Annotated in this window: 39 protein-coding genes and 1 pseudogene (1 of these 40 cut by a window edge); 27 read left to right on the top strand and 13 right to left on the bottom strand. The window is 37.3% G+C overall.

Features of this window, described 5'->3' with window-relative positions:
* The first annotated feature begins 859 nt into the window (after positions 1–859).
* The 3 genes and pseudogenes from ADICYQ_RS00780 (at position 860) to ADICYQ_RS30555 (ending at position 3,974) form a co-directional block, all read left to right on the top strand.
* Positions 860–2,277: pseudogene (locus ADICYQ_RS00780) on the top strand (phytoene desaturase family protein).
* Between the two features lie 115 nt (positions 2,278–2,392).
* The gene (locus ADICYQ_RS00775; RefSeq protein ID WP_235114222.1) at positions 2,393–2,905 is read left to right on the top strand and encodes a hypothetical protein; all 513 of its coding nucleotides are present in this window, start codon (positions 2,393–2,395) and stop codon (positions 2,903–2,905) included.
* A 370-nt stretch (positions 2,906–3,275) separates the two neighbouring features.
* On the top strand, positions 3,276–3,974 hold the full coding sequence (locus tag ADICYQ_RS30555) for a hypothetical protein (RefSeq protein ID WP_438830468.1): 699 nt from the start codon (positions 3,276–3,278) through the stop codon (positions 3,972–3,974).
* Between the two features lie 336 nt (positions 3,975–4,310).
* Here ADICYQ_RS30555 and ADICYQ_RS00765 read toward each other — a convergent pair whose 3' ends face one another.
* Together ADICYQ_RS00765 and ADICYQ_RS00760 are read right to left on the bottom strand one after the other, a co-directional pair.
* On the bottom strand, positions 4,311–5,012 hold the full coding sequence (locus tag ADICYQ_RS00765; protein WP_020891264.1) for a LytR/AlgR family response regulator transcription factor: 702 nt from the start codon (positions 5,010–5,012) through the stop codon (positions 4,311–4,313).
* Positions 4,999–6,045, bottom strand: a complete 1,047-nt coding sequence (locus ADICYQ_RS00760) for a sensor histidine kinase (RefSeq protein ID WP_020891263.1) — start codon at positions 6,043–6,045, stop codon at positions 4,999–5,001. Before ADICYQ_RS00760 ends, ADICYQ_RS00765 begins: the two co-directional genes overlap by 14 nt.
* Before the next feature lie 162 nt (positions 6,046–6,207).
* Here ADICYQ_RS00760 and ADICYQ_RS00755 point away from each other — a divergent pair, with 162 nt between their 5' ends.
* The 4 genes from ADICYQ_RS00755 to ADICYQ_RS27970 are packed head-to-tail and all read left to right on the top strand — an operon-like array spanning position 6,208 to position 11,961.
* Positions 6,208–7,593, top strand: coding sequence for a TolC family protein (locus tag ADICYQ_RS00755; protein ID WP_020891262.1), 1,386 nt, complete (start codon positions 6,208–6,210; stop codon positions 7,591–7,593).
* A 9-nt stretch (positions 7,594–7,602) separates the two neighbouring features.
* Positions 7,603–10,887: an efflux RND transporter permease subunit gene (locus ADICYQ_RS00750; RefSeq protein WP_020891261.1), complete on the top strand. Its 3,285-nt coding sequence runs from the start codon at positions 7,603–7,605 to the stop codon at positions 10,885–10,887.
* On the top strand, positions 10,877–11,371 hold the full coding sequence (locus tag ADICYQ_RS27975) for an efflux RND transporter periplasmic adaptor subunit (protein ID WP_020891260.1): 495 nt from the start codon (positions 10,877–10,879) through the stop codon (positions 11,369–11,371). The genes ADICYQ_RS00750 and ADICYQ_RS27975 overlap by 11 nt, the downstream gene beginning before the upstream one ends.
* On the top strand, positions 11,350–11,961 hold the full coding sequence (locus ADICYQ_RS27970; protein ID WP_316929247.1) for an efflux RND transporter periplasmic adaptor subunit: 612 nt from the start codon (positions 11,350–11,352) through the stop codon (positions 11,959–11,961). The genes ADICYQ_RS27975 and ADICYQ_RS27970 overlap by 22 nt, the downstream gene beginning before the upstream one ends.
* Positions 11,962–12,123: 162 nt before the next feature.
* On the opposite strand, the gene ADICYQ_RS00740 is transcribed toward ADICYQ_RS27970, so the two are convergent.
* The 4 genes from ADICYQ_RS00740 to ADICYQ_RS00725 all read right to left on the bottom strand — a co-directional run bounded on the left by ADICYQ_RS00740 (position 12,124) and on the right by ADICYQ_RS00725 (position 16,205).
* The gene (locus ADICYQ_RS00740) at positions 12,124–12,867 is read right to left on the bottom strand and encodes a LytR/AlgR family response regulator transcription factor (RefSeq protein ID WP_020891258.1); all 744 of its coding nucleotides are present in this window, start codon (positions 12,865–12,867) and stop codon (positions 12,124–12,126) included.
* Between the two features lie 79 nt (positions 12,868–12,946).
* Positions 12,947–13,732, bottom strand: coding sequence for a sensor histidine kinase (locus ADICYQ_RS00735; RefSeq protein WP_020891257.1), 786 nt, complete (start codon positions 13,730–13,732; stop codon positions 12,947–12,949).
* A 199-nt stretch (positions 13,733–13,931) separates the two neighbouring features.
* Positions 13,932–14,912 (bottom strand): Kelch repeat-containing protein, encoded by a 981-nt coding sequence (locus tag ADICYQ_RS00730; protein ID WP_020891256.1) that lies wholly within the window; start codon positions 14,910–14,912, stop codon positions 13,932–13,934.
* A 6-nt stretch (positions 14,913–14,918) separates the two neighbouring features.
* The gene (locus ADICYQ_RS00725; RefSeq protein ID WP_051160076.1) at positions 14,919–16,205 is read right to left on the bottom strand and encodes a DUF4270 family protein; all 1,287 of its coding nucleotides are present in this window, start codon (positions 16,203–16,205) and stop codon (positions 14,919–14,921) included.
* 238 nt (positions 16,206–16,443) lie between these two features.
* Here ADICYQ_RS00725 and bamG point away from each other — a divergent pair, with 238 nt between their 5' ends.
* The 3 genes from bamG to ADICYQ_RS00710 all read left to right on the top strand — a co-directional run bounded on the left by bamG (position 16,444) and on the right by ADICYQ_RS00710 (position 19,948).
* On the top strand, positions 16,444–17,685 hold the full coding sequence (gene bamG, locus ADICYQ_RS00720; protein WP_040413700.1) for a BamG family beta-barrel-assembly machinery protein: 1,242 nt from the start codon (positions 16,444–16,446) through the stop codon (positions 17,683–17,685).
* Between the two features lie 43 nt (positions 17,686–17,728).
* On the top strand, positions 17,729–18,157 hold the full coding sequence (locus tag ADICYQ_RS25600) for a DUF2141 domain-containing protein (RefSeq protein WP_020891253.1): 429 nt from the start codon (positions 17,729–17,731) through the stop codon (positions 18,155–18,157).
* Between the two features lie 651 nt (positions 18,158–18,808).
* Positions 18,809–19,948, top strand: coding sequence for a bile acid:sodium symporter family protein (locus ADICYQ_RS00710; protein WP_020891251.1), 1,140 nt, complete (start codon positions 18,809–18,811; stop codon positions 19,946–19,948).
* A 736-nt stretch (positions 19,949–20,684) separates the two neighbouring features.
* Here the strand turns inward: ADICYQ_RS00710 and ADICYQ_RS00705 are convergent.
* Positions 20,685–22,262 (bottom strand): M81 family metallopeptidase, encoded by a 1,578-nt coding sequence (locus tag ADICYQ_RS00705; protein WP_020891250.1) that lies wholly within the window; start codon positions 22,260–22,262, stop codon positions 20,685–20,687.
* 814 nt (positions 22,263–23,076) lie between these two features.
* On the opposite strand from ADICYQ_RS00705, the gene ADICYQ_RS00700 reads away from it, so the two are divergent.
* The 7 genes from ADICYQ_RS00700 to ADICYQ_RS00675 all read left to right on the top strand — a co-directional run bounded on the left by ADICYQ_RS00700 (position 23,077) and on the right by ADICYQ_RS00675 (position 32,048).
* Complete coding sequence (locus ADICYQ_RS00700; protein WP_081652263.1) at positions 23,077–26,229, top strand: SusC/RagA family TonB-linked outer membrane protein; 3,153 nt, start codon at positions 23,077–23,079, stop codon at positions 26,227–26,229.
* Positions 26,230–26,261: 32 nt separating this feature from the next.
* Positions 26,262–27,848, top strand: coding sequence for a SusD/RagB family nutrient-binding outer membrane lipoprotein (locus tag ADICYQ_RS00695; RefSeq protein WP_020891247.1), 1,587 nt, complete (start codon positions 26,262–26,264; stop codon positions 27,846–27,848).
* A gap of 273 nt (positions 27,849–28,121) precedes the next feature.
* Complete coding sequence (locus ADICYQ_RS00690) at positions 28,122–28,898, top strand: carbohydrate-binding family 9-like protein (RefSeq protein ID WP_040413699.1); 777 nt, start codon at positions 28,122–28,124, stop codon at positions 28,896–28,898.
* A gap of 198 nt (positions 28,899–29,096) precedes the next feature.
* Positions 29,097–29,513, top strand: coding sequence for a hypothetical protein (locus ADICYQ_RS25595; RefSeq protein WP_051160074.1), 417 nt, complete (start codon positions 29,097–29,099; stop codon positions 29,511–29,513).
* A complete protein-coding gene (locus ADICYQ_RS00685; protein WP_161625560.1) occupies positions 29,476–30,390 on the top strand; it encodes a hypothetical protein in 915 nt (304 codons plus the stop codon). Before ADICYQ_RS25595 ends, ADICYQ_RS00685 begins: the two co-directional genes overlap by 38 nt.
* Before the next feature lie 590 nt (positions 30,391–30,980).
* Positions 30,981–31,460: an OB-fold protein gene (locus ADICYQ_RS00680; RefSeq protein ID WP_020891243.1), complete on the top strand. Its 480-nt coding sequence runs from the start codon at positions 30,981–30,983 to the stop codon at positions 31,458–31,460.
* Between the two features lie 24 nt (positions 31,461–31,484).
* Positions 31,485–32,048: a YceI family protein gene (locus ADICYQ_RS00675; RefSeq protein ID WP_040413697.1), complete on the top strand. Its 564-nt coding sequence runs from the start codon at positions 31,485–31,487 to the stop codon at positions 32,046–32,048.
* A gap of 215 nt (positions 32,049–32,263) precedes the next feature.
* On the opposite strand, the gene ADICYQ_RS00670 is transcribed toward ADICYQ_RS00675, so the two are convergent.
* Together ADICYQ_RS00670 and ADICYQ_RS25590 are read right to left on the bottom strand one after the other, a co-directional pair.
* Complete coding sequence (locus tag ADICYQ_RS00670; protein ID WP_020891240.1) at positions 32,264–32,971, bottom strand: NRDE family protein; 708 nt, start codon at positions 32,969–32,971, stop codon at positions 32,264–32,266.
* A 163-nt stretch (positions 32,972–33,134) separates the two neighbouring features.
* Entirely contained in the window at positions 33,135–34,229 is a 1,095-nt protein-coding gene (locus ADICYQ_RS25590; RefSeq protein ID WP_020891239.1) for a DUF2652 domain-containing protein, read from the bottom strand.
* Positions 34,230–34,595: 366 nt separating this feature from the next.
* Between ADICYQ_RS25590 and ADICYQ_RS27285 the strand changes: the two genes are divergently transcribed.
* Positions 34,596–34,745, top strand: coding sequence for a hypothetical protein (locus tag ADICYQ_RS27285; protein WP_020891238.1), 150 nt, complete (start codon positions 34,596–34,598; stop codon positions 34,743–34,745).
* Positions 34,746–34,998: 253 nt separating this feature from the next.
* Here ADICYQ_RS27285 and ADICYQ_RS00660 read toward each other — a convergent pair whose 3' ends face one another.
* The gene (locus tag ADICYQ_RS00660) at positions 34,999–35,505 is read right to left on the bottom strand and encodes a DUF4833 domain-containing protein (protein WP_020891237.1); all 507 of its coding nucleotides are present in this window, start codon (positions 35,503–35,505) and stop codon (positions 34,999–35,001) included.
* 441 nt (positions 35,506–35,946) lie between these two features.
* Here ADICYQ_RS00660 and ADICYQ_RS00655 point away from each other — a divergent pair, with 441 nt between their 5' ends.
* From ADICYQ_RS00655 to ADICYQ_RS00640, 4 genes are all read left to right on the top strand, one after another.
* Positions 35,947–36,498 (top strand): delta-60 repeat domain-containing protein, encoded by a 552-nt coding sequence (locus ADICYQ_RS00655; protein WP_020891236.1) that lies wholly within the window; start codon positions 35,947–35,949, stop codon positions 36,496–36,498.
* On the top strand, positions 36,447–38,699 hold the full coding sequence (locus ADICYQ_RS00650) for a malectin domain-containing carbohydrate-binding protein (RefSeq protein ID WP_369073244.1): 2,253 nt from the start codon (positions 36,447–36,449) through the stop codon (positions 38,697–38,699). The genes ADICYQ_RS00655 and ADICYQ_RS00650 overlap by 52 nt, the downstream gene beginning before the upstream one ends.
* Before the next feature lie 33 nt (positions 38,700–38,732).
* On the top strand, positions 38,733–39,893 hold the full coding sequence (locus ADICYQ_RS00645; protein WP_262485353.1) for a malectin domain-containing carbohydrate-binding protein: 1,161 nt from the start codon (positions 38,733–38,735) through the stop codon (positions 39,891–39,893).
* A gap of 377 nt (positions 39,894–40,270) precedes the next feature.
* Positions 40,271–40,693 (top strand): DUF983 domain-containing protein, encoded by a 423-nt coding sequence (locus ADICYQ_RS00640; RefSeq protein WP_051160073.1) that lies wholly within the window; start codon positions 40,271–40,273, stop codon positions 40,691–40,693.
* 18 nt (positions 40,694–40,711) lie between these two features.
* On the opposite strand, the gene ADICYQ_RS00635 is transcribed toward ADICYQ_RS00640, so the two are convergent.
* The gene (locus ADICYQ_RS00635; protein WP_020891232.1) at positions 40,712–41,710 is read right to left on the bottom strand and encodes a hypothetical protein; all 999 of its coding nucleotides are present in this window, start codon (positions 41,708–41,710) and stop codon (positions 40,712–40,714) included.
* 385 nt (positions 41,711–42,095) lie between these two features.
* Here ADICYQ_RS00635 and ADICYQ_RS00630 point away from each other — a divergent pair, with 385 nt between their 5' ends.
* The 5 genes from ADICYQ_RS00630 to ADICYQ_RS00610 all read left to right on the top strand — a co-directional run bounded on the left by ADICYQ_RS00630 (position 42,096) and on the right by ADICYQ_RS00610 (position 48,330).
* Positions 42,096–42,971 carry a CorA family divalent cation transporter gene (locus ADICYQ_RS00630; RefSeq protein WP_020891231.1) on the top strand — a complete coding sequence of 292 codons (876 nt, stop codon included), beginning with the start codon at positions 42,096–42,098 and terminating at the stop codon, positions 42,969–42,971.
* A 417-nt stretch (positions 42,972–43,388) separates the two neighbouring features.
* Positions 43,389–44,918, top strand: coding sequence for an arylsulfatase (locus ADICYQ_RS00625; RefSeq protein WP_040413693.1), 1,530 nt, complete (start codon positions 43,389–43,391; stop codon positions 44,916–44,918).
* 226 nt (positions 44,919–45,144) lie between these two features.
* Positions 45,145–45,753, top strand: coding sequence for a hypothetical protein (locus tag ADICYQ_RS00620; RefSeq protein WP_020891228.1), 609 nt, complete (start codon positions 45,145–45,147; stop codon positions 45,751–45,753).
* 91 nt (positions 45,754–45,844) lie between these two features.
* Positions 45,845–46,387 carry a hypothetical protein gene (locus ADICYQ_RS00615; protein ID WP_020891227.1) on the top strand — a complete coding sequence of 181 codons (543 nt, stop codon included), beginning with the start codon at positions 45,845–45,847 and terminating at the stop codon, positions 46,385–46,387.
* A gap of 395 nt (positions 46,388–46,782) precedes the next feature.
* Positions 46,783–48,330: an SDR family NAD(P)-dependent oxidoreductase gene (locus ADICYQ_RS00610; RefSeq protein ID WP_020891225.1), complete on the top strand. Its 1,548-nt coding sequence runs from the start codon at positions 46,783–46,785 to the stop codon at positions 48,328–48,330.
* Positions 48,331–48,634: 304 nt separating this feature from the next.
* On the opposite strand, the gene ADICYQ_RS25585 is transcribed toward ADICYQ_RS00610, so the two are convergent.
* On the bottom strand, positions 48,635–50,092 hold the full coding sequence (locus ADICYQ_RS25585) for an OmpA family protein (RefSeq protein ID WP_081652261.1): 1,458 nt from the start codon (positions 50,090–50,092) through the stop codon (positions 48,635–48,637).
* A 680-nt stretch (positions 50,093–50,772) separates the two neighbouring features.
* Positions 50,773–51,486, bottom strand: partial view of a tetratricopeptide repeat protein gene (locus ADICYQ_RS00600; protein ID WP_081652260.1) — the 3' end only. 1,713 nt of this gene lie beyond the right edge of the window; only the last 714 of its 2,427 coding nucleotides appear in the window; its start codon lies off the right edge, out of view — the gene reads right to left on this strand; its stop codon occupies positions 50,773–50,775.

Here is a 51,486-nt window from a genome sequence, read left to right as displayed (position 1 = left end):
CACTAAATTTTATTATATCCATTATTTTTTCGAATAAAAGGGGGATACCCTAAATGAACAAATGACTTTTGATTAATGTTTTAAGGAAAGTAATAACTTATAATATGAGTTGATCAATCCTATTTCCTTAAATTTATTATAGATTATTTTACTTCTTTTAAGTGGTGATAAATTTTAAATCTAATATATCTTTTTTGTTCCTCAATTGCTTTATGTGAGAGGTCTATTTTATATAACTTCAAATTAATACGTCCCCTAAATTATCATGGATGTTTTAATTTGGAAATGTCAAAGTCATCAACCCCTTTAGACCTTGAAGAAGATTGATCACAGGAAAACAATAGGATAATTCACATTAATAAAAAGCCGAATTTTTTCATGTCTCTAATTTGACCTAATCTTTCAAATAATCAAATTTTAAAGACTAATATTTCAGTTTAAATCTTTGGGTTTGAGTTTGAGTAGGGTGGAGTGGATTAAGGGATAGGGGATCATTCCTATAAGTTTTTAGCAGATTATTAGGAATCAGAAGTGGGTTTTGTCGGTAAAAACAAATTTCTAATTTCAATTGTGTATCAATCTTTAAATGAGAATTATACATGTATTTCAACCTAATTATAGGATTATTCATTTTCTGTATAGTAAACTCATGAAGTATTTACATTACAGCCTTTGTTTTTAAACAATACAAATGGATGTATTCGAAACAAGATGGAAAGTGATTTTTCTTAATTTACAGTTAGGGCTAGAAATGTCAAAAGGGAATAAAATTTCTTGTTTTAGCATATTTGTCCAATTGTATATATTATCTCTTTTTTTGAACTAATATTTATAGTAGCTTTACTTTAAATAACTACCTATGGATGCTACTTATGATGCTGTGGTTGTTGGCTCAGGGCCAAATGGACTATCAGCAGCAATTGTTTTACAAAAGCATGGATTAAAAGTCCTTCTTATTGAGGGAAAGGAAACAATTGGTGGTGGCATGCGAACCATGGAGCTTACACTTCCTGGGTTTCACCATGACGTTTGTTCAGCAATTCATCCTATGGCGGGAGCCGGTCCTTTTTTTAAGACATTGCCTCTTGCTGAATATGGGCTTGAATACATTCACCCTAAAATTTTAGCCGGACATCCACTACCGGATGGAAGGGTAGCTTCCTTGCATCGGTCGCTATCCGGAACGGCGGATCAATTGGGAAGTGATAGCAAAGCCTATATTGATCTGTTAAAACCTCTTGTGGACCATTGGGATGCCTTGTCGTCCGATTTTTTAGCACCATTAAAAATCCCTAATAATCCAATAAAACTGGGGCTATTTGGAATTAATGCGCTACAACCCGCGACCCTGCTTGCGAGGAAATTCAAAGAAACCAGTACTCGCGCACTTTGGGCAGGCATGGCAGCGCATGGCATCCAACCCTTGACCAATGTCACTACTTCAGCCATCGCAATGGTATTGATGGCAGCAGGTCATCATAGTGGTTGGCCGATGATTAAAGGAGGCTCTCAAACCCTGGCCGATTCTTTAACGAATTATTTTGTAGCCTTGGGCGGTACAATTGAAAAAGGGAAAATGATTGCTGACTTCAGCCAAATTCCTGATGCAAAACTGGTAATGTTTGACGTGAGTCCAAAAAACTTATTAAATATAGCCGGAGATAAGTTTTCTAAATTGTACCGTTGGCAACTGAATCGTTACAGGTATGGCATGGGCGTTTTTAAAATGGATTTTGCACTTTCTCAACCCATACCCTGGAAGTCAACAGCACTTAATGGGGCCGGGACAGTTCATCTAGGAGGCACGATTGAAGATATTTCAAAATCAGAAAAATTAACCTGGGAAGGAAAATACAGTCAAAACCCATTTGTGCTATTGGCTCAACAAAGCCTATTCGATAAAACACGATCTCCAGAGGGATCTCATACTGCATGGGCTTATTGCCATGTACCATCGGGTTCTGAAGTTGACATGTCAGCTGCTATCGAGAACCAAATCGAGAAATACGCCCCTGGTTTTAAAGAAACCATCATAGGCAAGCATACCTTCAATACCAAAGAGATAGAAAACTATAACCCAAATTATATCGGAGGAGATATCAATGCTGGTGTGCAAGATTGGTCACAATTGTTTACCAGGCCTGCACTTAGAATATCTCCTTATAGAACCTCATTCAAAAACATTTATATTTGCTCTGCATCGACTCCACCAGGAGGGGGGTTCATGGAATGGGTGGCTATTATGCTGCAAAAAGAGCCATTAAAGATTTATTTTAAATTTCAATGAACTATATTTAATTTTTTGAACAATTAAAACAAGATGTACGAATTCCTGAAGAAATATAAAATCACTTTGCTCTTCTATGTAACCATCATTTTCCTCTTAATATCGATGGTATTTGCAAGATTAGTAAGAGAGCCATATCCAAGTTTAAATATGCCCGCTTTTACAAGAAGTGGGATTACTGATGGCATTTTACCTGCCAGTTATTTTGAAATTATTTATTTGAATAATGAAGAAGAGGTCTGGAAAGGAGATTTACAGGAGATTTTCAAACGAGGAAATACAACCTTATATAGAAATAACATGCATTTTATTTTTTTTAATCAGGCTGGGACGAACTTGGAAGAATCAAAAAAGCAGAAACGAAGAATAATATCATTAATACCTGGAGGAGCTAAAATCCATCAAACACTAAAAAATTGGACAACAAATAACGTGTTAGGTGGAGCAGATATAGAAGTACCCAAACTTATGTTTAAAAAGAGACCATTTGAATCCAATGAGGTAACTGGCTTTATTGTCAATGAGTATAAAGAATATTACCACTTGGTGGATGGGTTTCAAAGGAGAGAAATTGTAAAACATAAAGAATTTACTTTTGATGATGATATTATCAATTAACGAAAAAATAACCAATTGGCTTTTAAGTACCTGGAAGCCCACTTTTTTCCAATTAGGCCTAACGAGAATTTTATTCTGCCTGGGGTTTTATATTTTTGGTCTTCCTCAATTTATAGAAATATCAAATTATGATTTGGTGTTTTTTGACCCACCTGTGGGGGTTTCCACACTGATTGGTCCAATTACATCAAGTGATTTTTGGTGGAATTTTGATTTGATTTTGAGAATAACCTTTGTCTCTTTATTGGTAGGCTTCCGAACGAAGGAATCATCTATTGTTTTTGGATTACTTTTGCTATTTGGTTTTACCTATATCTACAGCTATGGAAAAATTAATCATAACATTTTCCCAGTGATTTTTCCAATAATTATGGCTTTCACCAATTGGGGAGGAGCGCTTTCAGTTGATGCTTTAAAGAATAGGAAAACGAAAGTAGAACCTAGAGGCTGGCCGTTGACATTTCTTTCGTTTTTGCTAGGATGGGGATATTTTACTGCTGGCTTGCCGAAACTGATTGGTGGATGGTTAGATCTTTCCTATTCAACCACAGCTGGCTTTATTTTAAGAAGGTTTTATTCAAGTGCAGAGTCCCTGTACTTAAATGAATTTTTTGTTAAAATAAACAATTTATTTATTTATAAATTATTAGATTACAATACCTTACTATTTGAGTTGGGGTTCATATTTACAATATTCTGGTCAGTCGTATTTTTGCGAGCAATTGGAGTCGCAGCGATGTTTCATCTAGGTGTTCTATTGACAGTAAATATTCCTTTTTCACTACACGTTTTGGTGTTTTTGCCGTATATAATTTATTTTTATTTCAATAATAATCCCCAACTTTCAGAAAAGTTCGAATCGTTTTTTAGGCGAAATAAAAAAATTTTTATAGCGATCGCTTCAATTTTAGCGATAATAATAATTGCTGACTATAATCCAATACCATTTAAACTCCCACAACATTCTATCCTATTTTTAGTTTGTGTTCCCTCGGTATTTATGCTTTTACCAAAATCTGTAAACCTGTTTTTTATTAGAATGATAAGGCGAATTATTCCCGAGAAATAATTTGGACGTATTGGGAGCTGATTTCTTTTTTTATAGAAGGATTTAAATCTGCTTTTCATCTTTCGTAGTGAATAGGAGGGGAAGGCAGGTACTAATCTTTTATTCTGTCTACTTGTTGTAGGTATCTGTTGGAACTGAAGGCCGATTATTCTATTATCAGCGCATAGGAAGAAAACTGATTCAGTTTCGGCTTATGAGGTTGGAAAACACATTTAACTTAATTTTTCTAGGGAGGCAATTCTTTCATGAGAAATTGCATTAAAACAAACCTAGATTACTAGATTAAATACTGCTTCTAAGAAAACCCTATGTCTATATATGTTTATTCTTCAAACCTCAATTCATCTTCAAACGATCGAATAATTGTCTTTTGTAGGTGATGCCTATGGGTAGTTTTTCTTCCTCAATCTGGACAAAATCTTTGTCTACATTTTTAATTTTGTCCAAAGCAACAATATAAGATTTGTGGATTCGCATAAATCCTTTTTCTGGGAGTAGCTTTTCAAACTCTGTGGTGGATATGGAAGCCAGACATATTTTTTTATTCTTGTAAATCTTTACATAATTACCAAAGCTTTGGATGTACATTAGTTTATGCAATGCTATGTCTTTGAACTCCCCATCAATTTTTACGGTAATTGAATTTGGCTCGCTACTTTCCTCAACAATTGGGCTGCTGTCCATAAGGAAAAAACGCTCGATGGACTTTAAAAACCGAGGAAAATAAATAGGTTTCAGTAAGTAATCAATGACGCCATAATCATAGCTCTCAAGCGCAAATTCTGAATAGGCAGTTGTTAAAATTGTCTTAGGAGGGGAGGGGATAATTTTTAGCAATTCTATCCCAGAAATTTCAGGCATATTAATATCCAAAAACATCAAATCAATCTTGTTTTCGCGTATATAATCCATTGCTTCAATGGCATTGTACGCTTGGAAAACTAAATTCAATCGTGAATTTTGTTTGATATAATTGATCAATACGTAGTGGGCAGCAGGCTCATCGTCAACAATGATACACGTTTTAACTCCCTTCATTTTTACCCATTTTTAGTTGTATTTTTAAATCAACATTATAGGTGGTTGGGTCATTGTTAACGTTCAAAGTGTAATCTTCTCCATAGATTAATTTGAGCCTTTCGGTGGTGTTTTTTAACCCAATATTGGTGGAGATAACCTTAGTCTCTTTTGGGACAGAATTGATTACATTCAAATGCAAAAGTCCCTTGCTAACAGAGATATTGATATGTACAAAACACTTTTCTATCGCACAAGTTCCATGTTTGAAGGCATTTTCGATAAAAGCGATCAAAAGCATAGGGGAGATTTTGTAAGCATTTTCGTTATCAATCTCACACTTATAGGTGATTTCACATCGATGTGCTACACGCTCCTTTTCTAATTGGACGTAACTGTTGATAAAGGACAATTCATCTTCCAAAGATACGGAATGTTCATTGTTACTTTCCAATTGGTACCGCATTAATTGGGATACTTTCATGATCAAATCAGAGGTTCTTTCAGGGAATTGTAAACTGATGCCGTAGAGGGTATTGAAGGTGTTGAATAGAAAATGGGGATTCAATTGAGCTCGAAGCGCATTGAGTTGCATTTGATTGTAGAGTATGGTTTTGTCTGTTTGTTGTTTATAAATTCTATAAAATTTAAAGACAATAATGGGACTTAAAATACAAACCAATGTGCCTGAAACACTGGCAAACTGAAAAGTAAAGCTCTTTTGATGTGAATTTTGATACAACTGACTTTGGCTAAACATGTCCAAGGTCATGAGGTTATTTAAAAGTACAGAGAAAATGATTATTCCTATGATTGTCAGGAATATATAGATCAATGGCTTGTGTTTTTTAAATAGGATTGGCAGGAAAAAAAAACGATTGAACTGTGCGTGTACGTAGAGAATAACATAAAATAAGACACCTAGCGTAATTGAACCTATGGAGCTTATAAACATCCAATCGTTTTTGAGTGTATAGATGGTAAAAGAAAATGCAACGACAGCAAATTCTTGCCACCACTTATTGTCCATGAGATCGTTGATGCTTCTATTCATAGGTTTGGGTTTAATAATTCACAAAGAACTATAATTTTTTAGTTACTATTTTGAATAAATGATGAATTGAATTGGTCATTTACCATTTCCCTACAGCATATTAAAAGTGGATCATAAACAGATTACAAATAGTTTTGACACATAATTTCATATTTGAATTTTATGTATTTCAAAAAAACTATTTCCCTATTATTATTCTCCATTGCTGCTTTTAGTGGCTATAGCCAGGATCTTTCATTGAAAGAGGCCATCAATATTGGTATTGACAACTATGGTTATATCAAATCTAAAAGCAAATATGCCAGTGCTTCGGAGGAAACCCTAAAGCAAACAAAACGAGAATATTTACCGAACCTAAACCTATCCGCCCAGCAGAGTTATGGGTCGGTCAATGGGCAGTATGGTTCCTTTTATGGCATGGTAGGCAATGTAGCTGCATCAGGACCTACACTTCCAGAACAAAACTGGAACGCAGCTTTTGGCGCACAATACCTAAGCAATGTCAACTGGGATTTTTTCACTTTCGGTAAGACCAAGGAAAAAATCAATCTTGAAAAAATGAATGTTAAAATTCAGGTGAATGATTTGGAACAAGAGAAATTTCAATTGAAAATCAAGATTTCTGCAGCTTATTTGAATCTGTTGGCCAGTCAGCGTTTGTTGATCTCGCAACAAAGAAACCTGGATCGAGCCGAAGTTTTCCTCACCACGGCTACTGCACGAGTAAGAAACGGACTGCAAGCAGGGGTAGACTCTACCTTGGCTACTGCAGAAGTTTCCAAAGCGAAAATCGCTTTAAACCTTGCACGAAACATGGTCAAAGAGCAGAACAATCAACTTGTGGATTTAATGGGGGTTGCCACTCAGGATTTTGTGGCAGACACACTCTTTTTAAGTCAGATCCCAACGCAATTCCTAAAGGATTACAGTGATACAGAAGGCCAGCATCCCACACTCAAATACTTTCAAACGAAAGTTGATTACAGTGAACAGCAAGTGAAATTGTCCAAGAGGTTTTATTATCCTACGATGAGTTTATTTGGCGTTTTGCAATCCAGGGCTTCAGGGTTTGGTACCAACTATTCGGTTGATCAAAGTGCATTTTCGAGGAATTATTGGGATGGAATCAATCCGGACCGTACCAATTTTCTGATAGGGGCAGGCATTTCCTGGAACCTGACAGCACCATTTAGAATGAAGAAACAAGTGAGTGCTCAAAAATTGATCGCTCAAGGTGTTCAAGAAGAGTACAATCAGGTGGACAGAGAGATCAAATCCCAGTTGTCACTCGCTGATGAAAAAATAAAAATTGCGCTAGCCAATTATGCCGAAGCGCCAACTCAGGTAAAAGCAGCGTCTCAGGCTTACTTGCAAAAAATGACCTTATACAAAAACGGATTGACCACTTTGACGGACCTTACCCAAACGATGTACATCCTTAACCGTGCAGAGATTGATCGGGACATTGTCAACAGCAATGTTTGGCAATCCTTTTTAATTAAAGTTGCCGCTACAGGTGATTTCGAATTGTTTATAAATGAATTTTAATTAAATCATATGAATTTAATACGTTTTGCACTTCGCAAACCCATTTCTATTTTAGTTTTGGTTGCTGGGGTGTTTTTCTTCGGTATCGGTGCTGTTAAGGATATCAAGATTGACATTTTACCAAAGATGAATTTGCCGGTTATCTATATCGCGCATCCATATGGAGGATTCACCCCTGATCAAATGGAATCCTATTTTGCCAAGGGATATATCAATATTCTTTCGTTTGCCAATGGTGTGAAATCTGTTGAGACGAAAAATATTCAAGGGTTGATGATCATGAAGTTGACCTATTATGAAAATACCAATATGGCACAAGCTGCAGCTGAACTTACAGCGCTGGCCAATAGGATTCAGGTGATTTTTCCACCAGGAACACAACCTCCTTTTATCATTCGTTTTGATGCTTCTTCATTGCCAGTTGGGCAGTTGGTGTTGGGGAGTAAGATTAGGTCCAATAATGAGCTTCAGGATTTTGCCAATTATTATGTAAGGGCCAATTTCACCTCTATTCCAGGGCTATTGTCACCTGCCCCATTTGGTGGGAGTCCAAGAACCATAGAGGTCAATGTAAATCCTGATCTTATGAGGTCTCATAATATGACGCCCGATCAAATAGTAGAGGCGATTCGACTCAACAATCAATCTGCTCCTTCAGGAAATGTGAGAATCGGGGACATAAACTACCTAACACCCACCAATAGTAGTATCAAAGAAATCAAAGACTTTGAGAAGATTCCATTGTTTAAAGGCAGTGTCCAAAACCTTACTTTAGGGGATGTAGCGACAGTGAAAGATGGTGCTGATGTTACCAGTGGTTATGTTTTGGTGAATGGAAAAAGATCGGTTTACATCAATATTGCCAAGGCTGCTGATGCTTCGACTTGGGAAGTTGTAAATAAATTGAAAGCAGAGCTGCCAAAAATACAGAGTACACTTCCTGAAGACATCACCTTATCCTATGAGTTTGACCAATCGGTTTATGTGATTAACTCAGTGAAGAGTTTAGTGACAGAAGGCGTCATAGGAGCAGTGTTGACTGGTCTGATGGTTTTATTGTTTCTAGGAGACAAGCGTGCGGCTTTTATAGTAATAATGACCATTCCGATTTCAATTATTGCTGGTGTTTTGTTTTTGAAGCTATTTGGGCAGACCATTAACCTCATGACCTTGAGTGGGCTGGCTTTGGCCATCGGTATACTGGTAGATGAGAGTACTGTAACCATTGAGAATATTCACCAACACCTGGATATGGGGAAACCCAAAGCAGTAGCGATTTGGGATGCTTGTAAAGAAATAGCTTTGCCAAAACTGCTTATTCTTTTAAGTATTCTGGCTGTTTTTGCGCCTGCTTTCACAATGGCAGGAATTCCTGGAGCATTGTTTTTACCATTGGCCATGGCGATTGGGTTCTCGATGATTGTGTCCTTTTTATTGTCTCAGACCTTTGTGCCGGTCCTTGCCAATTGGCTGATGAAGGAACATCCTAAAATAGCGCATGCTTCAGGTATGACAGATGATGAAGCAGAGTTTAATGCCAGTGGATTAACTTCAGCATCTGAAAAAAACCAAATTGATCAAAAAAGGGAAATGGTCCAACGAGTAGACTTGAACAAGGATGGGAAGATCAGTTTCTTTGAACGTTTCCGAATTCGGTTCATGCGATTTTTGGATCGACTATTCCCCTATAAAAGGGCAACTACCCTGGTGTATCTTATCGGGATATCCATGTTGGCAGGAGTACTGCTTATGAGTATAGGTAAGGATGTTTTTCCAAAAGTAAATTCAAGCCAATTTCAATTGAGAATGCGCGCCCCTGATGGTACCCGTATAGAGCGAACAGAAGAAATGGCGATCCTGCTGTTAGATGAAATAAATGAAATGGTGGGAAAAGAGCATGTAGGAATATCATCTGTATATGTAGGACAGCATCCATCACAATTTTCCATTAATCCAATTTATCTTTTCACTGCAGGTTCCCATGAGGCAGTATTTCAGGTCAGTTTAAAGGACTATGACGTAGATATGGAGGATTTCAAAGATGATTTGCGTATCAGGGTTAAAAATATTCTTCCTGCTGTAAAAATGACTTTTGAACCCATAGAGCTTACAGATAAAGTGTTGAGCCAAGGATCACCAACCCCAATAGAAGTAAGGATAGCAGGTAAGGATAAAAAAAGGAATGAAGTCTACGCTAAAAAATTGATAGAAAGGCTTAATAAAATAGCTTATCTAAGAGACATTCAAATTGGCCAACCTATCAATTATCCTGCTTTGGATATCGATATTGACCGAACAAGGGCGGCTGAATTGGGTGTAGATATGGATGATATTTCCCGTTCATTGATAGCTTCTACTTCATCGTCCAGGTATACCGAAAAGAATAGCTGGATTGATGAGAAGTCGGGGATATCTGTTTCAGTACAGGTGCAAGTGCCTTTGAATCAAATGAAAAGTAAGTCTGATATTGGAGAAATTCCTGTGTTAAAAAACTCACTGCGTCCGGTTTTAAGTGATGTAGCCACCATCACACCGACAACAGTAAATGGCGAAAATGACAATCTTGGTGCCATGCCATACATCACTGTCACCGCCAATATCCACAAGACAGATTTGGGAACAGCGTCGGATGATGTTTCTGCGGCTATAGCCTCTATTGGAGAATTGCCCCGAGGCTTATTCATGGAAACCATTGGTATGAGTACGGTCCTGAGCGAAACATTAAGTAGTTTGCAAGTAGGCCTATTGGTCGCCATCATTTTGATTTTCCTGATGCTTGCAGCTAATTTTCAATCCTTCAGGGTTTCTTTTGTGGTCTTGACCACAGTCCCTGCGGTAGTTTTAGGGGCTTTACTTATGCTCACCATGACAGGGTCTACATTGAACCTCCAATCTTATATGGGGATCATCATGTCAGTGGGTGTATCCATTGCGAATGCCATCCTTCTGGTGACAAATGCTGAGCAATTGCGACTTGTCAATGGGAATGCCTTAGCTTCAGCCAGAGAAGCGGCTGCATTGCGACTACGTCCCATCATTATGACAAGTGTAGCCATGATCGCAGGGATGTTGCCAATGGCTATAGGACACGGAGAAGGTGGAGACCAGGTGTCTCCCTTGGGTAGAGCTGTGATTGGAGGCTTGTTGTTTTCAACCTTTTCAGTATTGCTTATATTGCCTGTGATTTTTGCCTGGGCACAAGAAAAAGCCAGTACCCAATCCGTATCCTTAGACCCAGAAGACCAAGAAAGCATTCATTATATATCGGTATTAAAAACAGAAGATGAAAACTAAAATAGCTCAGTCATTCTTATTGCTTTTTGCAATGTTGCTTATTTTTAGCAGTTGTACCTCCAATCAAGCAGAAGTTTTTGTAGAGGAAGAGCCAAAAATAGAGACGTTCTCTTTGCACAAGGCCAAATTGAAATCAGAATTGCGATTGCCTGCCGAACTGTCTGGCTTTCAACAAGTGGATCTGTATGCCAAGGTGAGTAGTTATGTAAAAGAATTAAAAGTTGATATTGGGACCAAGGTTACCAAAGGAAAGCTTTTGGTTGTTTTGGAAGCACCAGAAATCAACTCACAATTGGCTGCGGCCGAATCAAAACTGAAAGCGATGGAGGCTATTTTCACCACTAGTGAGAGCACCTATAATCGTTTGTTTGAAACCAGTAAAGTAGAGGGGACTATTTCTAAAAATGATTTGGAAATGGCCAAAGGAAAAAAGAATCGGACCACGCCCAATATCAGGCAGCAGTGGCCGCACACAAGGAAGTGATCGTTATGAAAAGCTATCTCAATATTTCGGCTCCATTTGATGGTATTGTGACTACTAGAAACGTTAATCTTGGGGCCTATGTAGGACCGGCTGGAAAAGGCTCTGATATGCCTCTTCTTACGATTCAACAACAGGACAAATTGCGACTGGCAGTTTCGATTCCAGAGTTGTATACAGGCTATTTGAAAAGAGGGGATGAGATCAGTTTTAATGTAAAATCCCTACCGGATACCTTTACCGCTACGGTAGAGCGAATGTCTGGGGCACTGGACTTGAAGTTACGTGCAGAGCGGGTAGAAATGGACATTGAAAATACATCTGGAGCAATGCTTCCAGGGATGGTTGCTGAAGTTCGCCTACCTCTTAATGCCAAAGACAGTACTTTTGTCGTACCAAAATCTGCCTTAGTCAATTCAACGGAGAATATTTTCGTGATCAGGGTTGAGAACCAAAAAGCTTCCAGAATAGAAGTGAAGAAAGGAAGAGAAATTGACGATCAAATCGAAATCTTTGGAGACTTGAATAATAATGATAAAATGGTATTGGTGGCCAGTGAAGAAATAAAAGAAGGGGATTTCATTAACGAATAAGTACCTCTGGAATGGGATTCATCCTGAAGTAAAAAGGGACAAAACTTTTCATAAGTTTTGTCCCTTTTTTTGTTTGAAATTATGCAATTGCGTTTCTGATTACCAGTCTTACTTTTTTCAGGAAGTGGTGATATCCCAAAATAATGGCAAAATCTTCAATTTTTAAATGTTTTTATTCACTACCAGCTCGTAGAAAAAATCCCGGTAGTTCCCTCCAATGGTAATGTGCAGGTCCTGGTCTATCAATTTGACCTTGTTTCGGCTGATTATCTCTATCTGATTGACAGATACAATATAAGATTTGTGAATCCGGATAAAGCCCTTGGAGAAGAGGCTCATTTCGTAATGTTTGATTGAATTAAGGGTAAGTATTGGCTTGTCATTCCCAATGAGGTATATCTTAACATAATCTTTGTAACCTTGAAGGTAAGCGATGTCTTTAAGGCTGACCTTAACAGTGAAATGCTCTACTTTTACAAATATAAACCTCGATGATTCATCGCTTTGGCTTTCTTGAAAACCAGCTTGGGATACTGCATTTGGCTGGACGTTTGGTATATGGATAACTTTTCCCACTGCCTGAAAGAAGCGGCTAAAACTGATTGGTTTTAGCAAATAATCAATGGCGTTGATCTCGAACCCTTTCACCGCATATTCGCTGTAAGCAGTGGTGAATATGACCTTGGGTTTGTTCGAAAGACTTTCATAAAATTTTATACCATTCATATCCGGCATGTTGATGTCTAAGAACATCAACTTGATCTCATCATGGACAATGCAATCCATGGCCTTTAAGGGAGAGTCAAACCTTCCTTTAAGCTCCAGCATCGGCATTCTAGATATATAATCTTCCAATATATCCAGTGCCAAAACCTCATCATCAATGATAATACAGTTAATCTTCATTTCTTTATTTTTAGAAAAGCCTTAAAAGTACTGTTTTCGTAGATTTGCTTAAAGCTGTGTTTACCTGGATAGAGCAATTCTAACCTTTTTTAAGGTTTTCGATGCCTATGCCTTCTTTATTGGTATTGATATTTTGGTCATCTTTCTTTCCCACGCTGTTGATCACCGATAGGAATATTTCTTCATTGTCTTCTTTAAACGAAATAAGTATAAAGGAGGGCGTAACATAACTTATCCCGTGTTTAAACGCATTTTCTATTAAAGTAATAAACAGAAGTGGCTCTACGGTATAGTTTTCATTTGCAAAGGAAAAGTAACACTTAATTTGCGGAGCATTGGTATCCGAAAATTTGAGCTTTTCCAGATTTACATAGTTTTTAATGAAATCCATCTCTTGATGAATGAATACTTTGTCCTTTCCAGATTCATACAAAACGTACCTGAGGATGTTAGAAAGCAACATAATGGACGGTGTTGTGTTCTCAGATTTTCTGCTTGCTAGAGAATAGATGTTATTCAAAGCATTGAATAAAAAGTGAGGGTTTAGCTGGTTTTTTAGAAAGTTTAACTCTTTTATGATTTTCTGCCGCTTCAATTCATCATATCTTTTTGATTCTCTATCAAGTTTGGTGATAAGCTCTATGGCAGTTCCCAATACCATAATGAGGACAAATCTCATAAGGGAAGGGATCCAGAAAAACATTTGCCTGCGACCTCCACCACGAAACCTGGGAGCAGGACGACCTTCATTCATGGGCACAAAGTCCATAAAAGTATGCTCGAGGAAAATAAAAATGGCAAGAAAGGCAAATAAAAATAGTGCATACTTTAAATACTTCTGTTTGAACAATAAATGAGGAATCATCCATATAATGTTGAACAAATAGAAGAAGATAATGCTAATATTGGAAATACTAAGATAGAAAGTGGGTCGTAATTCTTGGGTTCTATTAGAAATAATAAAAAATACTGGGGATAATATTACCCCCAGTATCAAGACATGAACCAATGTCTTTAGAATTACTTTCTTTTCAAAATTCAACATTTATACCGCTGTGAAAGGTTTAATCTTCCTCGTCATAATAAACAAAAGGCTGAAATTCATATATATCATCAAATCTTAAGCTTGAACTTCTTCCCAATAGAACGTAAGCCCTTCCATTAACAGAGAAGGCTGAGGCGCCAGCTCTATAAACTGCTTCAAGTGGAGTCTTTTCTTCCCAAAGATCATCTTCAGGATCGTATTCCCAGGTGCTACCCAAGATCGAGCCGAGAGAGCCCGCTACAAGATAACCAAATGATCCAACTGAAAAAGCACTTGCTTCACTTCTAACCAAGCTGTAATCGTCATCATAATCAAGGTCATTTTTTCTGGCCCATTCCATGCTATTGCCGTCTAAGGCCCAGAAATCATATTCATAAGAACCATTGTTGATTCCTGTTCCAATATAAGCAATGTCACCTATAACAAAAACCATGGCACTTTGACGTTTGGCTCCTCCCATAGAGATTATTTGAGACCAGGTATTGCTGGTAGGATCATACTGCCAGAAATCCTTTTGCTCACTTCCATCATATCCGGTACCAATGTACCCTTTTCCTACAAGTGAAAAGCCTATAGCATTGTACCTGGCAGTACCACCGAAGGAAGCGACTTCAATCCAATTGTCATTTTCAGGATCATATTCCCAAAAATCATTGAGTTTGTTTGTTCCGTCATATCCTGTTCCTACATACCCTTTACCATCTATGGTGAATGCGACGGCATTACTTCGAGCTTGCCCTGGGAAATCTGCTTTTTTGATCCAATAATCACCTGCAGAATTGTATTCCCAGAAATCATTTAAATAATCTTCTCCTGTATAACCTCCCATTACAAAGGCTCTGTCGCCAATGGAGAAAGACGCAGCATTGGAGCGGTTGCTGCCTTCAAAATAGGATCTCCTGACCCAGTTTCCTTCACTGGTAGTCACATCATCACTGATACAACCTCCCAGAAAAAAAACTCCAATAATAACTCCTATTAACAAACGTGTTTTATTCATAATAATTTAATTTAAAGGAAGAAATACAATATCTAGTTTAATTTTTTGTTGTGTTGAATTAGATGAGAATACCAAATACCTGGTGGTGAGTGATGTGCTAGCTGGTAGCGTAATCCATAAAGCATTCTCATTGTCGTAATTGGCTCCCAATTGACTGTCAATAAAATCTTTTACAGGGATTTCATAATAGGTTTGTTCATGAAATTGATCATCAAATGCACTCATGCCCACTGTTCCCAAAGATCCATTGATGACGTTGTTTTTATCAACTGTATAAACATTTATGGAGAAGGCTGGGGTGTTAAAATAATTGTTGTAAGTCCCAGGTTTTACAGGCAAGTGAAGTACGGCTGAAGAAATAAAGAAGTTCTCGGAGATCTCTTTAAGCATCTGGATTTCCGGGAATTCAATTCTGATACCTGATTCGTATAGTGGATCTACCATTACTGCCCCATAAGTTTCCTCGGAATCAATATTTGTATAAGAAGCAAATCCATTGAATAGGCCTGTAGACTTGTCTACATTCAAATTTGTAAAATGTTCGGTGCCACTTTGTACGGTAATCTTGAATTGAGAATTTGTTTGGTCTATATTGGCCGAAGCCCGGTAATAAAAGCCTATATAAGAAGTTTCAGAAAAGGTTAACAAAGGCCCATTTCCAACAGATTCAATAACCAAACCTTTGAATTCTTCTTCCAGGTCTTCATTGGAATAAAAGATCGAGCTACTTGATTTGGAATTTTCAAAAAGTTCTAGACCAAATTCATAAGGCAAGGTAATGGTTAGCGAATCCTTATGAGGCAAGGCTTGAACACTTTTGGTTACCATTGGACTTGGACTATAATCAAAAGTTTGAAAATTATAGATGGCATAATAATCATCAGGTTCCGGACTTTCGAGAAGTTCATATATGTTTAAATCGAAAACAGGTAGGGTGTCGTATTGGAAACTCTCATAAAACAATACGAGCACTACAGAATCCATTTGTGCCTCATCATTCATCCTTATATCGCTTTCTGCACCGAATTGTAGATAAGAAACCGCATTTACATCGCCCCTAATGCTGTCACTATAGGCACCCACCATAAAGTTTGTTTTGCCATTTGTTACCAGACTATCCGTAAAATAACTGTACAATAAAATCTCCGTACTTTCAATTAAGCTCACTTCCAGCTGTTCATCGTCTTTGATGACTTCAGGCTGGACAAGTATATCATTTTCAAAACATCCTGTCATTAAAATGGCCAAAGAGGAGAAACAGAGATATTTGATTAAATTGAAACTAGGATCCATAAAGATTATTTTTGCCCCAAACCAAATCAATCTTCTTTCAATAATCAGATATAATAGACCTAGGAGGCAATGTTGTCGACGAAAGGCCTATTGTTCTCTATGATCTAAAATACCGTATTGGGAGTTGCCCTTTTAGTGTTGAGAGGTAAATAACAGGATTACGTCTATACATTTTCAGCTTATATCTATTATAAGAGAATTTCCAGATTTGAAAGAATAGCTTTCGGAAAAAATAAAAATGGTTTTTCCAATTCGAGCGCTTTGCCTATATGTTATTTCCTTCATGCTAACAGGAACATTGCTAGCACAACGGGGAGACGGTTCCTTATATTCTTCCTATGGTATAGGCTTGATCAATAATGACAATGTAGGGTATTCAACCAGACTCGGTGGAACTGGTGTTGCTGTTCAATCACCCTATTTCCTCAACCATATCAATCCAGCCTCAAGCGTAGGTATTCTTGGCGCCTATAATTTTATGATTGATGCAGATGTCAAATACCAGATGATGAACATCTCTACCTCTGAAGAAAATATTGACATCAATAGGACCAACTTGTCCCATGTAGCTTTTTGGTTAAAAGTATCCAAATCATCTGCCTTTACCTTTGGTCTTATGCCCATCAGTAGTGTGGACAATAGTTTTCTGGAAACCACCTATTTTGTAGGTTCGGCAGATCCTTATTCTAAATACACCAAAAATTATGGTGACATAAGCAAGGTATTTCTGAACTATGCCTATTCCCTTCATCCCAGATTGTCCCTTGGTGTAAGACCCTATTACCTCTTTGGGCATATCAACAACACAAATTTATATGAAGTCCAATCCGATGTCTATGGATCAGTAGACAGCTTTTATCTGAATCTAAAGAATAATTATAGCGGAGTGGGAGTAGACCTGGGTATGCAATACATTGCTTATAAAAATAAAGATAAAAAACTAATACTGGGATTGACTTATAATGCACCTGCAAGTGTCAGTGAGCAACTTTCTGAGGAAGTTCAGCTCCTTGATTCAGATTCACTTCTTTATGAATCCAGTGGAGAGATGGAGGCAATGGATTTCTTCCAATCTGCCAAGGCAGGAATTTCCTACCAGACAAAAAATTGGATAATTGCCGCAGACTATACCTATAAATATTTCCCAGATTCATGGGAGGATTATACCCCTGCACAGCAAGTAAGTTTTGGGGCTGAATATGTACCAGATTTTTATGGTTATAGTTTTCCAAAGCAATTGAATTATTCAGCAGGTCTTTATTATGATACTGGAAATTATTTGTTTCAAAATACACCTGTGAATCGTTGGGGCTTTTCGGCTGGTATAGGTTTTCCCGTACAAAACCTTACCAGGTTAACGCTTTCTTATCAGTATGAAAAACAGGGAAGTACTTCTCTTCTGTCCAGAGAAACTACTCATGGGATCACCTTAAATTTCAATCTTGCTGATATTTGGTTTCAAAAGAAAGGCTATAAATAATTCTGGAAATAGTTTGCTAAGTTTTACTACTAATAATTTAAAAATGAAAATTGCATTTGTCCTCTTTTGTAGCTTATTTATTTGCTCTTTTACTTCCCCAATCCTGAACCAAACCAATTTAAGGGTAGGTAATTTGGATTTTGAATTGGGCGGGGATGTTCGGGTTCAGGTGTTTAAAAAACAACCTATCGATATATTGACGGAATTGAAACCTGTTGTAAAACTACAGGTAGCTTTGGAAAAAGCACCCTATATTAATCTTCCTGAATTGGAGCCTGGCGAATACATGATAGCCGTATTCCATGATAGCAATAAAAATGGAAAAATGGATTACAGCTTTTTTGGATCTCCTAAAGAGGGGTATGGGTTTTCAGGAGAATTTTATTGCAATAGAAAAAATCCATTACCGGAATTGCATTATGTCCGCTTAAATTCAGGGACTCAGGATATCAGTGTTAATGTCTGTTATTGATTTGGACAATTTTTTATGCCTGGAAAGGAAAATCTGCTTTCTTAAAATACTTAAGTAAGCACACTGAATAACTATAAGTAATCAAAATATCTATTGATATGTTAGTTAATTCTAATAATCAATTCTTTGTAAAACAGGGAATTTTAGTTTGTTTATCAATTATTATTATCCAATAATTTTTTAGTTTAATTTGCTTCCACGAAAAATGCCCTGTTTATTTTGACCTTATTGGTATTGGTATTGGTAGGGTGTAGTGGTGAGCAGGTGAGTACAAATGATCAACTACAATTTGATGTGGAAATTGATACTATGATGGTTAATCCAAGACATGATTGATGAAGCAATTCCCAGGTGCATTACTCAGGCTTTTTATTTCCATATAGCGAAGAGTTAAAATTGGGAAAAACGATAGCAAAGACTTGCAGAGATTTTACTAAAGTCAAAATACGATAAAAATCCTTTTTCATAAAATAATAAAGGATTTTTGAGGTAAAAGCTAAATGAATAGCCCCTACTTAATGAAATCCCTTCTATCTTTACCAGATAGGCCTTTTGCCTAGCAAATCAGGAAAATTCACCTAACCTCGATTGAAAGACCATAGTGTTGTGGTCAATCATAAAATATATCAGTAAGCATTTACGAAAAGAATCATGAATAAAAAGCAAACGATATTTAGCTCATCTCTAGCTTTAGCAGGAATATCTTTAATTGGAATTGTTGTTTTGCTTTTAATGGGTTACCAGGAAGGAGCTTCGCTACTTGTATTGTCTTTCTTTGCATTTTTACTGATAGGGATGCAAGGTTATGATAGGTTTAAGGGTTTTTCGTTTACCGTGTGGGTAATTGCAGCAGTAGGGGTAAGCATGACTTTCCCAAGTTACATTACAGAAGTTGCTGGCTACAAAACAGATAGTTTTATTGTGCCATTGATACAGCTTATCATGTTTGGCATGGGAACCACTATGGGCATTAAGGATTTCCAAGGGGTATTAAAAATGCCAAGAGGAGTGATTGTCGGTTTGGTTTCCCAGTTCACTATTATGCCTATTTTGGCAATAAGCCTGGCAATTTTAATGGATTTCCCACCAGAGATTGCCGCAGGTATAGTGCTTATAGGTTCTTCCCCTAGTGGTGTATCCTCCAATATTATCACCTTTCTAGCAAAAGGGAATCTCGCCTTGTCCATTACTTTAACTGCTTTTACTACCATTTTGGCTCCTTTTTTAACCCCCTTATTAATGAAGTTGCTGGCAGGTCAGTTTATACCCATTGATTCCTACCAAATGATGGTGAGCATAATCAAGATGATATTTGTACCCATAATTGCAGGGATGGTTTTCAATAAGATTTTCAAAGATAGGGCAGTATGGCTTAATATCGCCATGCCATACATCGCCATGGCAGCCAACGTAGTAATTATCGCGGTAATTGTGGCTGCGGGTCGCGACAGTCTTTTGGAAATTGGGCTTTTACTTTTACTAGCAGCCATCATCCACAATGCAAGTGGCTATGTTTTGGGCTATTGGGGTTGTCGTCTCTTCAAGATGAACAAAGTAGACAGCCGAACGATTGCCATAGAAGTGGGCATGCAGAATGGAGGCATGGCAGCGGGAATTGCTTCCGAATTGGGGAAAGCAGCTACTTTAGGCCTTTTTCCAGCCATTTTTGGTACATGGATGGACATTTCGGGTTCTTTCCTCGCCAACTGGTGGCGAACAGCCCCAACGGGAGAAAATGATTCTGCAGGTCTTACTGATGACCCTCAACCCTTAAAGGAAATTGAAAAATAAAGCCTGATTTTACGAATTTCATAGTGGCAAAACTAATTATTGATAACGTTTAGAGGTTATGATTTTGTCAGCATTGTTGCAGAAAAAAAAACAACAATACAAATAAAATCGTTTCGTTACTTTTTCTTTTACACGGATTCCACTCGTGGTTATGGCTGTTGATGCTTTTTAGGTTTCTCGGATATGGTTCTCTATTTTATTTATGACTACACCACATTAAAATTAAAGAAAACTGTTAAAAACATTTACTGCCTTTTGGGCCAGAAATAGAGATATTGGCTTGCTTTCTCTTTATACTTTGTTCACTTGTTTATGAACCCAAGGCTTAAAAATGGTCGCTATCAAGTATAAAAACCCAGGCCTGAAGGGCCTGACCAATAATAACCGTGGATGTCAATCCACGGTATCCAACGCAACTTTTATCTCAACCCTGAATGGGGTTGAACAGTCAACTACCCTGATACGAAGACATTGAATAGGTAAAATTTGATAACTAGCTTATGTTGGGAATTTGCCTTATGTTCAAATGAGTTAAACCCCAAGGGTAAGTACTATAAAGATTTACTCAGCATCAGAAAAAAGGATTTCCTATTGTTTTTCGGTAGGGGATCGAATTAGCATCCTGCTAAATGAAGGCGCCCTCCTAGCTAAGCCAGGAGGGCGTTAAATATAATCTTCAACTGTCTAGGATTGTTTGCAGTTGGCGATCAAAAATTAATCGTATAATGAAATCCGATTAATAATCTCCCATGCCAAACATTCCTTTACGGGCACGCTTGAAATTAAACCAAGTTGGATTAACAGCGGTAGAACCCGGACTGTCAACTTGAATCAATAAGGAAGCAAATGGTTCATAAGCAGCTCTTGGAGCAATGTTTCCTTTGGCTACAATGATCTTTTGTCTTTCAACATAAACGCCATTAGAGATAAGTTGGTGTGCACTGTTTGGGCTGGATGCCAAAGTAGTCAAAAGTAGTAGGTTTGGTTCGTCCAAAGTGGAGCCTTCTACCTGAATAACTGCTGTATGGCCCATATTCCAGTAGCGTCCACCACCATGGCGAACCTCAGTCTCAAGGTAACGTCCAACATTTAACGAGCGAACCTGGCCTTTAACCCTAACAGGTTTTCCATGCATATCATCTGTTTTTCCACCTACTTCAAAATCAAAATCATTTCCAACACCTGCATTCGCAGCTATGGCATAAGCTTCTGGATCAGCTATCACCATTACCCAACCTTGAGCTCCCTGCTTGATTAATTCTTCCAATAAAAAGGAACTGTCACCTGTGGATCCACCTCCAATATTATCTCCCATGTCAATCAAGACAACTGGACGGCCATCATGTTCCATTGCCATTTTTACAGCTTCTGCTGGCTGAGGGCTATCAAGGATTGTTTTGTCACGGGAATCCCACAGCATATCAGAAAGCCTTTGCGCTTCCTTTTGTGCAAGTTCTGGGTCGTTATCAGTAACAACAATCACAGAAGGGCCCATCCATGGCACATCCGCATATTGATATCCTCCTGAAACACTTACTGCCAGTACTTTTTCATTTTCCTCCAATTTTTTACTTTCAGTGGTGATGGGAAGTAATGGGTTTGAAAAAGTACTTTGGTATACAATATTATAAACCATTGGTGCTTTTACAATGGCTTGGGTAGGCTTAACTCCCTCTTTGACCATTTCAGCCATGATCTTTGCCGCTTGTAATCCACGGTCAAAAGTATCAAGATGAGGGTTTTCTTTAAATGTGATCAGGACATTTGATAACTTAACCATATCTGGTGTAACATTGGCATGGAAATCATGGGTTACAATGATGGGCATTTTAGGCCCAAAGGCTTTTCGCACCCTTCTTACAATTTCCTCGTCACCACTAGGGTAACTTTCCACAACCATTGCACCATGAAGGTTTAGCAATATGCCGTCTAGTTTTGGCCCAGCTTTCAACTGCTTAATGATTTCGCCCATCATGGTGTCGAAAGCATTGTCAGTAACAGGTCCCATAGGCCTGGCTCTGGTAACTACCGTAGGGTAAAGTTCTAGTCCAAAACGCTTAGACCCTTCAATATAGCCTGAACTTATGGTTTGGGAATTGGCAAAAGAAAAGAACTTTTCGGACAATTCTTTTTGTGTCTCTCCCAATTTAAAATCAAATAAATCCAATGTAGTAAGTTGGCTACTGAAAGAATTTGATTCGTGTGCAATTCCAGCCACACCTATTACAGGCTTTTTCTGGGCGAAGACGCTGTTGAAAGCAAATAAAACAAGGGGAATTACGATAGCAATTCTTAAAATGATAGTTTTTTTCATTCTATTTTTTTTATCCTTTATACCAAGGAAAGCTTTATATAAAGGGGGTAATTTTTAAAGTAAAGTCATCAATTATACCGTTTATTTTATTAAAATTCAAAAATTATCCGGTATTAATTTTTATTTAAGCAGATATGATACTAAATTTTGCAATTATAATAATAATTGGGTGTAGGTACATTATTTTACAAGTCTTTGAATAAGCGGAAAACCTGTACTGTTTGCCCCATCAAGATAGTCAATTTCTTGCTTTTAAGTAAGCATTAAATTTAACTATGGGTTTTAAAATTAGCTGCTGAATTGGTATTCATTATCTAGTGGAAGATTCTAAAGCCAAAAATTACCTGACTTAGATAACGCAGCTCTTCCTTATCTATCTTGAAATAAACTTTAATTCCCATTCGAATGGTGAAGGAACGGAAATCAGCGGTAATTTTTGAAAAATTCATTAGGTTACAAGGTGGTGAAAAAGCATCCATCCATTGAATTTTGTCTTTGTCCCATGAATTATAGCTGCTTGCTTGCCAATATGTTATGTCTCTATTTGCTTTGATTATAAAAATAATAATCTTAATTAAAGAAAGAATATCAATCTAATAATTTTTTTTATGATCATTTAAAATTCTTAATGTTTTAAATGATTTAATTATTGCTAATAGTCCTCCGATTAAATTTTTTTGAAAAAATAAATGATTTTTTGAGGTAAAATAACATTTTCTCTCCCCTTGATAAAAAAGTAATCTATTTGGTTCACTTATCCTTAAGAGATAGGGGAGAGCCACTAACTAAACCTAATTCCACTAAAATTATTTAAATGATGATTAAAATTTACAGTACTTTATTATTCCTCCTGCTTGGAATAAATGGTTCTTGGGCCCAAGAACTAGCTAGGCAGGAAAAAAGCCCTGTCCCTTATGGGGCAAATTTGGATAAGTTGGTCCCTGAAAAGACAACATCAAATTCCATTAATAGAACCGAATCAATTAATGCTGATCAAATAGCGGTAACGGTAAGCGGAACAGTTACAGCGCCTGATGGAGAATCCCTTCCTGGGGTAAACGTATTACTTAAAGGAACGAATATTGGCACAGTTACTAATTTGGATGGTGAATATAGCCTGAGTGTCCCAAATGCTGCTTCAATAATTGTTTTTTCCTTTATCGGGTACGAAACTCAGGAAATTGTAGTAAATGATAGAACAGTAATTGACGTGATGCTTGAAGATGTAGGGGGAGACCTTTCTGAAGTGGTTGTTACAGCCATGGGAATTAAACGAGAGGCGAAGTCTTTAACGTATTCAGCACAAGTTGTTGATGGTTCCAGTTTGGATGAAGCAAGAGAAACCAATGTTATTAATTCCCTGCAAGGAAAAGTTGCTGGTGTTACCATAACCCGTAGTGCAACTGGTCCAGGAGGAAATTCGAAGGTTCTTCTTCGTGGAAGCCGTTCCATTACAGGAAATAATCAACCTTTATACGTAATTGATGGAGTGCCTTTGAACAATAGTACAAGGGAATCTGGCGGAGGAAGTTTTGGTGGAAGAGACGGCGGAGGGGGAATCGGAATGATCAACCCAGATAACGTCGAAAGCATGACTGTTTTGAAAGGTGCTTCTGCTGCAGCCGTTTATGGTAGTGCAGGACAGAATGGCGCGATCATCATTACTACCAAGAGTGGTAAAGAGGGTAAGATTACCGTGGATTACAATGGTGGAATTACCATGGATCAAGCTTTTGCCCTTCCAAAAAGACAATATGAATATGGACAAGGAGATGGCGGCGTTTACTCGCCTAGTTCTGAGCACAGTTATGGTCCTAAGGCAGAAGGGCAGGATGTAACCCTTTGGAATGGCGATACTGTTCCTTTAACCGGACAGCCAGATAACGTTTCAGATTTCTTTAGGACTGGAACCACAATAATGAACTCGATTAGTGCCAGTGGTGGTAGTGAGAAAATGCTTACCTATTTCTCCTATGGCAATGCCAACGCACAAGGTGTTTTGAGAAATCATGACCTTACCAGACATAATTTTGACTTGAAAATAGACAATAAAATTTCTTCTAAACTCTCTTTCACAACCAAGTTGACCTATATTCAGGAAGAAGTGGACAACAAGCCATATACTGGAGAGCGTGGCTATCCAGTTTCTTCTATCTATCGGTCTCCAACCTCCATACCATTGAGTGCTATGCAGGAATATGCTTATATAGACGAAGCGGGTATAGAAAAACAAAATTACTGGAAGCCAGGATCTTCAATTTTGTCGAATCCTTATTGGAATCTAAACAGAGATTTATTTAATGAGAAAAAAGACCGTTTGATCGGGCTATTTCAAGTTAAGTATGAGTTTAATGATTGGATGAATCTTCAGGTCCGTGGTAGTTTGGACAAAACCATGGAGAAGACAGAAAGGAAAGTTTACAACGATACTTATACTACTTATGGTTTAGGTTCAATATATGATGTAGGTGATTATACCCGACAAAACTCTAATGTGGATGCTTTATTGTCCATTAATAAAGGGCTATCTGAAAAACTGGATTTATCTGTAATCTTAGGTGGAGCCGTTCAACAAGGAAGTTCATCTTCATTGTTTATAGAGTCTAATGGCCTTTACAAGCAAAATTACTTTTTCCTAAGCAATGCAAAAGCACCTTTGACTTCAAATTCATTTTATGAAAGTCCACAGGTCCAGTCATTGTTTGGTACCGCCACACTTTCCTATAATGATTACTTGTTCTTGGAAGCAACCGGTCGTAATGATTGGTCCTCAGCACTCCCTAAAGACAACCAATCTTATTTCTATCCTTCGGTAGGTTTGACTGGAATTGTAACCGAAATGCTATCCATGCCAAAATGGGTTTCTTACGGTAAAGTTCGTGCTTCACTGGCCTATTCAGGTTCAGGTGGTGCCGCTTATAGAGACAGGAATTATTATTCAGTTGCTAGAGGAGGATTGATTGGAACGCCAACGGTACGTTCTCTACCTACCTATAAACCTGAAATGACTTCTGCATTTGAATTGGGTGCTGAATGGAGGTTCTTTGATGCTCGTTTAGGTTTTGACTTTACGTACTATTATACGGACACGAAAAATCAACTCATTACAATTGCTACACCAGCAGCTTCGCTATTCAGTAGCCAATACATCAATGCCGGTTTGATCAACAACAATGGTGTTGAGATATCCATGGACATTGTACCTGTAGAAACAAAGGATTTTGTTTGGGATGCAATGTTTAATTTCTCCAAGAACAACAATAAAATCATTCGTCTGACGGATGAAATTACTTCGGCTGTACTTACCGATGACCGTCAGGTTTTGGTACTGGCTCAAGTAGGAGGCAGTTATGGAGATATGTATGCAGTTGGATGGCAAAGAGATGATTTGGGTAGACCTTTGGTAAATGATTCAGGTAGCCCAATGCTTACTGGTGGTAAATCAGTGCCAGTTGGGAATTTCAACCCTAATTACAATTTAGGGTTCAATAACAAGATCAGTTATAAAAACCTTTCTTTGGGATTTTTACTTGATTATAGAAATGGAGGAACTGTTATAGGAGGAACCCAGGCATTATTGGATGCGGATGGACATTCTGAAGCTTCTTTGTGGGGTCGTGAAGATGGAATCATTCTGGATGCCTACACTTTAAACGGAGAGAAGAATACCCAAAGCATTACCTCTCAAAGCTATTTTGGTAGCATAGGGGAAAGATATCCTGCGGGAGAATTCTATGCTTACTCAGCAAGCAATCTTCGTTTAAGAGAAGTTGTATTAAGTTATAATTTCTCCAGTGCACTAGTTAGCAAGACAAAATTCATTGAAAAGGCTAGCCTATCATTTACCGGAAGGAATTTATGTTTTTATACAAAGATGCACCTTTTGATCCTGAATTACTTTTGGGAACCGGAAATGCAGGAGGTACTGAATACAATTCTTTACCGACCACACGAAGCATGGGGTTGAATTTAAAGTTGACATTTTAAATACCAACACTTATGAAAACTTCCATTAAAAAATTACGAAAAATGAACTATAAAAACTTCATTCCAAAAAAGTTAGCCGTAGGGTTACTACTGTTTTCTGGCTTATTAGGGGCATGTACGGAAAATTTTGAAGCAAGAAATACAAGTCCTACAGGGCTTGAAACCCTCAGTCCTGAGGATGTGAAATCATTGTTTCCAAATGCCTTGTATAGAGGTTGGAACCAAGGTAGTTATCAGACTGGTCAAAATTTGACAGCAGATACCTATGCACAGTTCTTTGCAGGTACACAGCCAGCCTTTGCTTCACACAGATATGTTATCAATCAATCCTGGATGAGGAGTTTTTGGACGGGAACGTATGTGTCTACTTTACCTTCTTTATTTACCATTGTCAATGAGACAAATGGTGGAGACCTTCCGACATTGAATGCAATTGCACGTATATGGAGAGTTTTTATAATGAACAGGACAACAGATTATTTTGGCCCTATTCCTTATTCTGAGATTGGCTCTGATGGCCTAGAAATCGCATATGATTCTCAAAAGGACATTTATTATGATTTCTTTAAAGAATTAGAAGAGGCAACAACAGATCTGAAAAATAATTTGGACATCGTTTCCTACCAGGAAAAAGACCTTATTTATCAGGGAGACAATGAAAAATGGTTGAAATTCGGTAACACTTTGCGTTTGCGACTAGCCTTAAGGATATCTGGTGTTGAGCCAGAAATGGCCCGAGTTGAAGCGGAAGCTGCTTTAGCTGGTGGAGTGATGGAGAATTATACCGAGGATGCATTTATGGCACCTACCTCTGCCAATTTTAATGGCTTGAATCGTATTAGTGCATGGAACGAATTTAGGATGAGTGCGAATATGGAAAGCCTTTTGTTGGGCTATAATGATCCGCGCCTTGCTATCTATTTCGAGCCAGCGAAAGCCGATGGAGAATGGAGAGGAGCCAGAAGTGGTATGATCCCTGCAGAACAAACGCTTGGTTTTAATACGTACGATTACACTTCAAATCTTAGCTCAAGGTTCCATCCGGAAAATCAGAGTACAAACCCGATGACGGTAATGTATTCTGCAGAAGCTTATTTCCTTCGAGCAGAAGGGGCATTAAATGGTTGGAACATGGGCGGCACAGCTGAAGAGCTTTATAATAAAGGCATTGAAATGTCCCTTCGAACTTGGGGCATTATGGATGATGCTGTAATTAGCGAGTACATCAATGGAACGAGTTTGCCTATTGCTCCTGCACCTGAAAATGGATGGAATACGCCTCCTTTGACAGATATTCCGGTGAAGTTTTCTTCTGATCTGGAGAAGCAAAGAGAGCAAGTAGGTACACAAAAGTGGTTGGCACTCTTTCCTAATGGAATGGAAGGTTGGGCTGAAATGAGAAGATCAGGCTACCCTAAAATGTATCCACTTATTCACTCTGACAATGATGATATCGAAGCTGATGAAATGATCCGTCGGATTGTATTCCTTGACTTAGAAAGAACATCCAACGGCAATGCTGTAGAGGCAGCAACATCCTTGCTAGGCGATGGAGGAGATAAAGTCAGTACACGTCTTTGGTGGGATGTGGGAAATTAACACCCATTGATTCATTGGCTATTTTAATACAAATGAAGGTTGATTCTGACCGCTAGAATAAAATTTTAATAGGATGGTTATTTTATAGCCATCCTATTATAGTTTTATTTATATTCAGTCGTGAATTGCAGATTTGAAACTCATTTTCTAGGTAGAAATGAGATTTATGGGTGCTTTTCCAAGAGTTAATCGATAAATTTAGTAGCCCAATAGCTAAATCAGATCTTAAAAAAACCTTAGGTCTATTACCATCATTGAAAAAACATTAAAATTATGAGAACGAAATTATTTACATGGTCTTTCCTTATATATTGGCCATTTATCATGAATCTGATAGGAGAGGATAAAACGATAGAAGTGAGTAATAAATATGAACAATCGAAAGACGAAGCCCAATACCTGGTAAAAAAACTTAAACGCTCAAATCCGATAGATGCAGATTGGGATAAAAAACAATGGAAAAAGATCGAAGCTGTAACCCTCGATTACAATATGGGGACTGAGCCTAAGTTTCTTCCAAAGGTCAAAGCCAAATTGATGTATGATGATGAAAACATCTATGGTATTTTCAAAGTGGAAGACCGGTATGTTCGTTCCGTTGTACAGGAATATAATGGCAATGTTTCTGGAGATTCCTGTGTTGAATTTTTCTTTTCACCTGATACCGACTTGCCATTGAGTTATTTTAACCTGGAAATCAATGCTGGTGGTACACCGCTTATATTTTATGTTGCAAAACCCTGGGATAAATTCACAAAATTAGGAAAGGAAGACATTGATCAGATAGAAATTGCCCATTCTCTGCCTAAAGTGGTGGACCCTGAAATTACTGAGGCGACGACTTGGACCATTGAGTATCGGATACCTCTCTCCATGTTAAAGAACCATTCGAAAGTTACCCAGCCTGAAAGTGGTACAATTTGGAAAGCCAACTTTTACAAGACAGGAAGTAGGACAAGTAACCCAAACTTCCTGACCTGGTCATATGTTGATAACCCAAAACCAAATTTTCATTTGCCTAAGTTTTTTGGCACCTTGAAATTTCAATAACCTTTAAGTTATTCACTGCAGAATTGAATTAAAAAAAAACACTTCTTTGATATGCTTTTTTGTTGAACCTGGTTTTTCGGGGGATTCGGAAATTAAATTTAGTCTTTGCCATCAAAACTAGCATAAAGAAGTTGTTAAAAAACCGGGAAACCGGTCTCAGACTTAAATATAACCATTAACTTAACATAAAAACATAAGATGAAACGTAGGGAACTTCTTAGATATCTTGCCATTACGCCCTTATTGCCTGGGCAATTACTATCCATGTCCCCAGTGAAAGCGGAGACTTCTAATAAAGGGAATTCGAGGGATTTTATTCCCGGTAGGCCCAAAAGAATAGCGGCCATTCTAACAGAATATAGACCAAATTCACATGCAGATGTGATTGTTGGCAAATACCTTGAGGGATACAACCAAGACGGTATGGATCCTTTTCCAAGATCGAAAATCGTTTCCATGTTTACTGAGCAGGTTCCTGATACGGATATGAGCCGTGACATGGCTAAGAAATATGGTGTTCCCATTTTTCGGACTGTTGCTGATGCCCTTACTTTGGGCGGTGACAAACTGGAGGTAGATGCCGTTTTTGCTTATAGGAGAGCACGGAGTTTATAGAATGAATGACAAAGAGCAAAAGCAATATCCACGATTTGAAATGTTTTTGAAAATTACGGATGTTTTTAGAGAGACTAAAACGTCTGTACCTGTTTTCAATGACAAGCATCTTTCTTACAGTTGGAGACAGGCGAAACGTATGGTGGAGATTTCTAAAGAACTTGATTTCCCTATGTTAGCAGGCTCCTCAGTTCCTGTAGCATGGCGTATTCCTGCAATTGATACGCCATATGGAGAAGCGCAGAAATATGCGGTGGGCATCTCTTATAGTGGTTTGGATATTTATGGGTTTCATCTGCTGGATTCCATTCAGTCGGTAGTGGAGCGTAGAAAAGGAGGAGAAACAGGGGTGAAAGCTGTTCAATGCCTCGAAGGGGATGATTGCTGGCAATTCCTGGAAAAGAATAGCTGGGCCAACAAGTTGTTCAAAGAAGCAATTTCCCATAGTCTCACCAAAGTAGAGGGTAATATGAAGGAATTGGTGAAATCCCCAGCGGTTTTTGTAGTAGATTACAATGACGGGCTGAAAGTTGCAGCTTTCTTATTGACAGGTTTGGTTCAGGACTTTACTATAGCAGTTGAATTGGAAGATACGCCAAAGCCATTCTCTACATTGATGCGTTTGCAAGGCAAACCACACCATCACTTTGGATGTCTTGTGAAAAATATTGAGATTTTGTTTGAAACAGGAGAAGCTCCTTATCCGGTAGAGCGAACCATGCTTAGCAGTGGTATATTGGATTTTTCTTTGGAATCGAGAATTCAAGGACATAAAAAGCTAAAAACACCAGCACTTGCAAAGGTAAAATATACCACTCCGGATGCTTCCCATTTTTGTGCAACAGGTTGGGATGAAAATGGCAAAAGGTTGGACTAAGCAAAGCCTTAGGGGCAGTTGAAAATCCCCTTATAAATGAATGTCTTTTTAATTACGTAATTGCATTAATGAAAAATCCACGGGTTAGCGCTCGTGGATTTTTTGATTTAATAGTTTGCGTATAATTCCCTGGTAAAAACAATAAGAACAACACAATTTTGGCAGCATTGTTGATTTTTTACTGCAACAATGCTAACAAAATATCAAGTTAAATTTGCTAGCTCAGGTTACTTTTTAAAAATGACTTGAAAAAATATGGGTTTAATAATACCTGTCAATACTACTTTTCAATGCGGTGATTTTATTCATTAACGATAATAGCTGTACTATACTTTATATGTAATTCAATCGCTCTTTTTAATGATGTAATTTAATGTTAATCAAATACCTATGGAGGTGAAATCTCATTAATTGTCATCCTCAAATCCTTACCTGATATGCTAGAATCCAGCGATGGGGCATAAAGAACCTAATTGTTGGATTTATTGCCTTTTTTGAGGTATTTCACTTTTTTTTTCAAATAAACCGCTCAATTCGGTCAGGAAAGATAGGGGGCTACGACTAATCAAGCGAAATCAAAATCAATAACCATGAAAAAATACAAATGGCTTAAGCCTTTACTCATTGTCCTTGCGGTATCAGCAGTCATTGGTGTCGGGATAGTAACTTATCTTTTAAACATGCCACATAGGGATGTTCAATCTACTCAAACCGATTTTGGTATTTCTTCAAAGGAATTGGTGGATGAATTTCTAAGCAATGGTGAAACGGCGTATGACAAATACCTTGATGAATCCGGAGAGTCTAAGATCCTTGAGGTAGAGGGAGAAGTGTCGAAAATTAGTAAGGATTTTAACGAACAGACGGTTATTCTACTTAAAGCCCAAGGTGAAGTGGCTGGTGTAAGTTGTACTTTTTTACCTGGTCAAGAAGATTTAAGTCAGTTAATAAAAGTTGGTCAAAAAATAAAAGTAAAAGGAGTCATCCGCTCCGGAGCCAATTATGATGCTGACCTGGAAATGTATGAGAATGTAATCATGGAAAAATGTGACTTGGTCACAAGTATATAATTAATCAACACAAATTTAAAAATTATGAAAATTAGATCAATTGTTTTAGCCCTCCCAATTATTATGCTTGCCACAGCTGCTTTTGTTTCTCCTGTAGAAAAGCTCATCAGCCAAAAAACGCATATTAGCTTTTTCTCTTCTACACCTGTGGAGGACATTACTGCTGATAATTACAAAGCCACTAGTACGCTTGATACCTCAACTGGAGATATCGTGTTTTCAGTACCCATGCAAAGTTTTGAATTTGAAAAAGCCCTAATGCAAAAGCATTACAATAGCAAAAACTTCTTGGATACCAAGTCATTTCCAAAATCCAAATTTGTTGGGAAAATCACGAATTTTGACGAGGTGGATTTTGCAAAAGACGGCAGTTATGAGGCATCCGTTAAGGGTACTATGACGATCAAAGGGGAGTCGAAAGAGGTTGATGAAAAAGGAACAATCACTGTAAGTGGTGGCAAAGTCTCCGCAGAAAGCACCTTTGAAATTACTCTTGCTGATTATGGTATTACTTTTGAAAAAGGGAAACCCGATTCCAATATCGCAAAAACCATTGAAATCACCTTTATAGGTGAATACGACAAGTAAATTAGGTTGATGATGGATTGTTTAAGTGCAGGGCGCAATTATGTGCCTTGCACTTTTTTTTTACTGGTGTATTTGATAAATTACAGGTAACACCAAACTAAATTGCATGCTTATTTTAGCCCGTTTCCTTTTTTAGCTTGGTGTTATTCTTTATAAAAAATAGCAACAAAGGCATGGTTTCCACCTTAATTAAAGATTTTAAGCTTAGAAATGAGTTAAACTGTGAAATAAGAAGGTCCGTAGGTTTCTTTAGTTTTTAAATCAAGATGGGTCATCGAAGGAGCAAATCTGGAGTTATGAATTTGGGTGATGCTAACCGTTTGCATTCCATCAGGCCTTTTCATTAAAATATCGAAGGTTTTGTCATCACCATGCTGTTTGTTATGAAAACCCATTATATTAAAATCAGGATGTTCGGAATTGGTAATGAGCCATCCGAGAAACCATTTTTCCCTTACAATTCGTTGTTTTGGAGTATATAGGGTGGGTGATGACCAAATTTTCGGTTTGTCTTTGTCTAGTTTGTTTAAAAAAGTGGATTCCCCATTCCATCTTAGTTCATAAAACAACCGATCCTTTATCTTCAAAAATGTAAAAGGTTCCACTTGGTTAAAATCGAATTTATCAATGAATACTTCAACGTCATCGTATTCTAAGGATTGAATTACCATTTTCCCTCTGCTTGTTACCTGTGTTGGCTTTTTTTGGTGCTTCTCAAAAGCTCCATTTAATAAACAAACAACGGTTTCATTATTGGAACCAGCGATCCAAGTTCCACCAGAACGTACATCCTTCGGATAGGTGATCTTGTTACCAAAATGGGAGTAACTAATTGGTGGAAGAGTTTCTTTATTAATAAATTCATCCCTGCTCGAGGTCAGTAAATAGCCATCGGCCAGGGGGATATAGGATACTGTACACATTTGTTGAATACCGCTTTTACTTATAGCTAAATCTTTTAACCATATAAGACGGTGATTTTAACTTTTCCTGACAAAAAAAATACTTTATATTCAAATGTGACGTCTTGAGCCTTTGTAATAGAAGAATTTAAAGATTGTTATATTCGTTTGTCTATTATTGCGGTTATTTTTCAGCGTATTTCTTAAGTCTTCGAAGGTTGATTTGATTTAAAAACCGAAACATAAACGATAGCACTGGAAGTAGAAAAAGGTTCGTCGCCCAATTTTTTGATTTGAAAAAATGATTTCCAATACCTATTCGTGTTGTTTTGCCGTCCACTTTTTCCAAATGGTAAAGCACGATAAAATCAATCTGAGGACGCTTCATTCGAGCCCTTTCAAAAAGTTTAATGCCCAGGTCATTAGCAATCACATCCTCTATTGAAACTTCAAGTTGATTGGCACCAATCAAGCATTCATGCGAAGATAAAATCCGGTTAATTTTTTGATCTCTTAAAGTGATTCTTTTTAGACTTTTCATCCATTTAATCCGATGATCGGGTTCTGCCAGCATTAGCAGTAGCTCTTTTGGTTGGGCGAGTATTTCTACCATCCTGCCAGTTTTTATTTGAGGGAATGCAATGGCACTTCTTGGAGGCGGTTCTTCGATATGCTCCTTGTAAGAACGTAGAGGCTGGTAATAAAAAATCGTATTACCCAAACCTTCTAATTTCTCTTCATTCATGCTGAGTGTTTCCAATTGAGTGGCCTCTATTTTTGATGCTTTTATGAAGTTTTCACTGAAAAGGATGTATTCTGGTTGTTTGATATTGTTTTTTAAAAACCTGTGGGCCACAATTACGTCTTCTCCCAGAAGTTTTTGGTGGCCACCTACTTCATACCGGGTAATGGTACCTGAGTGTAAAATAAACTTAAGTGATAATTTTTCTGTGGAGTTACAGGCACCGCATTGGCAAATTCTATCCCTGGCATAATATTTAAGATGCTGATGAAATTTCTTGAAGATCCTTATACAGAGTTGTGTAAGTTTTTCAAAATCAGGTGATGAATTGGTATTGTAAAAGAGAACGGCATCTCCTTCTATTTCTGAAACGGAAAATTCTTCGCCCGTTTCTTTAATGATTAATTCTAGTAATTCAGTGATAATGTGTTGACTATGACTGATTTCAGTTTGTTTGATGAATTGGGTGAACCCGCTTATATCTGGGATGAAAATAATCCCAGTGTTTGAATCCGTAATGGGTGAAAAAGCATGCATGGGATGTGAGGGTTACTTTATTTAACAAATAGGTTAATACAATACACCGAAAAGCAACCAAATTTGCTTATCATTTAAAAAAGTAGAATTATTAATTTTCTCTTACAAATTTACTCAATTTTAAGGATAAAAATCGATTCAATTCTTGTTCTTAATTTTAGGGCTGATGGTAACCACCGAATGAGAAGAGTGGTAAAGGTTACAAATAGCTAACGCCTAGGTTTATAGCTGTTAATTTCAAAGAAATGTTGACACAATCATCAAAATTTTTACATTTTCTTATTTTTTAAATCTGAGCCTAAATGTCAACCCTACAGTTAGTTTAGTTCTTTGGCTTTTCTGAAATTGTCATTAAGATTCTGAGAGGTGTCCTTAGGTTATGTTGACTGGATAGACCAAATCGGCACGCCTTATCCGGTGAAGGAAGAGCGAGCAATTTTTATAGGTGTACTTATACCTGAGAACAATACCTTGAAAGGGTTATTATATGCCAATATCGTTTTATTAGCTAGTTGATTGGGTTTTTGTTCTGGCCATAGCACTTTAGATTTGAAGTATAAAAGGCATGGTTTATGGGGCCGAAGGATTTTATTTCATTAAAAACTTAGTTAATATTAATTGTTTGTTTAAAAATCAAAACCATTCTTGTTAAAGACTGTCTTTAAGATTCAATTTATATACTTGTTTTCTTTATAAATGTTATTGAATGCTTTCACCGGAATAATCGGCGGATTGGTAAATTGTTTTGGTATACTTTATTGCAATGGAATCAAGGATTAAACTTTTCTATTATCTTGGAATTCGCTAATTCATTAAATCCTGTGACGGAAACTTCTGTTATATTGGGTTTCCAAAATGAACCACCCTCTATTTCAAGGTAAATATGATGAATTTTCATCGTACGCTCATTTATCTTGGCAAAGACCATATAGTTGCCTAAGCTGTCTTTTTTTAGCAGAAATTGTTTCTTGTCATAAGAGACAAATTTGAACGTCAGTTGGTTCTTTTCATGTGAGAGGACATCAATACCATAACCAAATTTTTTCTTGATCCAGTTTATAGGGACCAATTCACCCGTTCTTTCATTTTCCAGCCATTTTATCTGAATTGGATCTTTCTCTTTAATTTGCCCTTTTTCGTCCAAATGAAGAAAATATACAATTTGATCCTTATTTAGGCTACGTTCTATTGTAAACAGAATTTGCTGAGATTGAGCTGAATGGTTACTACTAAGCAAAAAGCCCAAAATTAATAATGGGTGTAAATACTGCTTCATCAAATGTTAAAATGGATAGTTCTTATTAGTAGACTTATAATGCTGCCTTTCCTGACAAAAATGTTGAAGAATTTTAAGTTTTATTACAAGATATAAGCCTTTGACTTTACATAATTAATGGAGAATTAGTAGAATTATTTTCACATAAGATATTCTTTAATGTTTGATTTTAATCCTTTTATATCTGATGTATACAAGGGTGCTAAGGTTGGATTTATTTTGAAATCATTTTTTCTTTTTAGTGCTGTTATCAGTGGCCTGATGATGTAGTTTTCTGATGAACTATGATTGTAAACTAATTGTTTTATAGATAAGAAAATAGCAATAGGATAGCAGGATAATGTATTGTGCTGACATTAATTTGTAAAACAAAATAAGATCTTAAATTAACAGTGATATTTATTTTACATACTTATTTTACTTCTTTTAAATTCATACATCATGAAAAGGTATATTTCAGACTTTCAATTGGCGGTGGTTTTTTGGTTGATTGTAGTAATTCCTGCTTATTCTCAAGAATGGGGTAGTTTAGATACTACATTTTTTAATTTTGATAGGTCCGGTGGATCCGGATTTAATAATACAATACAGGATATTCTTCTCCTGTCAAACGATAAAACAATAGTTGCAGGAAGATTTACTTCCTTTAACGGACAGGCTACTCCAGGCCTAGCAAGATTGTACAAAGATGGAACCAAAGATTTTTCTTTTAAAGTGGAAGAAGGATTTGAAAATGGTTCAAATCAAGCAAATGTTTTTTCACTATTACCCCTGCCAAATGATAAATTTCTAGCCATTGGGGAGTTTAGCCATTACAATGGTTATTTCTCTCCTAAAATTGTCCGGATAAATTCAGATGGAACAATAGATCCTACTTTCAATATAGGTTCTGGCTTCAATGAGAGTGTATTGGCGACTGCACTGCAACCGGATGGTAAGGTATTGGTTGGGGTTGGTTTAATAGCTATGATTCTGAGCCGGCAGCCTATATGATTCGGTTAAATGCTGATGGTTCAAAGGATACTTCATTTATTGCTGCTGACTCGATTAATAGAGAGGTGAAATCCATTGCTCTTCAAGCAGATGGGAAAATATTGGTAAATACGGGAAATAAGGTGTTCCGATTAGAAACTGACGGTTCCTATGACCCATCATTCATTTTACCAAGTCCATTTGGTGAAAAATTCATCGATGAGGATTATGGGCCCCAGGAAAATGGGTTTACGGTGAATTCTATTAAAGTACTGGGGAATGGAAAGATTATTTTTGCTGGTTCATTTTCCACCAGTTTGAAGCATGCGGTCAACCTTATTCGTTTAAATCCGGACGGATCTATGGATTCTAGTTTCACTACTTACGATTATGAAAAAGGGTATGAAGGACAAATTACTAAAATAGTATTAACTCCTGAAGGCAAGATTTTTTCTATATTTGGATCAGAATTCTATAATCAGTCAGTACGGCTTTTTAATGCCGATGGCACGATAGATTTCTCATTTGATACCTATAGAATTTTACCAGGAAATGCCATTGCATTACAAGCAGATGGGAAGTTAATAGCTGGAGAGTATAGAGGTGAAATAATCCGCTATAACCTAGATGGATCTGTTGATCTAAGCTATAATCCAAAACCCGAATTTGATGATGAAGTCAAGGCTTTTGGCGTTCAGAAGGATGGAAAGGTTGTAGTGGGTGGTGCATTTAATAGGTATAATGGACAGTTAGGTTATAATATTGTACGCATAAATACGAATGGGACTTTTGATCATAGCTTTAATGCAGGTTCAGGATTGGACAATCAGGATGATTTTATCACTGAAATACATGAGCAGCAAGATGGTGATATTTTAGTTAATGGAAATATAAAAAGTTTTAATGGAACCCAAGTCAATCAGCTTTTTAGATTAAGATCAGATGGAAAATTGGATCAAGACTTTAATTCGAATCTTGAATTTGAATCCAATTTTTATATTGTTGACGTTGCCTTACAGGAAGATGGTAAAATTTTGGTAGCAGGGCAATTTAGATCTTTTGGAAAGAACGTCAATGAAATTATCCGGTTAAATCAGGATGGAACGAGGGACAATTCCTTTGATTTAGGAATTGATTCAGATACCCGTATTTTAACAATATACGCTCTTAAAGATGGGAAGATTCTCGTTGGTGCCGGATCAGATGGAAATCCAGCAGGAAGTCTTGTTCGGTTGAATGCTGATGGTTCAAAAGATCTCTCCTTTAATATTGGTTCTGATTTAAATATCAATTGGACATCAATTGCTGTGCAATCGGATGGTAAAATCCTTGCAGGAGGCGGTGCAAGCGCCAGCGTGTTGGATCCAAGGCTTGTGCGTTTTAATCCTGATGGCACAATTGATTCTTCATTTAACGCTGAAATAGAAAGTCAGTCAGTCCATTCCATAATGGCTCTTACAGACGGAGGAATATTGATAAAAACCGATGATAGTGATAATGAGAAAACTTTACTTCGTTTAAACGCTGATGGCTCAATTGATCCAAGGTTTCATACAGTGATTTCAGCTGGGGATTTACAAGCCATAGCAGTACTTCCTGATGGAAATATTTTAGTAGGAGGGGAATTTGTTTATTACAATGGAACAAAGACAAACTATATAGCAAGGCTGATAAATTCTATAGCAACGTTTGATGAATTGAAAGAAGTTGTCCGAATTAACGCCGGAGGAGAGGCGATTGATTTGGATGGAGAACAATGGCAGGCAGATCAATATTATACAGGAGGCAGGGTTTACTTCAAAATAAATCCTATTGAAAATACCGAAAATGATGCACTGTACCAAACTGAAAGAAATGGGGACTTTAGTTATGAAATACCGGTTACTGATCAAGGTTTGTACACGGTAGTACTGCATTTTGCTGAAATTCATTGGCAAAAACCTGGTGCAAGATTGTTTCAAGTGGCCATTGAAGGAGGAGAGCCGGGCTCAGTGATTGATTTATTCAAGGATCATGGTGGAGCAAATACCGCAAATGAACTTAAGATGGAGGACATTAAAGTTCTAGACGGACATTTGTCTATTGAATTTATTACGACCAAAGATAATGCGAAGATTTCCGGAATAGCTGTTTACAAGCATGATGTTTCTACCGAGCCGGAGAAGTTAAGAATTAACTCCGGGGGAGAAGCATTAGATTTTGGGAATGAACAGTGGCTATAAGATCAGTATTTTACTGGAGGAAATAGCTATAACATTAAATCCGGAGAGATAAAAAATACACATAGGGATGCGCTTTACCAGTCTGAAAGATTTGGAGACTTTTCTTACCAGCTACCTGCCCCAGAAGATGGGCTTTACACCGTAGAATTCCATCTAGCTGAAATTTATTGGGAATCACCAGGTTCCAGAATATTTGATATTACCGTAGAAAATGGTCAGTTTGAATTGAAGGATATTGACCTTTATAAGGACTATAATGGATCGAGAAAAGCGAATGTTATATTGTCCGAAAATATTCAAGTAACAGATGGTGTTTTGGACATAGATATATCCAAAACCAAAGACAATGGCAAGATTTCAGGAATTGTAATGTACAAGAGCTCTTCCATTCCTTATTCTGGTTTTATTAAGCGGATTAATTCTGGTGGGGGGGCTTTGCAACTTGGAGAAGAAACCTGGCAGGCTGACGAATATTATTCAGGTGGTAGGACCTATTTAAATGACTCCAAAGAGATAACCAATTCCGATAATGACGAGCTATTTTACACGGAAAGATACGGGGAGTTTAGCTATGATATTCCTGTTCCAACAGCTGACATTTATACAGTTGAATTGCATTTCGCTGAAATTCATTGGGGAAATGAAGGAAACCGTATCTTCAATGTTGAGGTCGAAAATGGACAATATACCTTGGAAAATCTTGATCTAGTACATGAATTAGGGGCATCTCATAGGTCCGAAGTCTATATTGGAAAGGACATAAGTGTGACCGATGGTGTCTTAAACGTGAATTTTTCTAAAGTAAAGGACAATCCTAAGGTATCGGGAATCGTGGTATACAAACAGTCTACTGATGGAGCCAGAATTCTTTCCATGGATACCAAACCCAAAGCAGAACTTGAGGATGAAGCCACCAAGCTTCCAGAAACCTTAGGTAAAGAGGTTAAATTATATCCTAATCCAACAAATGATAAGGTTCGCGTAGAATTTGTTGCTGATGAACCTGGTCATTGGGAGTTTGTGCTGGTGAATGCATTGGGGAACACTACCCAATTAGGTCAGCTTAACCTAGAAAAAGGAGCTTATCATCTGGATTTTGATTTATCACAATATTCTTTTGGTGCTGGAACTTATTATTTACAAATAAGAAACAATAAAGGACTTCTTAAAACCAAGAGAGTCATTGTTTTTTAACCAGGATGCTATGACATAAAAAAAAATCTGTACTGAGTAAAGATAGGTCGTGATTCTGTCGGAATGTTTGCAAATAAAGCAACCATTCCGACATTTTCCCGATCACCATCCTTGGGTTCAATTCTGCAATAATATGGGGTTTTTTTTTCAACCGAATTTGATGTTTTAATCCCATTCATTTGGGTAATATATATGTGGATTTTGTAATAAAAAAGATAAAACCTAAGATGAAATTCTTTAAAATAATGGCGCTTTGATTGAACTTAAAAAACAGATTTCAAATTAATTAAAGTAGATTGAAAAAGGAGGATAAGCCTATGATTGGGTTGTCCTTTTACCAATAAAAGAAGCGATATATTTATTAAAAATAGACCCAAATGAAAAATTCGAGTCAGGAAGTATTTGATTCAGAAGCGCGTAGACAATTAGTAAATGGCGGTTCTAAATTTAAAGCCATGCTTCACTGTAAATGCCCTGTATGTAAGGAAGGAGACATGTTTAGAAGCACCGCTACTGATTTAGGGAATTTCAATGAGTTGAATAAAAAATGTAAAGAATGTGGCTATGGTTTTATGCCTGAACCTGGCTTTTACCAGATATCTATGTTTTTCACCTATATGGTAGGAGTGGCCATTTTTGTCGTTTTTGGTTTTCTGACTTATTTGGTGTTCAATGATCCACCACTTTGGGTGTATTATGCTACCATATTTATCCCGACCATACTAAGTGCCCCGTGGAATCTGAGGTACTCAAAAGTAGTAATGCTCTATTACTTTGGGGATAGTGAAAGCTTTAAATAATGGTTTTTATAACCATTATTAATTATCTGCAATGAAAAAACTGTAGTCAAATTTCCATTGTATGGACTCTCCCGGCTCCAGTTCAAGTCTAATATAGGGTTCAGCGCAGTAAGTTCTTGTGTTGGCCCAATAAACAATTTTCTCCAAAGCTTTGTCCCCTTTGATTTTTACTCCGGCTCCAGTCTTGGTGTTCATTACTGAAAACTGATAGTCTTCGGGCAAATCTCTAAAACCCATTAGCGCATTTGTATAAACATTTTCTCCCTTTTTAAAATACCTGCTAAAGCTTATGCTTCTATCGGATACAACACCTAAAGAATCAAAATTAACTACCTTTTTGTCACCACTATTGTCTAGGTAAATGTCATAAGGAAAGGTGGTTTTGATATTTGGTCCCGTAAGTTCCTGATCGATCACAAAGAAATTATGGTTGTAGACGCTTGTTTTGATTGCTTTTTTGCCGGTATTTTTCAGTTTGTGTCTGATTTCAAGGTTGGGTTTACCTTTTACCAGTTCTACAACTTTGGTATATTGATAGGCATATCCATCTGCATCTATTAGTTCATGTTTAAACTCCACCCGGTTTTTATGCGTCTTTACCTTCCATTCCCCACCATTTACCAAATCATAAGTATGGGAGAACCGGTATTTTTCTTCCTTGATTTTCTTTAGTGCACCTATCCCAATTTTAACAAACACACCTCCATCTGCTGCTTCATCGTAGCCCAGTGGGGTAAAATCTTCCACTGGCCCCATGATGGCATCATTTATCATTGGGTCATATTTGTCAAACCATTGTCCAAAATAGTTGTGCCCCTTGTATTCAAGGCTTGAAATCACTCCTGACCAGTCGAAGCGAGAAGCGCGGTAATAGCCATTTTCATGGTCAGGCAGGTAGAGCTTTGCTGTTACTATTCCATTACTGATTTCTGTTTGAGGAGGTTTGGCTAATCTATTGAAGCCAGCAGCTATGATTAGAACACTTAAAAGGCCGGTGAGTGCATAAGATCTGCGCATGGTATTTCGGATTGGGTAGGAGACAGTTTGTTCTACCGGAAATATACAATGACTTTTTTATTTTGCATTGAAATAGCTAGGAAAACAGTTACACCCGCTGATTTAGACATTGGCTAAGCCAAGTTTACAAGTACCTTATTTTCTTTTGATTTTAATTATCCCTGGACTCTTTTCCAAATGCAGTTTTAAGGATTAATTATTCCTGGGAAGCCATGGGGATTTATCCCATATAGTCATCAATATTTTTAATACCTTTAAACCCATTAGTTTTGTAATTCTAGCCTAGTAGGGACATGCGTGGCGGTACGTATAATCATTGAACGGCTTTTACTTGATTAAAGAAATAAAAATCTCACGAGATAAATAATAAAAGATTTATTTTATTATGAAAAAGACCATTACCAATTTCAGTAATTTCCATTGGATAGATATTGAGAATCCTACTGAAGGTGATTTAAAAACATTGGATTTACCTTTTGATATCAACGAGAATTTTTTGGAGGATGCGCTCGAATCGGGACATTTACCTAAGTTTGAACACTCAGATAAGCTTGTTTTTATTATACTCAGGGCTTACACTGCAACCCCTGATGAACGTGCCATTGAAGTAGGACAAATATCCAATAAAATTGCCTTTTTTGTTTATGAAAATGCTTTGCTTACGATTCATAGAGCACCTTTTGATTTCATTTCAGCACACTTTGAAAAAACGTTTGATAGTGTAGAAGGATTGGTATTAAGTTTAGTAAATGAAATTTTACTCACCTTTGAAAGTCCACTCAAAATTCAGATAGACAAAATGGATGAACTTGAGAGACAGATTTTTCTTAAAAATGGCCGGAATATCTCCATCGAAAATCTTTATTATGAAAAAGCCAAAGCACGGCTAACCAAAAAGATTCTACTTATCACGCAGAACATTTTAAATCAATTTAAGGTGTTAGATAAATCCGTCTCGGACCTACAAGACATAAAAGATACTGTATTAGATTTCATTCTTAAATCTGATGAAATAATTGATGATTCTAATGCGCTTTTAAACTCCTATATTTCATTTACGGCACAAAAGAATAATGACGTAATGAGACTACTGACAGTGTTTTCTGCATTTTTCCTCCCCTTGACATTTATCGTAGGCGTGTATGGAATGAATTTTGACAAGATGCCTGAACTTAGGTGGCAATATGGGTATTTCATTATTTTGGCAGTTATGGTCGCCGTCAGTATCATAATTTATATATGGTTTAAAAGGAAAAAATAATATAAACCTAAGCCTATTGACATTGACCCCATTATGTACCCTGAGCCTAAAAGCCAATTAGGTTTAGCCAAAATTTTCACTCAAAAAAAGCTATCGATGATAAGAGATGGTGTGATCAGTGATGGAGTGATAGGAGATGTGGTGAAGGGAGAGGGGAGAAAATTTTTAGTCATCAATTTTAAATCCACTTACTTTTTTTAAGTTGCTCACTTCAGGGTGGCCTTCGACAGGCTCAGGCACCGGTAGAGAAGTCCAACAAGCTCAGACACCGGTAGTAGATTATTGAAGAGTATACGTTAAAAAACAATTAACAATTAACCATTCCCCAAAACCGTCCCCAATAGCTATTAAACCAAATGACAATTGTTTTCCCCATCTTATTGCTATTTTTGTAATCAATCCAAAATGGAACATATAATGAAAAACACTTTCTTTCAAAATTCACTTTTCTTCATTGGCCTAGCCATGCTGATCTTTGGTTGTAAACAGGATGAACAAGAGCCGTTGCCACCAAATATCATATTGGTGATGACGGACGACCAGGGATATGGTGACATTTCTGCCAACGGTAGTCCTGATGTATCTACGCCAAATATGGATAGGTTGAAACTGCAGAGCATAAGTCTGGAAGATTTTCAGGTCAGTCCTACTTGTGCACCTACCAGGTCTGCCATTATGAGCGGGCGACATCCTTTTAAAAATGGTATTACGCATACTATTTTGGAAAGAGAAAGAATGGCTTTAGGTTTTACCACCTTGCCACAAGTATTGAAGCGAGGTGGCTATACCAGCGGTATATTTGGAAAATGGCATTTAGGGGATGAGCAGGAGTATCAACCCGATAGTCGTGGTTTTGACGAAGTGTTTATTCATGGAGGTGGTGGTATAGGCCAGGCCTATCCAGGTTCTTGTGCTGACGTTCCAGACAACGAGTATTTTGATCCGGTAATTAAGCACAATGGTACTTTTGTTAAAACGGAAGGCTTCTGTACGGATGTGTTTTTTACGCAGGCCTTGTCCTGGATTAAAGAGAAGTCTTCAAGTGAGGAACCGTTTTTTGCCTATATCGCAGCGAATGCGCCGCACGGACCTTTTGTGGCACCTGAAGAATACAAGAAAAAATTCATCGATCAAGGTTATCCAACAGATGCCCAGGGTTTTTATGCGATGATCGAAAATGTTGATCATAACCTGGGTATATTAATGGATAAACTAGATGCCTGGGGAATTGCTGACAATACTATTTTGATTTTTATGTCAGACAATGGGAAAACATACGGCGGTTACAATATTGTACATGGGGAAACTTACAATGCAGGAATGAAAGGATTTAAAGGAAGTCTTTACGAAGGAGGTAGCAGGGTTCCTTTCTTTATAAGATGGCCTAATCATTTCAATAAAGGACAAGAGGTAGATGTGATGCTTAATCATTATGACATGCTGCCAACCTTTGCTGAGATTGCCAATATCGACATTTCTGATATCCCGAATTTGGATGGAAAAAGCTTTCTTTCTTATTTGAAAAACGACACCATTGAGTCTGAGGACAGGTTGCGTTTCTTTCACGGAGGTAGGTGGCCTTTAAACCCAAAAAACATTTCAGATCCAGAGGGTACAGACCATTGGGTGGGGACAGCTGAAACATCCAATCCAGACAGTTCTAAATACCAGAAATTTGCAGTAAGAAATGAACAGTATCGATTTGTGAACAACAGTGAGTTGTATGATTTATTTAGTGACCCAGGAGAAACACAGAATATTATTGAAGAACATCCTGAATTAGTTAATCAAATGAGAGGATCCTATGAGGAATGGTGGAGCGAGGTCAGGCCTTATATGGTCAACGAAGAGGTCCCTTTAGCCAAAGAAAAGCCTTTTTGGGTGGACTTTGAAAAACAAAAGGATACTGAAGGCATCAAAAATTGGGTAAAACCTGACTTGGATTAAGTTTGAAGGCCATCCGTAAAACCAGAATGGATAAAATTAACCTAAGTATCTTAAATATTAAAATTCTATTTTTCCAATGGGCATCCCTAGATTTACCACGTAATAGTGGTAAATCTAGGGATGAATAGAAAATCATGAAGGCAATAACGTTAAGAATGCTCAGTGAATAGAGAGTTATTTTATGGCGGTCTAAAACTAAATTATAGTAACCCAAAAATACTCAATCATGAAATTTCAAATTGATGAAAAAAATATAGAAAATGAATTTGAGCGGATTGCAGCTCAAATTTTACTTGAAAAAGTATTGGTAGTAAATGATGTTCATTTCAACTTCACTGAAATTGAGTTCTATTACTATTCCAAAAATCATCAAGATGCATTTACTCATAAACATAGTGAACCTGCTGGGAAATGGCGATTCCACAACCAAGGGTTTGATATTACATTGCGAGGGGAAAATGGTTTTGGAGGTATTTTGATTCGTGGTGTTGAACGTGTCAGTACTGAGGGAAACACATATATAAATGGGCCTCGTAGAGTGTTGTTTTCAATTATGAAAAATCTAAACGAAGTAGGAAATTTGAACAACAACTTTGGGATAACCGATAAGCGCAAAGATCACCTAACTATTTTCAGGACATTCAGACAAGGGTTAAATAACGCTATTCCAAGTTTAGCCTGTGAGAGAACTGATTATTTTAAAAATAAGGATTATAGGTTTATAGTCAATCCTCAATCTTTCGATAAGAAACAATTTTCAGGTTCAGAAATGATAGCAAAGAAATTCAATAATAAAGACTTGTCCAAAGAGTTTCTAGGCTATGTATTAAATTAAAATTGGACGTCAAATTGGTGAAGGCAGAGATTCATGAAAGTATTAAAATCTATTAATTTAAGTGTGTTAATTTAATCCGAAGGAAGAAAAAATGAAAATTGACAAGAAGTTCAATCAATTGAGTAAAGAGGAATATTTTTACTTTATAGACAACTACAAGAAATACTCAGATTTCAATACCTTAGGATTGTACCGTTCCATTTGTGAGAATGAAAACCTTGAATTGAATGACCAAATTGAAATTCGAGACCATGCCAATACTGTTTTTGAGAAAACATTCAATTTTTATCAATTAAAGGACCCTAAAACTTATTTTGACCTTACCACTTTAGGGCTCGAGCTGACGGTTGCTGACGAAAGACAAATCTGGAGCGATATTAGGGTCAATCAGGAAAAAATACTTTCCGATAAGAAGATTAAACACAGGAATTTTGGCGAATACTCCAAACACAATTGTGGTCATGAAGATTGCCCTTATAATGGCATAATGATCAAACAAGGGTCTTCTTTAGCTGAAAATAGCATGCATTTCAAATCGGATAAGAATGAAGTATCTGCAAAAAAGAAATCGCAACGATTTAAAAAACAAAGGAAAAACAAACATCAAATCATTCAGGACGGATTTGATGATTAATTTTTTTTCAATCACTTCCTATTTTATGTATTGGTGCAAAGAAGAATAATAGCTCCTAATTTTAATGATTTGATACCCTTTTTTATGTTTATAAGGCAAGTTCAAAACTGTCTTTTAATTTAACAGGAATTACAATCATCACCCTAATTATATTTCAACCCTAACTAATAAGGGCAGACAGATTTCAAGCTACTTTTCTGTAGTTATTTAAAAAAATGGCTATTGTCTGATTCAATAAAAGTCAACTTAATAAAAGGTGGATTAACCGAACCAATGCCAAGAGTGAAAATTCTAAAAGTATTGGCTAAGTGCTTAATCGAAAAGATTGTACCTTTGCATTTCGAATTAAGAATTACCAAGTCTTCACCTGTCCTCAACACGACACCAGCCAATTAATGGAAATCAACAACAATAAAGGTCAGCTTAGTAAAGATCAAATTGATCAATGCATTGCCATTTTAGCCACGTTAAACGGTGATACCGACCAGATATTTGATATTCCTATTGAGCAGAGAATAGAATTGATAACGCAGGCAGGACGACTGTCAAGGCCTCAAAAAGAGGAATTAATCAAACGTAAGAAAAACGCAAAGAAAAAAGTCAAAAAGGAAACAGCTGACAATCATAAACAAGCACGAAACAATACAGGAATTCGGAGTGCCAGGGAGGCCATTGTTTTTGTTGCCCCTAAAATGATTGCACCTAATGCTGACCAGGAAAGACTTAAAGGTGCAACTGTAGCCCCACGAGAATGTTACGTATGCAAAGAGGTTTTTACCACGCTTCATCACTTTTACGACACCATGTGTGGGCCCTGTGGGGACTTTAATTATGCCAAACGCTTTCAAACTGCAGACCTTACAGGTCAAGTTGCGCTTGTTACAGGATCTCGCTTAAAAATTGGATACCACATTAGTTTAATGATGTTACGGGCAGGTGCCACTGTGATTGCTACAACCCGATTCCCTGTAGATTCTGCATTGCGGTTTGCCAAAGAGGCCGACTTTGAAACGTGGGGCCACAGGCTTAAAATTCATGGATTGGATTTGAGACATATACCTAGTGTCGAATTGTTTTGTAATTTCATTGAACAACAATACGAAAGGTTGGATGTGTTGATCAATAATGCTGCGCAGACCGTTAGACGTCCGGCAGGTTTCTACCAGCACCTATTGCCAAATGAAGGGCTTTCTTATGCTGAATTTTCTTCTTCTGTAAAAGAGTTGCTATCAGACCATGAAGCATGCTTGCAGGAATTAGGAGCAAGCAGTGCTATGGTTGAAGACTCGAACAGGAACCTACCGGTAACATGGCATGGAAAGCAAGTTGGGATAGGCTTGAGTGCTTCTGCGAAATTATCTCAAATAGCTTATACAATTGACCATGCTTTAACTCCTGAGGAAGTTTTCCCGATTGGTAAAATGGATGCGGATTTGCAACAAGTCGATTTGAGAAAGACCAATAGCTGGAGGTTGAAATTAGGAGAGATTCATACCAATGAAATGCTTGAAGTGCAACTTGTAAATTCTATTGCCCCTTTTGTACTCTGCAATCGCTTGGTTCATGTGATGAAACAGGACAACACTGGTAAAAAGCACATCATCAATGTTTCCGCCATGGAAGGTAAATTTCATAAATACCACAAAGAATCTCGTCATCCACATACCAACATGGCCAAAGCCGCATTGAACATGATGACCCTAACTTCTGCTGCAGATTTTGCCAAGTTTGGAATCTATACCAATGCTGTAGATACGGGATGGGTAACGGATGAAGACCCAATTGAGTTGGCCAGGAAGAAAGAAGAAATACATGATTTCCAGCCTCCTTTAGACATTGTTGATGGTGCAGCTAGGGTGATGGATCCTTTGTTTGATGGAATCAATACTGGAAAACATTGGACTGGGAAATTCCTAAAAGACTACAAGCCGACCAGTTGGTAAAAGTGGTGACCTGACGCTTTTCTAATAAAGTTGTTTTCTCCAATTAAACAGGCTCAAACGTTATAATGAGAATTGTCTGAATTATTAGCCGTAAGCGAGCATTAAAATCCCTGTAGCTGAAGAATAACCTTCAACTACAGGGATTATTTAGGTTTTCAACCAATTGCTATTGTTTATGGTCTTCATGACCATTTCCTATATCACTAAATGAAGTTTCGCGAACTGATTGGACCTTTCAATAATGATCATAGATTCGTGATAGATCTATTACGTTTGATGATGGTATATGTAGGATGAGCCATCATCAAAATTGAAATGCCAGACCAATAAAGGGGCCATTTAAATCAAAGGGTAGCTTGTCTGTACTTCTTATTTCATTTAACCTAAAATCAATATTTGATTCGTCTAAATTCTCCTTGGCTGATATGCTTTCATTGTTTTCATCTGTTCCACTGAACTTAATCATAGGGTTATTGGAGTAAATATTGTAAGAATATCCGCCAGTGATGGTTAACATAGAATAACCTTCAGCTTTTTGAAAAGGAAATACGAAATCAAATCTTGGTTTAACGGTACCCTGGTTAGAGATAACTTTAATGGAGACATCTTCGCTGTAAAAATCTGAATCATTTACCCTGATATAAACATCATTGTTAATTATATCTCCCAAAGGAGCTTTTGCTCTACCGAATTCTATCCCAAGCACTGGTCTGAAAATTATTTTATTGGATGCACCAAGAGAAAAATTATGACCATATGCTGTATGAAAAGCCAGGAAATTAACTGTTCCAGTGATTCCACTTCCACCTATTTCATAATGATATCCATTAAAATTGCCCGTTTGGATTCCAAAATCAAAAGATATTCCATATTCCTGTTCCTTTATGGTTTTTTCTCCCAGAAAGGAATCCATGCTTGGACTTTCATCTACATAATTAAGCCACATCAAAGATTCCTCTAGGTTAGTTGACCTTGACCCTATGCCTAAATAGAAGCCAGCATAATCATTGGTTTTAACAGGCGCTTTTGGTGTAGGCACAGGTTCAGGAACAGGCTCAGAGGCTTTGTCATTGAATCCTGCCATTTGGTTATCATATTTTCGTGTACCATCTGTTCCTACTATATAATTTACATTTTCCAATGGTTCGGTTCTTTTGGAAGTGCTTCCATATTGAAGATAGGATAAGTAAGTCTCCTCTATGGTGTATTCTTTGACTGGAATGATCTTGCCGCTATTTAGATATATTGTTTGGGAAACTTGCTCAACCTGTATGTCATCTCTCAATTTTAGCACGATTTCGACTCGCCTGTTTATTGCCCGGTTTTCTGCAGATGTATTTGGAACAATAGGGTTTGACATCCCAAACCCATCAAATTTGAGTCTGTCTGCAACTATTTCTTTTTGAATCAAATAATTGTATACTGATTCAGCTCTTTTTACACTTAATTCTAAGTTATAATCTTCGTCTCCAACATCGTCTGTATATCCTTCGATGGCAATGGCGATATTTTCTACCTCCTTTAATCCCATCACTAATGTGTCTATTGACATTTTGGAGTTGGCGGTCAAAAGATGGTTGTCGGTTTCATATTGTAAGTGGGGTAAATTCAGTACTTTCCCTTCAATAGATTGGTTAGAATTGACCCAGTGGTACAAGGTGTCCATGCTTGAAGTCATGCTTTGAGCTTGTAGCGAATTCCCATAAGACATACCCAAGTATAGGAAGAGGCATGTAATGATTAATCGGTGTAGTGTGATCATGTTTTTGTGTTTAAGTGACAAAAATTTCTTGAAGAGCAGTCGTTTAAGAAAACAGATATTTGGATTAAGCGGAGACCTGATTTAATTGACTTTTCTTACGATTGTTTGTTTTTAAAATCATGAGCTATTAGGCTTATCTCTTCTAATTTCAGTTGAAAAAATTTATTTCTGTGCTTTTTTTCGTGAAGAGCAAAGACTATATCGTGAAACTACTTTTCTGTGGAGTAAAGCATTTTTCTTAAAACCCGTATTTATTTCAAATACAGTTTTAAGTAATAAGTATTCTGATAATTGATTTTTGAATTAGATATAGGCCCTTTTTTAAACTTCCTGCAGTTCCTTAGGTTGAGGACAAGCGGATCAGCATCAAACTTTCAAAAGGAAGTTGAAAAAGGTATAGAGGGTCAAGGCCCTCATGCCTGTTTGGGTTTTAATAGAAAAGATCCATTTTAAAGTTAATGTCATAATAGCGGACAGCAATTGCTAAATAGAAGGGGCAATAGACTAACCATAAAGGGACTTTGAACCTTTTTAGAAATGGCAAGGAGGGAAGGTGTAGGTTTTTTGGTTTTGAAAATGATATTTTAACTGAGGGATTTTAAAATCTGTGCTTATGATTGGGACTTATATCTGTCTATTGCTTTCTTTTAAGCTTTCAGATTAGCTTTGGTTATTATTTATCAATCCCTTACCACAATTTTCAAGTCAAAATAGCCGGCATTATTGCTGTAGTCCCTGTCATTAATGGCCAGGTCCAATGTACCTCCTTTATCAAAACGATGAATGCCATAGGTTCCCCAACCTTTCCAACCACTTCCATTTAATTTGACGATAAAGGAACCATGTGGTAGTTTCTGGGAGATACTATAAGTCTGGTATCCGCCAATTCCGTTTGCACTAATATTGTCCAACATAAATCCCAGTTTGATTCTGCCTCGGGCAATGGCTTCTACTTCTTGGCCCGCTCTGATGCGTATGCCTTCTCTGAGCAAGCTGCTGATAGTACCTCCATATACTTTCTCTCCATCTTTTTCATAGATCAACTCTATGCGGTTGATCTGTTGCTGTACTTGTGACCTACTTTCCATGTAGGAACCAAAAAAACCGGATATCAAACCACCCATTAGGTCTGGACCAGTATCGATTACGCGGTCTTCATAAGGAAGGTAATAGTAGGTTGGGCTGAAATCTGCATGTTTCCAAAAGTTAACGAAATCATTGCTTATGTATTGATTGTTAGATGCTTGTTTAGGGCGAAGTGCCTCCGCTTCAGCCCTCCAAAACCTGGATTTGATTGCATTTTTCTCAGCGAGCTCTCCCTCATGGTAGATGGTTGCCAAAGCTACCATGGCAGGAAAACTTCCATGAATACCAGCTTGATTGATCCAGTAGAA

Origin of the sequence: Cyclobacterium qasimii M12-11B (assembly GCF_000427295.1) — a bacterium.
GTDB lineage: Bacteria > Bacteroidota > Bacteroidia > Cytophagales > Cyclobacteriaceae > Cyclobacterium > Cyclobacterium qasimii.
Note: the sequence above shows the minus strand (reverse complement) of the source record. Positions and strands in the feature narration are given on the sequence as shown.

Bases quoted from the DNA above. Each gene is read 5' to 3' on its own strand.
- ADICYQ_RS00775 (WP_235114222.1), top strand. From the start codon at position 2,393: ATGGTATTTGCAAGATTAGTAAGAGAGCCATATCCAAGTTTAAATATG.
- ADICYQ_RS30555 (WP_438830468.1), top strand. From the start codon at position 3,276: ATGGCTTTCACCAATTGGGGAGGAGCGCTTTCAGTTGATGCTTTAAAG.
- ADICYQ_RS00765 (WP_020891264.1), bottom strand. From the start codon at position 5,012: ATGAAGGGAGTTAAAACGTGTATCATTGTTGACGATGAGCCTGCTGCC.
- ADICYQ_RS00760 (WP_020891263.1), bottom strand. From the start codon at position 6,045: ATGAATAGAAGCATCAACGATCTCATGGACAATAAGTGGTGGCAAGAA.
- ADICYQ_RS00755 (WP_020891262.1), top strand. From the start codon at position 6,208: ATGTATTTCAAAAAAACTATTTCCCTATTATTATTCTCCATTGCTGCT.
- ADICYQ_RS00750 (WP_020891261.1), top strand. From the start codon at position 7,603: ATGAATTTAATACGTTTTGCACTTCGCAAACCCATTTCTATTTTAGTT.
- ADICYQ_RS27975 (WP_020891260.1), top strand. From the start codon at position 10,877: ATGAAAACTAAAATAGCTCAGTCATTCTTATTGCTTTTTGCAATGTTG.
- ADICYQ_RS00740 (WP_020891258.1), bottom strand. From the start codon at position 12,867: ATGAAGATTAACTGTATTATCATTGATGATGAGGTTTTGGCACTGGAT.
- ADICYQ_RS00735 (WP_020891257.1), bottom strand. From the start codon at position 13,732: ATGATTCCTCATTTATTGTTCAAACAGAAGTATTTAAAGTATGCACTA.
- ADICYQ_RS00730 (WP_020891256.1), bottom strand. From the start codon at position 14,912: ATGAATAAAACACGTTTGTTAATAGGAGTTATTATTGGAGTTTTTTTT.
- ADICYQ_RS00725 (WP_051160076.1), bottom strand. From the start codon at position 16,205: ATGGATCCTAGTTTCAATTTAATCAAATATCTCTGTTTCTCCTCTTTG.
- bamG (WP_040413700.1), top strand. From the start codon at position 16,444: ATGGTTTTTCCAATTCGAGCGCTTTGCCTATATGTTATTTCCTTCATG.
- ADICYQ_RS25600 (WP_020891253.1), top strand. From the start codon at position 17,729: ATGAAAATTGCATTTGTCCTCTTTTGTAGCTTATTTATTTGCTCTTTT.
- ADICYQ_RS00710 (WP_020891251.1), top strand. From the start codon at position 18,809: ATGAATAAAAAGCAAACGATATTTAGCTCATCTCTAGCTTTAGCAGGA.
- ADICYQ_RS00705 (WP_020891250.1), bottom strand. From the start codon at position 22,262: ATGAAAAAAACTATCATTTTAAGAATTGCTATCGTAATTCCCCTTGTT.
- ADICYQ_RS00700 (WP_081652263.1), top strand. From the start codon at position 23,077: ATGATGATTAAAATTTACAGTACTTTATTATTCCTCCTGCTTGGAATA.
- ADICYQ_RS00695 (WP_020891247.1), top strand. From the start codon at position 26,262: ATGAAAACTTCCATTAAAAAATTACGAAAAATGAACTATAAAAACTTC.
- ADICYQ_RS00690 (WP_040413699.1), top strand. From the start codon at position 28,122: ATGAGAACGAAATTATTTACATGGTCTTTCCTTATATATTGGCCATTT.
- ADICYQ_RS25595 (WP_051160074.1), top strand. From the start codon at position 29,097: ATGAAACGTAGGGAACTTCTTAGATATCTTGCCATTACGCCCTTATTG.
- ADICYQ_RS00685 (WP_161625560.1), top strand. From the start codon at position 29,476: ATGCCGTTTTTGCTTATAGGAGAGCACGGAGTTTATAGAATGAATGAC.
- ADICYQ_RS00680 (WP_020891243.1), top strand. From the start codon at position 30,981: ATGAAAAAATACAAATGGCTTAAGCCTTTACTCATTGTCCTTGCGGTA.
- ADICYQ_RS00675 (WP_040413697.1), top strand. From the start codon at position 31,485: ATGAAAATTAGATCAATTGTTTTAGCCCTCCCAATTATTATGCTTGCC.
- ADICYQ_RS00670 (WP_020891240.1), bottom strand. From the start codon at position 32,971: ATGTGTACAGTATCCTATATCCCCCTGGCCGATGGCTATTTACTGACC.
- ADICYQ_RS25590 (WP_020891239.1), bottom strand. From the start codon at position 34,229: ATGCATGCTTTTTCACCCATTACGGATTCAAACACTGGGATTATTTTC.
- ADICYQ_RS00660 (WP_020891237.1), bottom strand. From the start codon at position 35,505: ATGAAGCAGTATTTACACCCATTATTAATTTTGGGCTTTTTGCTTAGT.
- ADICYQ_RS00655 (WP_020891236.1), top strand. From the start codon at position 35,947: ATGAAAAGGTATATTTCAGACTTTCAATTGGCGGTGGTTTTTTGGTTG.
- ADICYQ_RS00640 (WP_051160073.1), top strand. From the start codon at position 40,271: ATGAAAAATTCGAGTCAGGAAGTATTTGATTCAGAAGCGCGTAGACAA.
- ADICYQ_RS00635 (WP_020891232.1), bottom strand. From the start codon at position 41,710: ATGCGCAGATCTTATGCACTCACCGGCCTTTTAAGTGTTCTAATCATA.
- ADICYQ_RS00630 (WP_020891231.1), top strand. From the start codon at position 42,096: ATGAAAAAGACCATTACCAATTTCAGTAATTTCCATTGGATAGATATT.
- ADICYQ_RS00625 (WP_040413693.1), top strand. From the start codon at position 43,389: ATGAAAAACACTTTCTTTCAAAATTCACTTTTCTTCATTGGCCTAGCC.
- ADICYQ_RS00620 (WP_020891228.1), top strand. From the start codon at position 45,145: ATGAAATTTCAAATTGATGAAAAAAATATAGAAAATGAATTTGAGCGG.
- ADICYQ_RS00615 (WP_020891227.1), top strand. From the start codon at position 45,845: ATGAAAATTGACAAGAAGTTCAATCAATTGAGTAAAGAGGAATATTTT.
- ADICYQ_RS00610 (WP_020891225.1), top strand. From the start codon at position 46,783: ATGGAAATCAACAACAATAAAGGTCAGCTTAGTAAAGATCAAATTGAT.
- ADICYQ_RS25585 (WP_081652261.1), bottom strand. From the start codon at position 50,092: ATGATCACACTACACCGATTAATCATTACATGCCTCTTCCTATACTTG.